Annotated in this window: 73 protein-coding genes, 1 other RNA gene and 1 pseudogene (2 of these 75 running past the window's edge); 67 read left to right on the top strand and 8 right to left on the bottom strand. The window is 39.9% G+C overall.

Features of this window, described 5'->3' with window-relative positions:
- Positions 1-193, bottom strand: partial view of a helix-turn-helix domain-containing protein gene (locus AC3II9_RS08120; protein ID WP_489154668.1) — the beginning only. The gene continues 428 nt to the left of window position 1, outside the view; the window shows 193 of its 621 coding nt (coding positions 1-193); the start codon lies at positions 191-193; its stop codon lies beyond the left edge, outside the window.
- Between the two features lie 180 nt (positions 194-373).
- On the opposite strand from AC3II9_RS08120, the gene AC3II9_RS08115 reads away from it, so the two are divergent.
- The 29 genes from AC3II9_RS08115 (at position 374) to AC3II9_RS07975 (ending at position 17,398) form a co-directional block, all read left to right on the top strand.
- Positions 374-577, top strand: a complete 204-nt coding sequence (locus AC3II9_RS08115; RefSeq protein WP_489154666.1) for a hypothetical protein — start codon at positions 374-376, stop codon at positions 575-577.
- A 297-nt stretch (positions 578-874) separates the two neighbouring features.
- Positions 875-1,153, top strand: a complete 279-nt coding sequence (locus tag AC3II9_RS08110; protein ID WP_489154664.1) for an AbrB/MazE/SpoVT family DNA-binding domain-containing protein — start codon at positions 875-877, stop codon at positions 1,151-1,153.
- 1 nt (position 1,154) lies between these two features.
- Positions 1,155-1,568 (top strand): hypothetical protein, encoded by a 414-nt coding sequence (locus AC3II9_RS08105; RefSeq protein WP_489154663.1) that lies wholly within the window; start codon positions 1,155-1,157, stop codon positions 1,566-1,568.
- Between the two features lie 10 nt (positions 1,569-1,578).
- A complete protein-coding gene (locus tag AC3II9_RS08100) occupies positions 1,579-1,947 on the top strand; it encodes a YqaI family protein (protein ID WP_489154661.1) in 369 nt (122 codons plus the stop codon).
- Between the two features lie 87 nt (positions 1,948-2,034).
- Complete coding sequence (locus AC3II9_RS08095) at positions 2,035-2,646, top strand: hypothetical protein (RefSeq protein ID WP_489154659.1); 612 nt, start codon at positions 2,035-2,037, stop codon at positions 2,644-2,646.
- Positions 2,646-3,902 (top strand): DUF2800 domain-containing protein, encoded by a 1,257-nt coding sequence (locus AC3II9_RS08090; RefSeq protein WP_489154657.1) that lies wholly within the window; start codon positions 2,646-2,648, stop codon positions 3,900-3,902. Before AC3II9_RS08095 ends, AC3II9_RS08090 begins: the two co-directional genes overlap by 1 nt.
- 15 nt (positions 3,903-3,917) lie before the next feature.
- Positions 3,918-4,175 carry a hypothetical protein gene (locus AC3II9_RS08085; RefSeq protein WP_489154655.1) on the top strand — a complete coding sequence of 86 codons (258 nt, stop codon included), beginning with the start codon at positions 3,918-3,920 and terminating at the stop codon, positions 4,173-4,175.
- A gap of 96 nt (positions 4,176-4,271) precedes the next feature.
- Positions 4,272-4,829 (top strand): DUF2815 family protein, encoded by a 558-nt coding sequence (locus AC3II9_RS08080; RefSeq protein ID WP_489154653.1) that lies wholly within the window; start codon positions 4,272-4,274, stop codon positions 4,827-4,829.
- Positions 4,830-4,932: 103 nt separating this feature from the next.
- Positions 4,933-5,961, top strand: coding sequence for a hypothetical protein (locus tag AC3II9_RS08075; protein WP_489154652.1), 1,029 nt, complete (start codon positions 4,933-4,935; stop codon positions 5,959-5,961).
- A 3-nt stretch (positions 5,962-5,964) separates the two neighbouring features.
- Entirely contained in the window at positions 5,965-7,299 is a 1,335-nt protein-coding gene (locus AC3II9_RS08070) for a DNA cytosine methyltransferase (RefSeq protein WP_489154650.1), read from the top strand.
- Between the two features lie 3 nt (positions 7,300-7,302).
- Complete coding sequence (locus tag AC3II9_RS08065; protein WP_489154649.1) at positions 7,303-7,578, top strand: hypothetical protein; 276 nt, start codon at positions 7,303-7,305, stop codon at positions 7,576-7,578.
- Positions 7,565-7,930, top strand: coding sequence for a hypothetical protein (locus AC3II9_RS08060; protein ID WP_489154647.1), 366 nt, complete (start codon positions 7,565-7,567; stop codon positions 7,928-7,930). Before AC3II9_RS08065 ends, AC3II9_RS08060 begins: the two co-directional genes overlap by 14 nt.
- A complete protein-coding gene (locus AC3II9_RS08055) occupies positions 7,923-8,141 on the top strand; it encodes a YqaI family protein (protein ID WP_489154645.1) in 219 nt (72 codons plus the stop codon). Before AC3II9_RS08060 ends, AC3II9_RS08055 begins: the two co-directional genes overlap by 8 nt.
- The gene (locus tag AC3II9_RS08050) at positions 8,142-8,609 is read left to right on the top strand and encodes a hypothetical protein (RefSeq protein WP_489154643.1); all 468 of its coding nucleotides are present in this window, start codon (positions 8,142-8,144) and stop codon (positions 8,607-8,609) included. It begins immediately after the preceding gene.
- A gap of 228 nt (positions 8,610-8,837) precedes the next feature.
- Positions 8,838-10,850 carry a DNA polymerase gene (locus tag AC3II9_RS08045; RefSeq protein WP_489154710.1) on the top strand — a complete coding sequence of 671 codons (2,013 nt, stop codon included), beginning with the start codon at positions 8,838-8,840 and terminating at the stop codon, positions 10,848-10,850.
- Complete coding sequence (locus AC3II9_RS08040; RefSeq protein ID WP_489154641.1) at positions 10,795-11,385, top strand: IDEAL domain-containing protein; 591 nt, start codon at positions 10,795-10,797, stop codon at positions 11,383-11,385. Before AC3II9_RS08045 ends, AC3II9_RS08040 begins: the two co-directional genes overlap by 56 nt.
- A complete protein-coding gene (locus AC3II9_RS08035) occupies positions 11,375-11,884 on the top strand; it encodes a hypothetical protein (protein ID WP_489154639.1) in 510 nt (169 codons plus the stop codon). Before AC3II9_RS08040 ends, AC3II9_RS08035 begins: the two co-directional genes overlap by 11 nt.
- Entirely contained in the window at positions 11,868-11,999 is a 132-nt protein-coding gene (locus AC3II9_RS08030) for a hypothetical protein (RefSeq protein WP_489154713.1), read from the top strand. Before AC3II9_RS08035 ends, AC3II9_RS08030 begins: the two co-directional genes overlap by 17 nt.
- A 38-nt stretch (positions 12,000-12,037) precedes the next feature.
- Positions 12,038-12,202, top strand: a complete 165-nt coding sequence (locus tag AC3II9_RS08025; RefSeq protein ID WP_489154638.1) for a hypothetical protein — start codon at positions 12,038-12,040, stop codon at positions 12,200-12,202.
- 32 nt (positions 12,203-12,234) lie between these two features.
- Entirely contained in the window at positions 12,235-12,510 is a 276-nt protein-coding gene (locus AC3II9_RS08020; protein WP_489154636.1) for a hypothetical protein, read from the top strand.
- Between the two features lie 69 nt (positions 12,511-12,579).
- Positions 12,580-14,298, top strand: a complete 1,719-nt coding sequence (locus tag AC3II9_RS08015) for a sigma-70 family RNA polymerase sigma factor (RefSeq protein WP_489154708.1) — start codon at positions 12,580-12,582, stop codon at positions 14,296-14,298.
- An 83-nt stretch (positions 14,299-14,381) separates the two neighbouring features.
- Complete coding sequence (locus tag AC3II9_RS08010) at positions 14,382-14,873, top strand: hypothetical protein (RefSeq protein ID WP_489154634.1); 492 nt, start codon at positions 14,382-14,384, stop codon at positions 14,871-14,873.
- A gap of 116 nt (positions 14,874-14,989) precedes the next feature.
- Entirely contained in the window at positions 14,990-15,721 is a 732-nt protein-coding gene (thyX, locus tag AC3II9_RS08005; protein WP_489154706.1) for an FAD-dependent thymidylate synthase, read from the top strand.
- Positions 15,718-15,933, top strand: a complete 216-nt coding sequence (locus AC3II9_RS08000) for a hypothetical protein (RefSeq protein ID WP_489154632.1) — start codon at positions 15,718-15,720, stop codon at positions 15,931-15,933. Before thyX ends, AC3II9_RS08000 begins: the two co-directional genes overlap by 4 nt.
- Before the next feature lie 68 nt (positions 15,934-16,001).
- Positions 16,002-16,421, top strand: coding sequence for an SAM-dependent methyltransferase (locus AC3II9_RS07995; RefSeq protein ID WP_489154630.1), 420 nt, complete (start codon positions 16,002-16,004; stop codon positions 16,419-16,421).
- A 36-nt stretch (positions 16,422-16,457) separates the two neighbouring features.
- Entirely contained in the window at positions 16,458-16,652 is a 195-nt protein-coding gene (locus AC3II9_RS07990; RefSeq protein ID WP_489154629.1) for a hypothetical protein, read from the top strand.
- A 27-nt stretch (positions 16,653-16,679) separates the two neighbouring features.
- Positions 16,680-16,904, top strand: a complete 225-nt coding sequence (locus tag AC3II9_RS07985; protein ID WP_489154627.1) for a hypothetical protein — start codon at positions 16,680-16,682, stop codon at positions 16,902-16,904.
- 114 nt (positions 16,905-17,018) lie between these two features.
- Entirely contained in the window at positions 17,019-17,222 is a 204-nt protein-coding gene (locus AC3II9_RS07980; RefSeq protein WP_489154625.1) for a hypothetical protein, read from the top strand.
- Between the two features lie 14 nt (positions 17,223-17,236).
- On the top strand, positions 17,237-17,398 hold the full coding sequence (locus AC3II9_RS07975) for a hypothetical protein (protein ID WP_489154623.1): 162 nt from the start codon (positions 17,237-17,239) through the stop codon (positions 17,396-17,398).
- A 9-nt stretch (positions 17,399-17,407) separates the two neighbouring features.
- Here the strand turns inward: AC3II9_RS07975 and AC3II9_RS07970 are convergent, their stop codons facing one another.
- Positions 17,408-18,247, bottom strand: coding sequence for a hypothetical protein (locus AC3II9_RS07970; protein ID WP_489154621.1), 840 nt, complete (start codon positions 18,245-18,247; stop codon positions 17,408-17,410).
- An 83-nt stretch (positions 18,248-18,330) separates the two neighbouring features.
- Between AC3II9_RS07970 and AC3II9_RS07965 the strand changes: the two genes are divergently transcribed.
- Entirely contained in the window at positions 18,331-18,555 is a 225-nt protein-coding gene (locus AC3II9_RS07965; RefSeq protein ID WP_489154619.1) for a hypothetical protein, read from the top strand.
- Positions 18,556-18,635: 80 nt separating this feature from the next.
- Here the strand turns inward: AC3II9_RS07965 and AC3II9_RS07960 are convergent, their stop codons facing one another.
- Positions 18,636-18,857, bottom strand: coding sequence for a hypothetical protein (locus AC3II9_RS07960; RefSeq protein WP_489154617.1), 222 nt, complete (start codon positions 18,855-18,857; stop codon positions 18,636-18,638).
- Between the two features lie 49 nt (positions 18,858-18,906).
- Between AC3II9_RS07960 and AC3II9_RS07955 the strand changes: the two genes are divergently transcribed.
- From AC3II9_RS07955 to AC3II9_RS07800, 32 genes are all read left to right on the top strand, one after another.
- Positions 18,907-21,414, top strand: coding sequence for a virulence-associated E family protein (locus tag AC3II9_RS07955; protein WP_489154615.1), 2,508 nt, complete (start codon positions 18,907-18,909; stop codon positions 21,412-21,414).
- Between the two features lie 356 nt (positions 21,415-21,770).
- Positions 21,771-22,055: a PDDEXK family nuclease gene (locus tag AC3II9_RS07950; RefSeq protein WP_489154614.1), complete on the top strand. Its 285-nt coding sequence runs from the start codon at positions 21,771-21,773 to the stop codon at positions 22,053-22,055.
- Positions 22,052-23,410 carry a DEAD/DEAH box helicase gene (locus AC3II9_RS07945; RefSeq protein ID WP_489154612.1) on the top strand — a complete coding sequence of 453 codons (1,359 nt, stop codon included), beginning with the start codon at positions 22,052-22,054 and terminating at the stop codon, positions 23,408-23,410. Before AC3II9_RS07950 ends, AC3II9_RS07945 begins: the two co-directional genes overlap by 4 nt.
- Complete coding sequence (locus tag AC3II9_RS07940; RefSeq protein WP_489154610.1) at positions 23,403-23,885, top strand: sigma factor-like helix-turn-helix DNA-binding protein; 483 nt, start codon at positions 23,403-23,405, stop codon at positions 23,883-23,885. Before AC3II9_RS07945 ends, AC3II9_RS07940 begins: the two co-directional genes overlap by 8 nt.
- Positions 23,886-23,951: 66 nt before the next feature.
- Positions 23,952-24,221 (top strand): stage V sporulation protein S, encoded by a 270-nt coding sequence (locus tag AC3II9_RS07935; RefSeq protein ID WP_489154608.1) that lies wholly within the window; start codon positions 23,952-23,954, stop codon positions 24,219-24,221.
- A gap of 178 nt (positions 24,222-24,399) precedes the next feature.
- Positions 24,400-25,137: a phage terminase small subunit gene (gene terS / locus AC3II9_RS07930; RefSeq protein ID WP_489154606.1), complete on the top strand. Its 738-nt coding sequence runs from the start codon at positions 24,400-24,402 to the stop codon at positions 25,135-25,137.
- Between the two features lie 213 nt (positions 25,138-25,350).
- On the top strand, positions 25,351-26,625 hold the full coding sequence (locus tag AC3II9_RS07925; protein ID WP_489154604.1) for a PBSX family phage terminase large subunit: 1,275 nt from the start codon (positions 25,351-25,353) through the stop codon (positions 26,623-26,625).
- Positions 26,626-26,637: 12 nt separating this feature from the next.
- Entirely contained in the window at positions 26,638-28,026 is a 1,389-nt protein-coding gene (locus tag AC3II9_RS07920; protein WP_489154602.1) for a phage portal protein, read from the top strand.
- A gap of 136 nt (positions 28,027-28,162) precedes the next feature.
- Positions 28,163-29,182, top strand: a complete 1,020-nt coding sequence (locus AC3II9_RS07915; RefSeq protein WP_489154600.1) for a phage head morphogenesis protein — start codon at positions 28,163-28,165, stop codon at positions 29,180-29,182.
- A gap of 5 nt (positions 29,183-29,187) precedes the next feature.
- Positions 29,188-29,355 carry a hypothetical protein gene (locus tag AC3II9_RS07910; protein WP_489154598.1) on the top strand — a complete coding sequence of 56 codons (168 nt, stop codon included), beginning with the start codon at positions 29,188-29,190 and terminating at the stop codon, positions 29,353-29,355.
- A 34-nt stretch (positions 29,356-29,389) separates the two neighbouring features.
- Positions 29,390-29,854: a hypothetical protein gene (locus AC3II9_RS07905; protein ID WP_489154596.1), complete on the top strand. Its 465-nt coding sequence runs from the start codon at positions 29,390-29,392 to the stop codon at positions 29,852-29,854.
- 242 nt (positions 29,855-30,096) lie between these two features.
- Positions 30,097-30,384, top strand: coding sequence for a DUF2829 domain-containing protein (locus AC3II9_RS07900; protein ID WP_489154594.1), 288 nt, complete (start codon positions 30,097-30,099; stop codon positions 30,382-30,384).
- Positions 30,385-30,493: 109 nt separating this feature from the next.
- Positions 30,494-31,165 (top strand): DUF4355 domain-containing protein, encoded by a 672-nt coding sequence (locus tag AC3II9_RS07895; RefSeq protein WP_489154593.1) that lies wholly within the window; start codon positions 30,494-30,496, stop codon positions 31,163-31,165.
- 32 nt (positions 31,166-31,197) lie between these two features.
- Complete coding sequence (locus AC3II9_RS07890) at positions 31,198-32,061, top strand: phage major capsid protein (RefSeq protein ID WP_489154591.1); 864 nt, start codon at positions 31,198-31,200, stop codon at positions 32,059-32,061.
- Between the two features lie 13 nt (positions 32,062-32,074).
- The gene (locus AC3II9_RS07885) at positions 32,075-32,362 is read left to right on the top strand and encodes a hypothetical protein (protein ID WP_489154589.1); all 288 of its coding nucleotides are present in this window, start codon (positions 32,075-32,077) and stop codon (positions 32,360-32,362) included.
- A gap of 2 nt (positions 32,363-32,364) precedes the next feature.
- Positions 32,365-32,691 (top strand): head-tail connector protein, encoded by a 327-nt coding sequence (locus tag AC3II9_RS07880; protein ID WP_489154587.1) that lies wholly within the window; start codon positions 32,365-32,367, stop codon positions 32,689-32,691.
- On the top strand, positions 32,678-33,001 hold the full coding sequence (locus tag AC3II9_RS07875) for a phage head closure protein (RefSeq protein ID WP_489154585.1): 324 nt from the start codon (positions 32,678-32,680) through the stop codon (positions 32,999-33,001). Before AC3II9_RS07880 ends, AC3II9_RS07875 begins: the two co-directional genes overlap by 14 nt.
- Positions 33,001-33,417: an HK97-gp10 family putative phage morphogenesis protein gene (locus tag AC3II9_RS07870; RefSeq protein ID WP_489154583.1), complete on the top strand. Its 417-nt coding sequence runs from the start codon at positions 33,001-33,003 to the stop codon at positions 33,415-33,417. The genes AC3II9_RS07875 and AC3II9_RS07870 overlap by 1 nt, the downstream gene beginning before the upstream one ends.
- A complete protein-coding gene (locus tag AC3II9_RS07865; protein WP_489154581.1) occupies positions 33,414-33,854 on the top strand; it encodes a DUF3168 domain-containing protein in 441 nt (146 codons plus the stop codon). The genes AC3II9_RS07870 and AC3II9_RS07865 overlap by 4 nt, the downstream gene beginning before the upstream one ends.
- 50 nt (positions 33,855-33,904) lie before the next feature.
- On the top strand, positions 33,905-34,432 hold the full coding sequence (locus AC3II9_RS07860; RefSeq protein ID WP_489154579.1) for a phage major tail protein, TP901-1 family: 528 nt from the start codon (positions 33,905-33,907) through the stop codon (positions 34,430-34,432).
- A gap of 80 nt (positions 34,433-34,512) precedes the next feature.
- Positions 34,513-34,962 carry a tail assembly chaperone gene (locus AC3II9_RS07855; RefSeq protein WP_489154577.1) on the top strand — a complete coding sequence of 150 codons (450 nt, stop codon included), beginning with the start codon at positions 34,513-34,515 and terminating at the stop codon, positions 34,960-34,962.
- The gene (locus tag AC3II9_RS07850; protein WP_489154575.1) at positions 34,851-35,324 is read left to right on the top strand and encodes a hypothetical protein; all 474 of its coding nucleotides are present in this window, start codon (positions 34,851-34,853) and stop codon (positions 35,322-35,324) included. The genes AC3II9_RS07855 and AC3II9_RS07850 overlap by 112 nt, the downstream gene beginning before the upstream one ends.
- A 4-nt stretch (positions 35,325-35,328) precedes the next feature.
- A complete protein-coding gene (locus tag AC3II9_RS07845) occupies positions 35,329-41,169 on the top strand; it encodes a hypothetical protein (RefSeq protein ID WP_489154573.1) in 5,841 nt (1,946 codons plus the stop codon).
- Positions 41,170-41,182: 13 nt separating this feature from the next.
- Complete coding sequence (locus tag AC3II9_RS07840; RefSeq protein ID WP_489154571.1) at positions 41,183-42,046, top strand: phage distal tail protein; 864 nt, start codon at positions 41,183-41,185, stop codon at positions 42,044-42,046.
- A gap of 15 nt (positions 42,047-42,061) precedes the next feature.
- Entirely contained in the window at positions 42,062-44,551 is a 2,490-nt protein-coding gene (locus AC3II9_RS07835) for a sialidase family protein (protein WP_489154569.1), read from the top strand.
- A 44-nt stretch (positions 44,552-44,595) separates the two neighbouring features.
- Positions 44,596-44,847, top strand: coding sequence for a hypothetical protein (locus AC3II9_RS07830; RefSeq protein ID WP_489154567.1), 252 nt, complete (start codon positions 44,596-44,598; stop codon positions 44,845-44,847).
- Positions 44,847-44,993, top strand: a complete 147-nt coding sequence (locus tag AC3II9_RS07825; RefSeq protein WP_489154565.1) for a hypothetical protein — start codon at positions 44,847-44,849, stop codon at positions 44,991-44,993. Before AC3II9_RS07830 ends, AC3II9_RS07825 begins: the two co-directional genes overlap by 1 nt.
- Positions 44,994-45,075: 82 nt before the next feature.
- Complete coding sequence (locus tag AC3II9_RS07820; protein WP_489154563.1) at positions 45,076-46,230, top strand: siphovirus ReqiPepy6 Gp37-like family protein; 1,155 nt, start codon at positions 45,076-45,078, stop codon at positions 46,228-46,230.
- 79 nt (positions 46,231-46,309) lie between these two features.
- A complete protein-coding gene (locus AC3II9_RS07815; RefSeq protein WP_489154561.1) occupies positions 46,310-46,558 on the top strand; it encodes a hypothetical protein in 249 nt (82 codons plus the stop codon).
- Between the two features lie 115 nt (positions 46,559-46,673).
- On the top strand, positions 46,674-47,093 hold the full coding sequence (locus AC3II9_RS07810) for a phage holin family protein (RefSeq protein WP_489154559.1): 420 nt from the start codon (positions 46,674-46,676) through the stop codon (positions 47,091-47,093).
- Positions 47,093-47,851: a peptidoglycan recognition protein family protein gene (locus AC3II9_RS07805; RefSeq protein WP_489154557.1), complete on the top strand. Its 759-nt coding sequence runs from the start codon at positions 47,093-47,095 to the stop codon at positions 47,849-47,851. Before AC3II9_RS07810 ends, AC3II9_RS07805 begins: the two co-directional genes overlap by 1 nt.
- Before the next feature lie 151 nt (positions 47,852-48,002).
- Positions 48,003-48,197: a hypothetical protein gene (locus AC3II9_RS07800; protein ID WP_489154555.1), complete on the top strand. Its 195-nt coding sequence runs from the start codon at positions 48,003-48,005 to the stop codon at positions 48,195-48,197.
- Positions 48,198-48,448: 251 nt separating this feature from the next.
- Here AC3II9_RS07800 and AC3II9_RS07795 read toward each other — a convergent pair whose 3' ends face one another.
- The 5 genes from AC3II9_RS07795 to AC3II9_RS07775 all read right to left on the bottom strand — a co-directional run bounded on the left by AC3II9_RS07795 (position 48,449) and on the right by AC3II9_RS07775 (position 53,112).
- Entirely contained in the window at positions 48,449-49,405 is a 957-nt protein-coding gene (locus AC3II9_RS07795; protein WP_489154553.1) for an SHOCT domain-containing protein, read from the bottom strand.
- A 126-nt stretch (positions 49,406-49,531) separates the two neighbouring features.
- Positions 49,532-51,853 (bottom strand): type IV secretory system conjugative DNA transfer family protein, encoded by a 2,322-nt coding sequence (locus tag AC3II9_RS07790; RefSeq protein ID WP_489154551.1) that lies wholly within the window; start codon positions 51,851-51,853, stop codon positions 49,532-49,534.
- A complete protein-coding gene (locus tag AC3II9_RS07785; protein WP_489154549.1) occupies positions 51,850-52,080 on the bottom strand; it encodes a hypothetical protein in 231 nt (76 codons plus the stop codon). The genes AC3II9_RS07790 and AC3II9_RS07785 overlap by 4 nt, the downstream gene beginning before the upstream one ends.
- The gene (locus tag AC3II9_RS07780; protein ID WP_489154547.1) at positions 52,073-52,420 is read right to left on the bottom strand and encodes a hypothetical protein; all 348 of its coding nucleotides are present in this window, start codon (positions 52,418-52,420) and stop codon (positions 52,073-52,075) included. The genes AC3II9_RS07785 and AC3II9_RS07780 overlap by 8 nt, the downstream gene beginning before the upstream one ends.
- A 107-nt stretch (positions 52,421-52,527) precedes the next feature.
- Complete coding sequence (locus tag AC3II9_RS07775; protein WP_489154545.1) at positions 52,528-53,112, bottom strand: hypothetical protein; 585 nt, start codon at positions 53,110-53,112, stop codon at positions 52,528-52,530.
- A gap of 792 nt (positions 53,113-53,904) precedes the next feature.
- Here AC3II9_RS07775 and AC3II9_RS07770 point away from each other — a divergent pair.
- The 5 genes and pseudogenes from AC3II9_RS07770 to AC3II9_RS07750 form a co-directional block, all read left to right on the top strand.
- A pseudogene (locus AC3II9_RS07770) lies at positions 53,905-54,381 on the top strand (Zn-binding domain-containing protein); the annotation flags it as partial.
- On the top strand, positions 54,378-55,631 hold the full coding sequence (locus AC3II9_RS07765) for a ribonuclease H-like domain-containing protein (RefSeq protein ID WP_489154543.1): 1,254 nt from the start codon (positions 54,378-54,380) through the stop codon (positions 55,629-55,631). The pseudogene AC3II9_RS07770 and the gene AC3II9_RS07765, both read left to right, overlap by 4 nt.
- A gap of 81 nt (positions 55,632-55,712) precedes the next feature.
- Entirely contained in the window at positions 55,713-56,012 is a 300-nt protein-coding gene (gene gpsB, locus AC3II9_RS07760; RefSeq protein ID WP_489154541.1) for a cell division regulator GpsB, read from the top strand.
- Between the two features lie 54 nt (positions 56,013-56,066).
- An RNA gene (gene rnpB / locus AC3II9_RS07755) (RNase P RNA component class B) lies at positions 56,067-56,453 on the top strand.
- Between the two features lie 85 nt (positions 56,454-56,538).
- Positions 56,539-56,949, top strand: partial view of a sensor domain-containing protein gene (locus AC3II9_RS07750; protein ID WP_489154539.1) — the start only. It continues 1,332 nt past the right edge of the window; 411 of the gene's 1,743 nt are visible here — the first part of the coding sequence; its start codon is at positions 56,539-56,541; its stop codon lies beyond the right edge, outside the window.

The following is a 56,949-nucleotide window of genomic DNA, read 5'->3' as shown; positions in this document are numbered from 1 at the left end:
CGTACTGTTTAATTACACGAACAGAAGGTAGACGTTTCGCAGACTCGATATAAGAAATCATAGATTTTGAAACATCAATTTTAGAAGCTAAAACTTCTAGAGACAAATCGTGCGAAGTTCGAAGTTCTTTTAGTTTGAAACCTATAATAGTACTTATTGTTTTACGTATATCTTTACGCTCTTTGTTAGTCATTACAATATCCCCCTAAAAAATAATAATCTCTTTTATTTTGAAAAAATATACAAAAACTAGTTGACTTATTCCACCGATGGTGAATATAATAGAGTCAAACTAACAGAATCCACCAAGATTTACACTTTCTACATTCACCGACGGTGGAATGTTAGTTAAAAAAGAATGGAGGCAACAACCATGAACATTAACAAAGACGTTGTTCGCATGACTGCATACCTTCCAGTTAAACTTGCTGTTTTAACTGACGTGAATCCCGAACTGGCACTCGAGATGATGCGTCACTGGGGAGATGGTACAAAACCTATCCCAGAAATTTGGCAAATTGTCTCCAAAGAGGTAGAAGGGCTGGCACCCGAAATACCAATTTATCGGAGTAACTGATAAAAATTATAAAGTTCACTTCTGAACTCTATTATCATTTGAACTCAGTTTACCACATTTTATGAAGTTTATTCAATAATTATTTAAAGAAGAACCTATTTTACTACATGTTCTACAGAAATGAGTAAATATCGGATATATCTATAATATCCGATACTGCTTTAAGTATATAAATACCAGTAAATTCCATATTTTTATGCACTTAAAGCAGTATCGGCTGCACGACTATCAACAGTCGGCTGAGAAATGGACTAGAAATACTCAGCAAAATATTAAAATACAGGAGGTAAATTTGACATGAAATCAACAGGTATTGTTCGTAAAGTAGACGAGTTAGGACGTGTAGTAATTCCGAAAGAGTTACGTGATACATTCAACATTCAGGAGAAGGATCCGGTGGAAGTCTTCACAGAAGGTGACAACATCATCTTGCGTAAGTATCAGCCAGCAAAAGCGTGCACAGTGACAGGTGAAGTTTCAGAGGACAATTTAGTGCTTTACGGCGGCAAGCTGGTGTTAAGTAAAGAAGGTGCCGCTAAACTTAGTGCAGTCTTAGCGTCAACAGAGGCGAAGTAATATGTCAGATGTTCAGATTCGCACAGAGTTAATGCAGTCAGAAGCCAACGGGAAGTTTCAACGTATGCAGGAGATTAAACGTCAGCGAGAAACGCTTAAAGTTGAATACGATAATCTTCAAGCAGGGCTTATCAAGCACATTGAGAGCCACGGTAAGGTGCTAGCCTATAAAGATGACATTCCGCATATCTTGACAATCGGCATGCGCACATCAACTAAACTTGATAAAGCTGGACTAGCTAGTGATCTTGAAATCACTCAAAAAGAGTTAACAACTGTTCGTATAGCAGAGCTTGTCGAAGAAGGAAAGTTGTCAGCGCAAATGATTGAATCACATCAGCACAAAGAAAGCGATGTAACACTTAAAGTGCGTAAAGCAAGTAAAAATGATTTGACTTTAATATTTGGAAAGTGAGGAGTTTAACATGCCACAATTATATTCATCTCGTAAATCAACAGTATTAACAACACCTAGTTCACCGTCGGTGGATAAAGCGTACAATGCTTGGATTGTGCACGATGATTTCGGCAATCACGTAAACGAAGGTGAACAAATATTCGTGCTTGAAAACGGTGAAACGATTCACGTTGATGCGGCTGAAGACTATTTGACAGAAAAGCTGGAAGCTAAATACGCGACTATCTGTAACTGGGAAGGTGAATCAGAAGGAGTATATCTCCTTAAAAACGGTTTGTGGATTCGTGAAAAAGATGTAGAGGATTATCTGATTGAGGTACTAGGTGCGCAAGTATATGAGCGCAAAAGCATTTACCCAAAACTAAAAAATGAGTAGTCCACTCAATTGTAACAACTCCGATGATGCAATCAATTAAATAAACTACCCGTGCCTATTGTAGCACGGTATAGGAGGAACACACAAATGGAAATCAAGGTTATTCATGAAATTCGATTCTCGAAAGAGACAGAAAAGCTTGCAATGTTAGTAGCGCAAGCCTTAGAGGGTGCAGTAACAAACAACATATCGGTAACAGCGTCAACAGTTTCTGAAACTTCTGAACCTGTTCAAGAGCAAACAGAGGAGCCAAACGTAGCAACGAAAACATGCTATTTCCGTCACGAAGGTTCTGATGAATTAGTAGTCGTGAAAAAAGGTGAGTCACTCGACTTCTTAGAAGGTGATATTTTCGACGAGCTAACAGTGGCAGAGTACAACAAAGCGAAACTAGAAGCTGAAAAAGCCAACCAAGCCGATCAAGCAAAGGGTGATGCAAAGCCTGAATCGACTCCAGAAGAAACGCAAGAGCCTTCAGCAGAGGACGAGCCTTCACACAATTTAAAGGTCGAGGATTTACGAGTAATTGCTTCTAAATTTGTCGGTGCAGGTAAACAGAAAGAACTTAAAGCACTATTTGGTGAGTTCAACGATGAAAAAGGAAGTAAAGCAGTCAAGCTTTCAGGTATTCAGATAGCTGATTATCCAGCCTTTATGGAACGAGCAAAAGAAGTGCTGAAAGAGTTAGGTGTTGAATAATGACGGGCCATGCTCAACGCGCTCACGCACTACTCAGTGCATCGGGTGCAAAACGTTGGATGACGTGTACACCTTCTGCACGTGCAGAAGAAAAGCACTATCAGAAAATGCTGGCAGAAGGTAAGAAAGAGCCTGAAAGCGAGTATGCAAAAGAGGGAACAGTAGCACACGAATACAGTGAACTGCTTATACACCGAGAGCTCGGTAACTTTACGAAAGCGACTGCTACACGACGTATCAATGCTTTTCTTAAAGATCCTGAACACGCTAAATATTACAACGAAGAAATGCAAGAACACGTTGAAACGTATGTTGATTTCGTGATGGAACGGGTGAATGCTGCACGTGCCGTATCAAGTGATGCGCTAGTCCTTATCGAACAACGATTAGACTTTAGCGAGTTTGTTCCAGACGGCTTTGGTACCGGTGACGTACTTATCGTATATGACGGTGTACTGGAATTAATCGATTTGAAATACGGTAAAGGTGTGCCAGTATCGGCTCACGAAAACCCACAACTCATGTTGTATGGTTTAGGGGCTATCGCTGAACATGACGTACTTTTCGATATACAAGAAGTCATGCTAACTATTGTACAGCCTCGACTTGATAACATCTCAAGCTATAGTATTTCTTCAAGTGATTTACTGGAGTGGGCTGAGAACGACGTCAAGCCGAAAGCCGAACTAGCAGACAAAGGTGAAGGTGAGTTTGTACCAGGAGAGCATTGTCGTTTCTGTAAAATCAAAAACACGTGTCGAGCAAGAGCCGATCAAGCATTAAAGGTTGCAGAAGCAGAGTTTGCCGATGATGGATCGATTGATATAGATCTACGAGATCCATCTGAGCTCTCAGATACAGAGATAGCCGAAATCCTCTTCATCATCGACGACGTCGAGAAGTGGTGCAAAGATCTTAAAAACTATGCACTCGGCGAAGCATTAAGCGGTAAGAAGTTTGATGGCTTCAAGCTAGTCGAGGGTCGCAGTAATCGTAAAATTACGAACTTACAAGAAGCAGCAGATCGCTTACAGAAAGCTGGAATTGATGTAGAGGTCATCTATAAGCCACAAGAGTTAAAAGGTGTTTCTGATTTAGAAAAGGCAGTCGGTAAGAAGCGTTTCTCGGAAGTACTTGACGGCTTAATCGAAAAGCCTCAAGGCAAGCCTGTTCTTGTTCCAGCTGACGACAAGCGTCCAGAGTTGAACAGCTTCGAAAAAGCTGTCGAGGAATTTTCGGATGAATTACTAGATTAGAAAGGAGAATACGAAATGAAGCGTTATCTAATCGCTTATACGCAAGAAGATGAAGATAGCTACAGCTATACATCTACAGAAGAACGATTATGTGTTGTCGAACATGAAACGGCAGCGGTAGAAGAAGTTGCAGAGATTATTTCTGCCAAAACATCAAAGTTAAAATCAGTAGTTCTTTACGATTTTAATAACCATCAGTCGGTTGTGCTACGACCTAGCATCGACTTAGATATGCAATTAACACTCGTACCTGTAACTAAAGAGGCGAAGTAGTTCAATGAGTTCACCGTAGGTGGAAATTAGACACGGGTACGGTGAGAGTCCTGCCCGTGCAAGCATTAAAAATTGATTATCTGGAGGTCATTTTAAATGGCAAAGTTAAACGGTACAAAAGTGATTACGAATGAGGCACGTATGTCTTATGCTCACGTATTCGAGCCACACGGCATTGACGGGAATGAACCTAAATATAGCGTGTCTGTTCTTATTCCGAAGGACGATACAGAAACAATCGAACTAATTGAAAAAGCAATTGAGGCAGCTAAACAGGAAGGCAAAGCAAAATGGAACGGTAAAATTCCGACGAACTTAAAAACGCCTTTACGTGATGGCGATGAAGAGCGTCCAGATGACGAAGCGTATACAGGTCACTACTTCATCAATGCGAACAACAATTCAAAGCCAGGTATCGTGAAGAAAGTAGACGGCGCACTTGTACACATCACAGATGAAGATGACTTCTATAGCGGTTGCTATGCAAAGGCATCAATCAACTTCTACCCGTTCAACGCGAATGGTAATCGTGGTGTAGCTGCTTCTTTACAAAACTTATTTAAAACACGTGACGGTGAGCGTTTAGCTGGCGGTGCTTCTGCTGAGTCTGACTTCGCTGATGAGTTTTCAGATGAGGACGATTTACTCGACTAAACAACCAAATAGGAAGGTCTATTTTTCAGACCTTCTTTTCTTTACACCTAAAATGCTTATTTAATAGGAAGAAATTCAAAATTTTAGGTGTAAAGAAGGGAGGGTGAACAGATTGCATTTTCAGGAATTGAAGAAGTATCAAGACGGTTTATTGAAGTCAAAAGCAGAGCTTATTCAACTTCATCGTGAAAATGGGCGCGATCATATCTACAGCATATTAAGTTTTGGCGGGGGTACTCAATCAAGCCACTTACTCGAAGAACATTTAAAAGGCAATATTCACTACGACTGTATCATTTTTAGTGATACAGGAGCAGAGCCACAGTTCATTCACGAACAAGTTTTGTGGTGGCAAGCACGTATGAAGGCAAAAGGGTGTACAACTCCATTTTTCATCACACGCCATAACTCGATGGAAGGTGGACTTGAGGAAATGCTTTTACGGTATATCTGGACAGATTATCAACGTTTTCAAATGCCTTTATATTTCAATAAGCGCTTAGAAGACGGCTCTATCGTAAAAGGTGGGCTCATGCCAAGACAATGTACCGGCGATTTCAAAATCGTACCCGTTCAACAAGCTGCTAGAAGATGGATTAAAGAGCAACTAGGTTTAGGGCAACGGCAACTGATGCTGAAAAACGTTGGGATTATTATGGACATCGGTTTTTCACTTGACGAGGTAAAGCGCGTTGGAGGGCATGTTAGTCACCAAAGCAAGTACATTTATCTCGCATATCCGTTAATTGAAATGGGGCTCGATACCTCTGACTCTATTAAATGGTTGAGAGATAACGGCTTTCCAGAACGACGTTCGAGATGCTACTTTTGCCCGTTTAATTGTAGCGGTGATCGCGCTCGGGATATTGGTATGGATTGGGCAGAGATTATTGAAAAAGAACCTGCTTCTTTTCTGAAAGCTTGTTTTTTCGATGATGAACTGAGATACGTCCAAGCGACAGGGCGAAAAAATATGCAATCGATACCTTTCTTTCATTTTGAGCGAAAGCCTTTAAAAGAGGTTTACGCAAAAGAATATGAACGTATTTTCAAAACACATATTCACGATTTACTTATGTGGGTTACTGAATGGAAAAGGCGCTTTAAAGAAAAATATAGTTTGGAGGTTTAGTAGATGAGAGGGTTAGTAGTTGATAACTTCGCTGGAGGTGGAGGGGCTTCGAGTGGTATGGAGGAGGCTCTAGGGCGTTCAGTAGACATCGCAATCAATCATGATACGGACGCCATAAGAATGCATAAAGCTAATCATCCGACAACCAAACATTATTGCGAGTCTGTGTGGGACGTAGATCCTGTTGAAGCTTGTGCAGGACATCCCGTGGACATTGCATGGTTCAGTCCTGACTGTCGACACTTCTCAAAAGCAAAAGGCAGTCAGCTTGTAAGTAAAGAAGTAAGAGGGCTTGCTTGGGTAGCAGTAAAATGGGCGAAAGCTGTTAAACCAAGGGTAATTTTCTTAGAAAACGTTGAGGAGTTTAAAACGTGGGGTCCTGTTGGGGATGACGGCAAACCTATAAAAGAGCGAATGGGAGAAACTTTCAATGAATTTATAAATGCTTTAAAAAGCGAAGGTTACAAGATTGAATACAGGGAACTTGTTGCATGCGACTACGGTGCTCCAACGAAACGCAAACGCTTCTTCCTTATCGCTCGATGTGATGGACGTCCAATCGTGTGGCCCGAACCAACTCACGCAGATCCTTTAAGTGAAGATGTATTGCTCTATGATAAGGAGCCGTACCGTACAGCAGGGGAAATTATCGATTGGTCGATTCCTGTAAAGTCGATTTTTGAACGAGAGAAGCCTCTCAGTCCAAACACAATGAATCGTATTGCAAGAGGACTTCAAAAGTTTGTAATCGAATCAGATGAACCTTACTTAGTGCCAGGTAGCACCAATGCAGCATTCATTACAAGCTACTACACACCAACAAAAGAGACAGATGTACGAGGGCTCTCTTTAGACAAGCCACTTCACACGATTACAAGTGGAGGAAACCGTTTCGGGTTAGTGACAGCATTTCTCACCAAATATTACGGTCAATCGTATGCTCAAGATTTACAAGAGCCATTGCACACTGTTACATCTGGAGGGAATAAATTTGGGCTTGTAACAGCCTTCCTTGCTAAGTATTACGGGCAATCAGACGCGCAAAGTTTAACAGAACCGCTTCATACCATCACTACTAAAGACCGCTTTGGATTAGTCACAGTAAATGCAGAGGCGTTCATGATTACGGATATTGGTATGCGCATGCTACAGCCGAAAGAGTTATTCCGAGCTCAAGGCTTCCCACAAGAATACATCATCGACAGAGATCATGAAGGGAACAAATATCCGAAATCTCAACAAATCGCCCGTTGTGGAAATGCAGTGCCTCCACCGTTTGCATCGGCTTTAGTTCGCGCCAACATGCCTGAATTATGTGTTGGTAGAAAGGTAGGTTAGTAGATGGATATTCAAGTAGGACAAGTTGTTTATGTGTCAGTATTCAATCGATTACGCAATGCTAAACCGTACTGTAAGCAGCACAAGGTAGTGTCCGTAACTAAAACGCATATCGTTACATGTCCTGTTCATTTCAAAGATACACCGAAACTTTGGTTACGTTTTAGTCGAGACCATTTGACATGTAAAAGGAAACAGTCGAAGTATGAATACCGACTATGGGAGAGTATAGAAGCTTTTAACCGTTCGGTACTGGAGGGGTATTATGAGAAAGCGTAAAAAGCTAGAGACGGGTGAAATCGTAGTGCTCGTACTTAGAAATAGATACTGGGACAGTGTTGATATAACTGCTAAATGTGAAGTAGTCCGTGCTAATGGGACAAGTGCTTATCTTGTACGGTGCGACGGTAAAGGTCTTGAGTACAAAATTTCTCAAAAAGATTTTAGAGGCAGTGATACGGTGTATAACCATAAAGTGTATCGTTCAATGGAAGATTACGAAAAATCCGTCTCTGATGCAAACGAGCTTACCGACCTTCAATCGTGGGCACGTGGACAGCTGAAAACTATGACACTTAATCAGATACGTAGTTTAGTAACTGCAATGAAACGAGGCGAGTTTGATGGATAATCCAATCGTTGAAAATATAGCGAGATTCGGACATACATCACGTCAAAGTTTATTAGTAGAAATGCAATGTGAACAGGCGTACATGGAGGACATTTACGGAACAGAAATAAAGTTAGGTGATACCTATTTCGAGACGGATCTTGGGAAGGTGCATAAGGAAAATGTACTTGTCTACATGAAGGACATGTTTGCAGAAAAGGAGCGTGGGTAGATGAACATACGTTTTAAACTGCCAAACTTTGAATTTGAGATGCAGAATGTCGACGTCACTCGTGTTGATCGAGCATTAAATGGTTTATTCCACATAATCTGCAACGGTGCAATGCTCGATGCTTTACATGTAAAGAACGATAACAACGAGGTAATACCTGAGCATATCAGTTCACTTGCAACATTCTTAAAAGGCTATAGCGAAAGTGTTACGGAGATAGAAGAACGACCAGTAAACAGCTCTCGAAATTTTGTAGAAGCCGTTAAGGGTGTTCGAGAGTTAAACGGTGTGAAATTGTATCAATGCAGCTATCGATGTGGGTGTGGTGATAAAGGGAAACGGTTCATTAAAGAAGATGCTACACAAACCACGTGCCATAAATGCAACGCAGAGCTTTCTGTACAACGTGCTGTTGCTACAGAAGAACTGACGTGTGATAGTGATTTTGATTATTTTGTAGCTTATTAGAAATAAAAAAAAACTGAACGGTCTAAAGACCGAACAGCTTTACTAGTAGCATAGCTACTGCTGGTGATACTTTCACCTTAAAGGTAATAGTGATCTCCATAGGTTTCACCCTTTAAAGAGGCAAAAATTTAGACTAGTGTCCGTGCCTCTCCTCAAAAAAATAAAACTTAATTTAATTATACAATAAAAAACCTTAATTTCAATATTTTTCAAAAGAAGGTGAGTGCAATTAAAACGCTTAATATCGACATTGAAACGTACTCCAGTAATGACCTGAAAAAGTGTGGTGTCTATAAATATGTCGAAGCAGAAGATTTCGAGATTTTGATTTTTGCTTATTCGATAGACGGGCAACCTACACAAACAGTTGAGCTGGCGTTAGGTGAAGAGATTCCATATGAAATCTTATGTGCCTTATCAGACCCAAGCGTGTTAAAGAAAGCATGGAATGCAGCATTTGAGCGAATTGCATTAAGTGAGTATTTAAAGAGACAGTTTCTTGAAGTCGCATCATATAGCGAAGGATTCACTGAACTCGGGTACCTGGACCCAAAACAATGGCGTTGTACGATGGTCGATTCTACTCGTGCCGGTTTACCAGCTACATTAAAACAAGCAGCTATCGCACTAAAACTCGATGTGTTAAAAGATGAAGCTGGTACAGTACTTATCAACTATTTCTCTAAACCACGTAAGCCGACGAAAACTCGTCCAGAGACGCGCAACTTGCCACACCATGACATGGAAAAGTGGAATGCATTCGTTAGTTACTGCCGACAGGACGTGGAGGTAGAAAAGGCAATCGGTGACGTTGTAGAGGAGTATGTTTACGTTGGCAGTAAGTCAGACCGTTTTGAAATGATGCTCTATTACCTGGATCAAAACATTAACGACCGTGGCATTTTGTTAGATGAAGCTTTAGTGAACGGTGCGCAAGTCGTAGATGCTGCCTATAAAGACAAGCTAATGGCTTGGGGCAGAGAGATTACAGGGTTAGATAATCCGAACTCTAATGCACAATTACTCAAGTGGTTACAGGGGCAGGGTTTAGAGATTGAGAACTTACAAGCTGCTACGGTTGCAGATGCACTAGAAAATGCAACTGGTGACGTTCGTACCATGCTTGAATTACGCCAAGAATTATCCAAGACGAGCGTTAAAAAGTACAACGCTATGCAAAGTGCCATCTGTCGCGATGGACGAGTACGAGGACTGTTACAGTTTTACGGTGCGAACCGTACAGGGCGATGGGCAGGGCGTTTAGTGCAAGTACAGAATTTAACGAAGCACTCTCTTAACGACGATGATTTAGACTTAGCGCGACGTTTAGTGTCGGCTCAAGACATGGACTCAATTGAAATGTTATTCGATTCTGTATCGGACATTCTCTCACAACTAATCCGTACAGCCTTTATTGCACCAAACGGAAAAGTGTTTTCCGTAAGTGACTTCTCAGCTATTGAAGCGCGAGTTATTGCGTGGCTTGGTGGGGAGAAATGGCGTTTAGAAGTATTCAATACGCACGGGAAGATTTACGAGGCTTCTGCTGCACAAATGTTTAGTGTTCCAATCGAAACAATAGACAAAGGCTCACCGTTACGCCAAAAAGGGAAGGTTGCCGAACTCGCTCTTGGTTATCAAGGAGGAGTAAACGCACTTATCTCGATGGGTGCTTTAAAGCAAGGTGTTCCTGAAGAAGAGTTGCCAGGGCTAGTACAGGCGTGGCGTAAGGCAAACCCGAAAATCGTATCATTGTGGTACAGCATTGAACGTGCAGCTATGCGAGCACTAGAGGAACCAGGTGAAGTTATTGCGTTTGAAAAAGGCATTCAGTTCTACATGCACAAGCAAACGCTAATGATGCAATTACCGAGTGGTCGTAGGCTTTGTTACTTCAATGCTCGTTTACGGGATCATCAAAAGTTCGAAGGCAAACAAGAGATCGTGTATGAAGGGCTTCACTCAGAAAGTAAAAAGTGGGTGAACTTAACCACTTACGGAGGGAAATTAGTCGAGAATGCTGTACAAGCCATTGCACGTGATTGCCTGGCCATGTCACTTTTACGGTTAGACAAAGAGGGCTATCCAACCGTAATGCATGTACACGATGAGGTTGTAATAGAAAGTGAGGCGAATAGTATTGTCGACATTGAGGAAATTATGGGGGGTACTATCAGTTGGGCTAGTGGTTTACCACTTACAGCAGATGGCTTCGAAACGCCATTCTATAAAAAAGACTGATTCTTTACCCGAGCCGATTGTCTTTTCAGAAAGTACGGACTCACTTGAAAAAGCCTATGAAAAAGTGTTTGGAAAAGGTGATAAAACCGTTTGTGCCTGTTGCGGTAAAAAAGTGAAAGGTGATCCTTATGTGATGGACAGGCATACGGAAAAGTCAATTTGCTTTTTCTGCTTAGACGTAGAGACGCACGTGGAGCTGGTTGACGGGGAAAGCGAAGTATGGATTCCTTACGGTGATGCTCAATTTTTTAATGCTAAAGGCGAGGACATTTCAAGTAAGATGCAACGCATGATGGAAGAGTATTCTTCGCCGTTTTACCGTAAGATTTTCGATGTTATGGACGGTAGGGAATCGAGTATAAAAGCCGTAACGATTCCAGTAAACGTCAATGCGGCAATTGAAAAAGAAATACGTTCATTACGTGCAGCAATCGATTTAGCGCTTGATCTCGGCTACAAGGAAGATTTTCTAGAGTTATCAGCTAAATATAACAAACTTCTAAAACAGCTAGGAGGTAACAGCAATGGACTTTAAACAGTGGGTTACTAATGAACTGTTACAATGCTCGGAAGATATTGCTTTATCTAAAGATTTGCTGAAGGAGCTAAAGAAAGATGGAAAAGTCCTTGAGAAATCAGCTCGATTAGCGGATAAAGCGGGCGATGAAGAAACTTTAGAAAAGTGTGAAGGGCAACTCGCAACTATAGCAATATCAATCCCTAAAATTAGTAACGAGATAGAACGTTTAAATCGTATGAAAGATAAGCTTCAGCGTTTATCCAAAACTGAAGTAATTCGCTTGAAAACGGGAGTTATTATTACGCTTTCACTCTTAAACGAATTTAAGAGAAAAGTAAAGAAGCTTCGCATGGATATAGAACTTGCACATGAGCCTGACGGACTGCGTATCACTTATGGAAAAGGGATAACTAAAGGCGAGTTTTTCATTACGGGTTACGGTGTTGACATCTCTATCCCCGATGAAGTAGAGATACCTGTGCTGGAGGAAGGTGAGCTTGGTGCAAATACATGACGATTTATTGGAGCGTTTAGGCGTGTATTTTGTTTATCACGATGTGTACGGTCGCTTCGGTATACCGTTTGAAACATTCGTTGATCGTTGGCAAAGAGGGGCTTTAGAGTTGTAGGTGTTTGAAACATTATTTTACGTAAAGGAGGTACGTTGATGGAAACTATCGAAATCAAAGAGATTAAGAAAATGGTAGAAAATATTGCTTGGCATATCAAAACGAATCGGGATATTTTGGGTGATACTAAAACACTGGATCAAGTTTATGAATCTTTAAATAATACGGCTGCATATTTGGAAAGAAAGCAGAAAGATAACTAAGCATCCCGTCAAAAGAAAGGGGGGTAATGTAAATGTCTTTAAAAGAAGAGTTAGCTGCTAAAGCTCAGAAGGCGATTGAAGATACAGCGTTGAACGTTGCTATCAACGTAAAAAAGAAATTGGAAGAGAAGGCTGATAAAGGTGAACGTGAATATTTTGTCCCACTCAATTCACAAGATGAACCGTTAGCAACCTCCGAACCTTTTCTTGAATTACTTTCGGATTTGTTAGATGGCGTAAAAATCGACGTAATTGAACGGGCTACATTCTCGCTATTCAAATCAAAATATTTACGTTTTAGTTGGTAATTAATCTGTCAAAAGAAAGGAGGCTAACTCAAGTGACAGACCTAACAAACGAAGAACTATTAGCACTCTATCACACGGAAACAGACGAACAAAAAAAAAGAAGATATCCGTGAATGGTTTTTCAGGAAGAATGAAAAATACCCTCACTTCATCGCTAGTAAATTTAAAAACTCGAACATCTCATACGATGATTTAACAGGTGTTGCGAATATCGGTATGTTAAAAGCCTTTAACAGTTTCAAACTAGATGCTGGTGTTAAGTTTGCTACGTATGCTGCAACCATTATGAACAACGAAATCTTCATGCAGTTCAGAAAGGAAAAACGGCATACAGGCACTATTTCAATAGAATCGTCGCTGACTGTAGATGCAGAAGGGAATGAGTTTACTCTCCTTGATATACTGACTGACGAATCCTGCTTTGAACTGGACGTAGAACAGGCAGAACTATTGCGCGAAATCAGGGAAGTAGCGCCACAAATTTTAACTGAAAATGAATGTTTCATTTTATCCGACGCTTTAGGTGATGAACCTTTAAAGCAGTGGCAGTTAAGCGAAAAACTTGGCATTTCGCAATCTTACGTTAGTCGTTTAGCAAAAAGCGCTATTGAAAAATTAACTGCTTACTTTAGTGAACCTAAAAGTAGGAATGAGCACAAAAAGGAGTTGGATGATTTGTCAAACGTAGTGAAAGCAAAAGAAGGAAATATCGTGGAGTGGGACGGCAAAATAGAAGGGCAAAAGCTTAGAGGCAAAGTGATAGCTGTTCGTGAAAATTCTGTAATTGTAGATTTAACGATTAACCCAAATTGGCAAGCGCAAGGTTTAGAAGAACGTACAGTCGTGTCACACAGTAAATATACTATTGTGAAAAAGGTTCCTTCAGGTGTGTCGAAAACCGTGGAAGAGATCGGAGTAGTACCAGGTTCAATTGAAAACTATCACGCACTAAAAGAAACTGGTCTTAAAGACGGCGCAATTCAAGGCTTGTGGAACAAGCACGATGAGGAAGTAAACTGGCATAATGTTACTTGGTATAAGTGGAAAAGGGACAACGGCTTGGTAAAAGGTCATAAAACAGAAGATCCACAAGAAGTGCCAGCACCTTCTGAGACGCCTTCACAAGCTGAACAAGTTACAAAAACTGCTGAAGAAGAGCCGGTACCTGTAGAAGTGCAAAAGCCTACTGTTCAAGGTAATCCAGCATTGGAGTTTGCTTTTGAGAACGAAAATTTACTGGACATTGTGCAACAGTTAAATGCTGAATTGCGTGATACCCGTAACGAGCTTTGGTCAGAGCGTACAACCCGTCTATTCTCTATGCAAGCTCAGCTTGATGCATTGATTTGTGAATCAAATGGTCTGCAAATTGCTGATTATGAGTCAGAACATATTCTTGCAACAATTGTCGAGCTTGCAGAAGTGGCACAGGAAGAACAGTCCTTCAAGTATTGGAAAAAGCAGAAGAATGTTGACCGTGCAGCACTTGTGGAAGAACTTGCAGACGTGATGCATTTCATTATCAGCCGCGGCGTGCAACGAGGGTTCAAGCGTGTTGCTTATACCGATGCGATCGTACAAGGTGAGACTGTATCAGAACAAATGTTACTGCTCATTGAACAACTTTTACAGTTCCGTAAAACTGATTCACCGCTTGAGTTGTATATCGATTTATTTAACTCGTTCCGTATTTTTGTGGAGATGCTCGGCTTCAACTGGCAAGAGCTATCAGATGCGTATGATAGAAAACATGCAGAAAATATTTCTAGACAAAACAGAAATTACTAATTACAATAAAGTTAAGTTCACCTGCGGTGGAATTTTATTTTTAACTTATGGTTCACCGTAGGTGGAAACGGAGGAGTGACGAAATGAAAGTACAAGTTGTACAAGGTGTTGTTGATGCAATCGAAGTAATTAAGAGAGAACGTCCGTATTTAACAAACAGTGATATTTTGCAAATTGCTGCATCACCTAATCATCTTTATCAAGGTGAATTAAGACGGTTTGAAACTTTAAAAGATGTGCCGTTAAACGATTTAGCGCTTATATTAAACGGCTACTACGAAGTGATTGATCCAGTACAAAAGGCGATTGATGAAAATGCTGTTCTAGACAGGGTACAGAATATCTTGCGAGAGCAAACGGCAAAAGGGATTGAGAAGTATGGTGGTACCGTAGATGCCGAAAAACTCTCAGTGGAAGAATGGATTGACCACGCTTCACAAGAATTTGCTGACCGCGCTTCACAAGAATTTGCTGACGGGCTGGTGTATTTGCAAGCGTTAAAGTTGCGAATAGAGTTAAACAGAAAAAACATCTCACTTTTAAATTGGGAAGGTGTCCATGATGAACTACTATGAAACATACTCACTTGAAGCATTGCAGGAGGCTTACGAGTTAGCGCTCAAGCCACCTACACCTATTTGTTAGTTAAATAAAACTTAGTAGAAAGAGAGGTATTTTTATGGAAGTAGAAATGAATGTTGCGCTTCTTGCGCATACGCGCTTATCGTGTGAATTTTTCGAGCAAGTAGCTGAAACACTGGTACACGGTGACATTGACGATGAAGTAGCAGACGGGCAATTGATTGCTTTAACGGCAATCCGTACTTGCTATTCAGCAGGTAAACCATCAGATGTGATTAACACAGACGGTCAGAAGTATCTCAGTGAAAAAGGGAAAGAAGGAAAACGGCTGTTCCGGCATATCGTCAAGTCGGGCCACACTTCTACACTTGAACATATCCAGTTCACGTTTGCCGTAGAAGGTGTATCAAGGGCGTTACTGGCACAGTTAACAAGGCATCGCATCGGTCTAGGTTTTTCCGTTCAATCGCAACGCTTTGTGAACTTATCGAGTGACGGTAAAGCAAAAGGTTTCGATTTCATCATGCCTGAAAGTATTAAACAAGCAGAACAGAAAACGAAAGATACCTTTCTAACGGCTATGGCTACGCTTCAAGAAGTTTATGACTTACTGATTGAGGACGGAATTAAGGCAGAGGATGCCCGTTCTGTATTACCGAGTGCAGCCGCTTGTCATTTAACGCTCTCTATTAATCTACGAGCTTTACTGGAGTTTCATAAGAAGCGTTCTAGTATTCAAGCGCAACATGAAATCCGTCAGCTTGCAGAGAAATTACGTGAACTTGTAGTGGAAGTGGAGCCGTGGACTGCTGAATTTTTTGAAAGAGGTGAAAGTCTATGAGGGTTAACGTAGGTACAGAAAAGCAGCTTAAAGTTAAAAAGATTACAGAAAATATTATTGTATGGGTTCTTTGCCCGATTTGGTTGCCCATCGTATTATTGTTATTTGTTTTAACGGTGGCTACGTATGTGCTGGAGAAGATTGTACTTGATGATTCGAGTGAGCTTATAAGCATTTTTGCTAAATGGTTTGCTGAAAAAGTAGTTAAGTAGAAGAACAAAAAAAATAGGAAGGAGAAATTAAAATTACTAGAATTTTAGATGCCTGTTGCGGCAGTCGGATGTTTTGGTTTAACAAAAAAAATGAAGATGTAACGTTCATGGATAAACGTACAGAATACGAAAAATTAGACACCGGACATGTAATTGATGTGAACCCAGATGTAGTTGCCGACTTTCGAAATATCCCGTTTCCAGATGAAAGTTTTTATCACGTTGTATTTGATCCTCCACATTTATTGCACGCTGGTAGTAAATCATGGCTTGCTAAAAAATACGGACGGCTAACTAGAGATACTTGGCCAGACGATTTGAAACGGGGTTTCGATGAATGTATGCGAGTTTTAAAGCCGAACGGGACGCTTGTTTTTAAGTGGAACGAGGACCAAATACCGTTAAAGGAGATCTTGAAATTATTCAGTCAACAGCCATTGTATGGGAACAAGAGAGCGAAGACGCATTGGGTTGTTTTCATGAAGTAGTTTTAAGTAATTCGACAAAAGAAAGAAGGTCTATAAGTGAAAAAGTTATTAATGTTAGCCGTTTTATTGTTATTAGCTGTTGCACTTGTTGGGTGCGACGAACAGGAGATTTACTTCAACGGTGAATTACGCCCAATTAGTCATGTGGAAGAGATGATTGCAGATCAATTAGAAGTAGAAAACTTTCAGTACGACATCGATGTACGCATTTACATGGAGAACGATGAATAAAAGTTCACCGATGGTGGAGGTGGTTGCATGAAGTACAAAAACACAAAGTTGCAACGTCAGGTATACGCTTTTTACCGAGGCGATGAGTACGTCTGTGAAGGTACGATTTACGAGATTGCAAAGCAATTAGGTGTACTACCGAAAACGATTGCTTTCTATAAAACACCTTCTCATCTCAAGCGTACAGGTGTTAACGGCTCCAGATTAGTCCTGCTTGACGAAGAGGAGGACGAGCTTTATGAAACAGTTTAAAGGTTGGCACGTATCAACGTGCCTCCGACTCTTCTTGATTGCGTTTGCCGTGAGTTATGGGTTTTTACTAGGTCGCTTCATTGTCAGTCTTACTAAATAAGAAAGGGTGGTCTTATGAAAGCTAGAGAATTTTTAAAAATACTTCGCAAAGATGATATTGAGAAACAATATAAGCAAATACTTCTAAGCGAACAAGATTACTGGTTAGGTGACTTATGGGTGGCAATGCAAGACGGTAATGAAGCAGGCAAACAGGACGCCATTGGACACTTGAAAAGAGTGCGCGATGAGTTAGAAGGTTTATCGGCGTATGCGTGATAGGAGGGATTAGTTTGGCAAATAAATACTACACAGCTGAAACATTAAACGGTGGCATAGTGACAGGTACACTCCGAACTGATGAAGAAGGAAAGCACTTTATCATTGTGAAACATGAAGGCGTCACTACTACAGTCACGTGGCAAGTGAAGCCTGAGACGGTGAGAGGGATATAAAAGGGCGAATCAACGCCCTTCTCCAATTTTTGATGAAATTGCTCCAATCGCTTGCTTTAGATTATTAAACTTCATTTCTTCTTCTTTTTTACGAAGTTTTTCATCAAGTATCATTTCGATTGCAGCTCGCATGACAGGGAAATATTCTAAACACTGTTGTTCATCAAGCTCGTGAATTCCGATACTGAGGATTCCGTAAAGACTAGTGTTTTCGGTAATGATGTCAGGGAGGTAATCTTTTAAAGCTTTAATTTTACCTGCCATTCTCTTAGTCTGGAAATCATCATCTACCCAATCTTCAGAATGTCTCACATTCTCATAAGTTTCAAAAATGATGTTTTCAAAAATACGACGTAAGTACACATAAGATCCAGCACCAGCTCCATGAGTACGTAACCCGATAGCTTTTGTGTAATCTTTATAATCTTTCGAAAGGATTTTGCTGTATTTTTTAGTATCGAATATTTCTAAATCAGCTAAAGAAGGGTATTGCCCAAACTTAATAACGTAATCATCAACGAACTTATATCTGTAAAGGTGAAGATGTGTTGCATTTTTACCGCACCGTAAAATAATTGAGTACCCTTCTACTCTTTGCAAATCGTTAGTTATCTTTTCTGCCACGTCATTACTGTCCGTAACGAATCTCGGACGGTTATCTAAAATAATACTAGTCCTTTCGGCTAGGTGAAATGGTGTTTCTTTACCGCACTTGGGGCAGAACGTATCCACTTGAAAGGTAATCGCTCTATTTAAGGTTAATTCTTCGAAAAGTTTTTTATTTTCAACTAGATTAATTTTTTCATATAAAGAAGCTTTAGTAATAAAATATTCTAAATCTTTTTCCACAGTTAAACCTCCAAATTATTTTGGATAATTATAGCATATTTAAAAATAATGTTCTTCGAAATTAATGAAAGGAAAGTGATGGTATGCGTATTAAAGTAAAACCGACGGTAGACAGTCAGGCGCTCTCTCGTTTAGGCTATCGGTTATCAGTTGTGGATGGTGGTTACGTGAGTAAAGACAGAGCAACAATTGTACATCTGTTCCGTAAACCTTATCACGGTGAAGTGTCACAGTTTCGAACTGGTGTGGAAGATCAACATGAAATGAATGTACAGCAGTTACGCGATGCAGGGTATTTGGAGGAGTGAGATCTTCTGTAATTTCCGTTTAGAAATAAAAAAGGTATCCGATTTATTTAATCGAAATACCCTTTCATTAGTCGGTTCTCTTAAGCAGGCTCCTCAACTAAGGAGTCTTTATAAACCATAATATTACATGCTACCACTAAAGATTGTAAAACAAGTACTAACGATGCAAAAACTATTGATAAGCCTTTAGGAGTTGTGAATGTTTTTTTTATGATATCATCTCCCTTTTCTTTTGTAGTTGAGTCCCCAGTGGAGATAACCTGCTCAGGTGCAACCACCTGCTTAAGAGAACGAATAAACATATTATACCATATATTTTTACATTTAATAGTTTAGAAAGGACTGAACATCATGCAAGAGTCTTCCATAAGTAAACAAGCACGTATTCAATTGAAGCATGATGCCAAAGTGACGATTGCGACGGCTACCAGTCGTAAGTCTACGTCATGGAAAAATAAAGAGATGATGTACAGCGACTTTGTCAAAAAAGTCGCTTCAACTGTTCGGACGAAGGAAACGTTTGCTGAGTATATGAAGCTACCTAAATCCGAACAGGACGCAATTAAGGACGTCGGGGGTTTTGTAGCAGGTAGCTTGAAAAACGGACGACGTAAGGCAGAAAACGTTGCGTGGCGTCAGATGATTACATTAGATGCCGACTTCATCGAGGGGGACTTCTGGGATGGTGTAACTGCGATTTTCGACCATGCGTGTCTTATCTATTCTACGCATAAGCACCAACCCAAAAAGCCTCGGTTACGACTAATTATCCCACTGTCTCAGTCAGTAACAGCAGAGGAGTATGTAGCCGTTGCGAAGAAGTTGGCTGAACAGTTTGGCATCGATTATTTCGACGATACAACCTACCAGCCTCACCGTTTAATGTATTGGCCGTCTACGTCCAGTGACGGGGAGTACGTGTTCGATTATCAGGATGCACCGTTTTTAAACCCGACGGATATTTTAAACTTGTACCATGATTGGCGTGATCCACGTGAATGGCCAGAGTCTAGTCGACAGCGTGAAGCACGTAAGAAGATGGCAGACAAGCAAGGCAACCCGCTGGAGAAGCCTGGTATGGTCGGCGCCTTTTGTCGCACGTACTCGATTAGTGAAGCGATTGAAACGTTTCTGTCCGATAAGTACGAGCCTGCTGGAGAGGGTCGTTATTCCTTTTTAGGGGGTAGTACAACAGGTGGTTTAGTGGTGTACGATGATGTGTTTGCTTACTCTCACCACGGTACCGACCCGACCAGTGAACAGCTGGTGAATGCGTTTGACCTTGTACGGCTGCATCTGTACGACGATTTAGACGAGGAGGCAAAAGAAGGTACACCGATTAACCGTATGCCGTCTGTGAAAGCCATGAACGAGTTCTCTAAAAAGGATGAGAACGTTAAGCTCACGCTTGCAGCAGAGCGCCTAAAAAGCGTAGAAGATGATTTCTTAGATGAGCCGGACACGGTGATAGGTGAAGTTGAGAAGGCTGATACAGAATGGATGAAGCAGCTTGTATTATTGGAGTCAGGTGAGTACGAGGTCAGTGCAAAAAATATCAAGCTCATCTTAGAAAACGATCCAAACTTAAAAGGTTGTTTCGGCTTTAACGAGTTCAACCGGCAACCTGAAGTGCTTCGCAATCTACCGTGGCGCAAGCGTGAAAAGTCCATCACATGGACAAACGGCGATGACCAGGACCTACGTACATACCTCGATTTAGTTTGGGGTATTAAGCGTGGTCGAGAAAAAATTGATGATGTGCTCGGTGCCGTTCAGCGTGCTAACTCGTTCCATCCTGTGCGTGATTATTTAGAGAGCGTGGAATGGGATAAAGAGCCTCGTGTTGAAACGCTTCTAGTAGATTACTTGAATGCAAATGATAACGAGTATACTCGCACTGTTACAAAAATGACAATGGTTGCAGCAGTTGCACGTATTATGGAACCAGGTTGTAAGTATGACTACATGCTGACTTTAATCGGTCCACAAGGAATCGGTAAATCATCCTTGTATCGCATATTAGGAGGTAAGTGGTATTCAGATAGCTTGACTTCTGTTAGTGGTAAAGAGGCGTATGAGGCGCTTCACGGTGTGTGGTTAATGGAGATGGGTGAGCTTGCAGCTACACGTAAAGCAGAAACGGAAGCCATTAAGCACTTCTTAACAAAGCAAGTTGACCGTTACCGTGTGGCATACGGTAAGCGCCCAGAAGAGTTTCCAAGACAATGTATTTTCATTGGTACTACAAACGAGGATGAGTTCTTACGAGATCGTACAGGGAACCGTCGTTTTTTACCTGTACCTGTTACGTATGGTGCCAAAAAAAGTTGGTCAGATTTATTGCAAAAAGATATCGACCAATTGTGGGCTGAGGCAGTGCATTTGTATCACAGTGGTTTCGCATTGTACTTAGATGAGCGAGTGGCGTCTATGGCACTGGAAATGCAACTTGCACATACAGAAGAGTCGGCATACACAGGTCAAATAATAGAGTTTTTATCGAAACCTATTACAGTTGATTGGTACACTAAACCGATTGCTGAGCGAAAAAGACTACTTCAGACGATGGAAGAATTCGAGGAAATGGACACCGTTACAGACGACGTGGACGAAATTTTAAATGAAAATAAATGCAATGAAACGAATAAAAATACAATTATATACCGTGACCGAATCTGTCCTTTAGAGGTTTGGTGTGAGTGTTTAGGGAAGGATAAAGCGTCCATTTCTGCTTTCGATAGACGAGAAATTATGTCTATTTTGAACAGTTTACCGGGATGGAAAAAGCACAATTCGACCATAAAATTTGGAGGAGAGTACGGCACACAGAGAGGGTTTTATCGGGTAGAAGATGCATAGTTTATTCTATTTTATACAGAAAATGGGGTAAACAAAGTTTGTTTATTGTCTGTTTACTTTGTTTACCGAAACGCGTCTGTAAAATTATGGAGTAAACAAAGTAAACAAGCGTTTCTGTCTTGTTTACCGCTTTTGTTTACCGTTTCAACCCTTGATATTATTAGCTTTAAACAACTTAGTAAACAAAGTAAACATAAATATTATATAAAGTATTAAATATAATAATAGAGAGATATATAGTATATATGATTACCTATAGGCTATATACACTATCCCTAACCCGTATATATAAAAGTTTCGTGAAAATTTTTGTTTACCTGTTTACCCCATATATTTACATGGAAGGATTGACCATTTTGAGAGAGTCGCAAGTTGAAAAATATTTGGTACGTGAAATCGAGAAATTGGGAGGTAAATGTTACAAGTGGGAAAGTCCTGGGCAACGGGGAGTACCGGATCGCATTTGCATACTTCCTGAAGGGAAAATAATCTTTGCAGAAGTGAAGGTTGAAAAAGGAGGACGTGTATCAGGTATGCAAAAATACATACATAAAATATTAACGAGTTTAGGTTGCCGAGTTTTTGTGTTGACAGGTTCACCGTCGGTGGATAAAATGATAAGTGAGTTGATGAGTGAATGACAAAATTTATTCCGCATGAGTATCAACGAATTGCGATTGAAAAAATTATCGAGAATCCAGCTTACGGGCTTTTCTTAGATATGGGACTTGGGAAAACCGTTTCTACGTTAACGGCTATCGACGAATTGATTAATGATTACTTCGACGTGGTGAAGGTTTTAGTTATTGCACCCCTTCGAGTGGCAGAAGATACTTGGGGGCGTGAAATCGATAAATGGGACCATCTAAGACACTTACGAATTAGTAAAGTGCTAGGCAGTGAACAGCATCGTAGACGAGCCTTGCAAAAGCAAGCTGACATTTACGTGATTAACCGAGAAAACGTCGAATGGCTTGTTAACCTTTTGGGCAAGAAGTGGGACTTCGATATGGTTGTTGTTGATGAAAGTTCAAGTTTTAAGAATCCATCAAGCAAACGGTTTAAAGCCTTACGAAAAGTACGGCCGCTTTGCAAACGTGTGATTTTACTAACGGGTACACCGGCACCAAACAACTTAATCGATTTATGGAGCCAAGTGTATTTACTGGATCAAGGTGAGCGACTAGGGAAGACGTTCACAGGCTACAAGCAAAAGTATTTTGACGAGAACAAGTACACATATCGCATTGACCTAAAGCCGGGTGCAGATGACACTATTTTCGATGCGATAGGAGACGTTTGTTTGTCGATGAAGGCAAAGGACTACCTGAAAAGTTTACCTTCTGCCGTTATGAATACTGTACAAGTAGACATCTCACCGAAAGAGTGGGAGCTTTACAAGAAACTCGAAAAAGAGTATATACTTGAGTTCACCGACGGTGACGTCGTTGCAAGCACGGCTGCTGTTTTAAGTAATAAGCTTTTGCAGTTATCTAGTGGGGCTGTTTATAACGACAACGAAGGGGTACAACACATTCACGACGCCAAGCTTGATGCACTAGAGGAGATTATTGAAGGGGCTCAAGGGCAACCAATTCTCGTATTCTATAATTTCAAGCATGATGTGGAACGTATTCAAAAACGTTTCAAGCAAGCTGTGCAGATTGAAGGTTCAGTATCTATCGAGAGATGGAATAGCGGTGAAATCCCGATACTACTTGCACATCCAGCTTCAGCAGGTCACGGCTTGAACATGCAAGACGGTGGACACATCATTGTGTGGTTTGGTGTCAATTGGTCACTTGAGTTATACATGCAAGCAAATGCACGTCTACATCGTCAAGGGCAAAAAGACACCGTGATTATTCATCACATCGTGTTGAAGGATTCTATCGATGAGCGTGTTATGTCTGTACTGGAAGGTAAGGAACAACAACAAGAAGCGTTAATGGCAGCAGTCAAGGCAAAAATCGAGGAGGTCGGCAACGATGATTGATTTAATCGTGCAGTACCGAAAAGCAAAGCGGCTGGCAAATCAAATCAACGTAGACCCGAGTAACCTTTATGTTGATGAACAGAAGGTTATAGGTGAAATGCTATATGATCTCGATTATGCGCTTGCATGGATGCGTACAGGTAATCAACCAAATGTGAAACCACAAGGCACAACTACGAAAAGTGCGTACACCAAAAGATTACTGCTAAACGTGAATATGTTCCCTTGTCTTGAACTAGATACGGACAGACAAGAAAGGCAACTCAGCGAATACAAAAAGCAAGTTGTCAACTTTGTACTAAGTGAACTGTCAGAACGACAGCTAACGTGTTTTTTACTTCATACGGCACATATGCGTACATTCCAAGAAATTGCCGATGAGTTGAATATAAAAGCTCCTACAGTGCAAAAGCACATCGAGCGAGCACGAGAGAAAATCCAAGAAATACTTGAAAAGCACAAAATAGAAATTTAGTTCGACTTCTAGATGTACCGCATCTTGGAATATAACAATACTATCACAAAAACAGGAGGATCAATCATGAACCCATTAAGAGTATCATCAAAATCAAACCCTAATTCGGTAGCTGGCGCCTTGGTAGCCGTTATTCGAGAAACTAGCGGAACAGTAGAACTTCAAGCTGTTGGAGCAGGTGCATTAAACCAAGCAGTAAAAGCGGTTGCTATAGCACGAGGCTTTGTGGCACCTAGCGGAGTCGATTTAATGTGTACGCCAGCTTTTGCTGAGGTAGAGATTGCAGGAGAGGAACGTACAGCGATTAAATTATACGTTGAACAACGACGAAAATAATTTTGTCATGTAAATGTCATGTAAACCACCGTATATATGAGGGGACAAATTTAGAGCCCACAAAATAACATAACAAGAAAACCGTACAGCGCTCTCCGATCCGGACAACGAGAATGCACGTACGGTTTTTTGTATACATAAAAAATCCTACGAGGAACGGAAGTGAGAGGCGATGTAGATGGCAAACTGGCATTTGATACGAGAAGAGTGGGAAACGACAAAAATTACTTTAGTTGATTTAGCACAAAAGCATGGAATCAAAGAGGGGACACTGAAAAGCAGAAAGAGTCGAGAAGGGTGGAAAAAGGTTGCAACCAAGAAAGATGCATCCGAAAAGAAAAAGATGCAACCTTCTAAAAAAGTTGCTACATCTAATGCACCTCGAAAGCGTTCAGGCAACCCGAACCCGAAGAACCAATTCACCAGTCGGAACAACCCTAAACTAGATCATGGACTGTTTGCAAAGTACCTTCCTGACGAAACACAGGAGATCATCGAAGCAATGAATGCAAAGTCTGCTGCTGACTTAATGTGGGATCAAATCACAATACAATATGCTGCAATCCTACGAGCTCAGAAAATCATGCACGTTGAATCAAAAGACGAAATGATTAAAGAGTTGAAGCGAGAGAAGTTGCAAGGCGGGAAAAATCCTTCTCAAGAAACTGAGTATCAGTTCCAGTTTGCATGGGAACGTCAAGCGCAACTCTTAACAGCACAATCAAGAGCGATTAGTGAGTTACGAACTTCAATTAACCATTTCATCAAGTTAGCAGATGAAGCAGACGAACGTAGATTGAAGTTAGAGCAGATGCAGCTATCCATCGACAAAACGAAGGTCGAGATTGAAAAGCTGGGTGCTGACGAACAAACAGGCCCGATTGAGATTAAAATTATTGGCAAAAAACGTGAGTAATTTTATGCAGGAAAAGTTGGGAAATAATTTTCAACATGATGTACAAACCTTTATAAATCAACAATGTATAAAAACGTGCATAATCAATAAAAAATGAAGTTGCACAAACGTTGGTGTGACAGTGTTTTTGAATTAATCGACTTCCGAAAAGCACAATTATGTAAACTCAAAATGAATTTAGTAGACAGGAAATGTATGAAAGGGGTAGAGTAAATGTCGACGACGGTTGAAAAAGAAGTGAACCCGCATTTCGAAGATTTCCTTTTTGACTGGCGTTGCAAAACTCAACTTCTTGTCGGTGGGTATGGGTCTTCGAAATCTTATCACGTAGCATTTAAAATTTTATTAAAACTATTAGAAGAGAAACGTACAGCTCTAGTCGTTCGTGAAGTTTACGACACGCACAGAGATAGTACGTTTTCTTTGTTTTGTGAAATTATCGAGGATCTCGGGCTTTCGGGGAAGATAAAAACAAGCTCTTCACCAATGACCGTGAAATTTCCTAACGGCTCTAAAATCATCTTCCGTGGGATGGACAAGCCGGAAAAGCTAAAATCCATCAACAACATTTCGTTAATTTGGTTAGAGGAATGTAGTGAGATTAAGTACGCTGGATTCAAGGAGCTACTTGGGCGATTACGTCACCCAACACTAGACCTGTTTATACTTCTCTCTACCAATCCGGTTTCAAAAGGGAATTGGGTGTACAAGCATTTCTTCAAGAATGAGGTTGAAGAGTATTTTGTACTGGATGACGAGGAGCTGTATAAGCTACGAACAATCATAGTGAACAACACGTATTATCATCACTCAACGGCTGACGATAATCTCTTTTTACCTGAGAGTTATATTGAGCAACTGGATGAGATGCAACTGTACGATCCTGATCTTCATAGAATTGCACGTAAAGGGCGCTTTGGTGTAAACGGGGTGTTAGTACTACCGCAGTTTGAAGTGAAGCCTCATGACCAGGTAATGAACGAGATAGCATTGATTAGAAAACCAATTCGAAAGAACGGTATGGACTTCGGATTTGTCGATTCTTACAACGCTGTATTGCGCATGGTAGTAGATCATGAGAATAAGTGGCTCTATATCTACTGGGAGTATTATAAGCGAGGTATGACGGATGATAAAACAGCAGATGAACTTGAAGAAGCAGGATTGAAGAAATCGATTATTAAAGCTGATAACGCTGAACCGAAAACAATCGCTTACTTCAAACAGCGTGGATTCCGTATGTATTCTTGTAAGAAGCTCACTCGAGTTGAAAATACAAAGAAAATGAAACGTTTCAAGCGTATCATTTGTTCCGATTCTTGCGTGAATACAATTCGTGAATTGAAGGAGCTTACTTTCAAGAAAGATCCTAAAACAGATGAAATTATTGAAGATGAATTTAACATTGACCCCCACACTTTTTCTGCAATGTGGTACGGCTTAGACGACTACGAAGTGGCAAGTGTCAAAGGGGCAAATTCAAGATAAGGAGGCGTAAACATGAACGAATACATTACGTACATCGATGAAAAAGGCGTTACGCCTCTATTATTCGATAAACTAGTCACAGAAACCAAAGCTGAACGAAATAAACGTTTACGGAACTACAACCGTTATAAAACTGAAGTGTCGGCCGTGCCTATTTTGACACGTAAACCTACTGAATACGCACAAGGCAATGAACATGTGCAGCGTGTCGATGACAAGGTAAACAATACGTTAAATAACGCATTTGATGCAGACATCGTTGACACTAAAATCGGCTATATGTTCGGTAATCCAATTTCATACGTAGTAGACAAACAAGCTCAAAGCCTGGCGAAACTTTCAGAGGCGATTGAGCTTTTTAATTTGCGTAATTCTGTAGAAGACTTGGACAGTGAAACAGGCAAGAAAACTGCTATTTGTGGTTACTCGGCACGCCTGCTTTACATTGATACAGAAGGCAATGAACGTGTTACTGCCATTGATCCGTGGGAAACGATTATCCTTTCAGAAACAGCAGATGTAAGTGAGCCGAAATATGCTATGCGATATTTCAAGAGCGCTGAACTCGATGCTGAAGGGGAGAAAGTAGAGATCGAGCAGCTGGTGTTTTACGATTCCACTACTGAACGACTGTACTCACGCGCTGACAAAGATTCTCCTTTTGTACTGAAACAAGAACGTAAACATCTATTCGACCATTGCCCGTTGTTCGGCATTCCGAACAACGAAGAGCTGCAGGGTGATGCTGATAAAGTATATAAGTTGATTGATGCTTATGACCGTACGCTTTCAGATGCATCTAATGAGATTGAACAATGGCGATTAGCTTACCTGGTACTTAGAGGGGTGGGCATGGATGAAGAAGACGCTCAAAAGGTAGCACGTACAGGAATTTTCGAGTTGATGGGCGAAGATGACGACATCAAATACTTAACCAAAGAAGTCAATGATCAGATGATTGAAAACCACCTGAACCGCTTAGAAGAGAACATCATGCGATTAGCTAAGAGTGTGAACTTCAGTGATGAAGCTTTTTCAGGTAATGCTAGTGGCGTGGCTTTGAAGTACAAGCTCATGGCGCTTGAGAACAAATGTAAAACGATGGAGCGTAAATTTACGACTGCTTTACGTTATCAATTCAAAGTGTTATGTAGTGCATGGGCGAAAAAGGGCATCTGCTCTAAAGATGATTACCTAAAAGTCTGGTATGAGTACAAACGTAACATTCCAATTGATTTATTATCCGAAGCCCAAGCTTCACAAGCAATGAAAGGTCAAGTGTCGGAGCGTACACGTCTTGCAAAGTTATCAATTGTAGATGATGTAGAGTACGAGCTTGCAGAGATGGAGAAGGATGCAAAGATTTATGGTAAAGAGTTAGAACCATTGGATAACGAATAGTCTACTTCTCATACGTTTAGTGGATCTTAATATTAGACAAGTAAATAGACAGATTGAGGAGGCGTAAACGTTAATTCATGGACGCTTTTTGTTTTGTCTGTAAAACGGTGGTTTTGTGGATAGGAGGCGAGGCAAAATGAACCAACAAGACATTAATCGTGAAGTCAATAAGCTACTAAAACAAGCTGAGACTGATATTGAAGTAGTGTTCGCCAAACGCTTAAAATCCATTTTGCAACAGCTATCAGAAATGCACCGTAAGTTCGGCAACGGCAAAGAAGCAAGCTGGACTGACGTTAACAAGTACAATCGTTTTCAACAGGAAATGACGAGGATCGCAAAAGCTTTAGACGGGGACTATCGCAAAATCATAAAAGAAATTAATGAAGCACATCAAACCGTTTACGTAGAACAGTATTTGATGCTTGCTTTTTTATTTTCACAAGCATCAGGAGAAGAGATGGGCTTTCGCATTCCTTCACAAGAAGTGGTCGAAGCAGCCTTAATCAATCCAGTAGAATTTTTAACCTTGCCGAAAATATTCGAGGCTCATCGTAATGAGATTATCCGACGCTTAAATATTGAAATCGCACAGAGCTTGCAAATAGGGGAAAGTTACACAGAACTAGCACACCGTATTGAAAATGCAATGAACTGGTCAAGTAAGAAAGCACGACTTGTAGCTCGTACAGAAGGCGGACGTATCCGTTCGTTAGCTGAGGTAGCAGTCGAAGAACAGGCAAGCAAAACGGCTCGTATCACGAAAGTATGGGCATCTTCACTCGACCACAGAGTACGTATGTCTCATCGAAAACTAGACGGGCAAGAAGCTGATAAGGATGGTTATTTTCACTATAAAACGTGGAAAGCGAAAGGTCCTCGGCTTTGGGGAATTGCTTCAATGGATATTCAGTGTCGCTGTGCAACGATTTATAAGGTTAATGGTAAATTACCTGAATATCGTAGAGGCAAAGATTATATGGACGCCGACTACCAAAAGAAATTAGCAGATAAAATGGACGCGTTAATGGCAGATGAAGGGCTTACGTATATTCAGGCATTCAACAAAGCGAGTAAACAAGTAAAACCGCCAAGTACAACAGTGCCATACATGACGTATAACGAATGGAAAAAGAAATTTAGTGCAGAGGGATGATTAAGTTGGATAAATGGAAGGTTCGAACGCTTTTCATGGAATTACTAGCTGCTTACAAAGAATCCGAGACGATGGTAATTGACGAGCGAGGTACTGGCAACGAATATGATAAATTGGACGCTGAAATTGAAGAATGGAAGAAAGAATTTTTTGAAGCGCTCGGAGTAGTCTAATGCTTTTTTTATTTTGTCTAAAGGAGGGGGTTTAATGTTCAAACAAATCAAAAATTTAGAGTGCGTACAGGAAGGAGGTTTCCGCCATTTTATAGCGCACTTGATTGGCACTGAAAGACTCCTATACTGTTACACGCTCATTGGTCGCAGAATGTCTCGTGGGTTTTTAGATGGTATTGAAAAAGTAAAACGAGAAGGCGATGAACTACTTCAACAATCATTAGAAGATGCGATTATTGAAGATCGCTTTAAAGGAGAAATAGAGAAGTTACGCACTCGTATCGGTGATAAAGGTGGGTTGGTTGCAGAACTGGCAGGTTTTAAACCACAACTAGCTATTAAGGAACTAAAGGCTTTGAATAACCTCTCTGATAAAGATATGAAAAAGTATTTAAAGCTTCATAAGCAAAAGAAGGAACTAGATAAGAAACAATACCTTGAAAGCTTCCCTGTTGAAGTAAGAGTCGAAATTGAGAAAAGGTTTTTCTCGAAAGGGTGAAACAGCGTGGCACGAAATAAAAGAATCAAAAAGAAGCTAGAGAAGAAATGTTCAGATTGCATGTTTAAAAGGTTGTGTAAACTTGCTCAATTGGAGCATTGCTTAGGTAAATATTATGAACAAAAAGCTTGATGTGAAGCTGAATAAGCTGACATAGCAGAAAGGTATGGTGGTCTAAATGAGTAATAACGTATCTCGTGACTAGCCCGTAAGCTAGAAAACTATTGAAATGAGGTAATTTAATGAATTTCGGTCAAGCAATTGAAGCGTTAAAAGATGGTAAGAAAGTAGCTCGCAAAGGATGGAACGGTAAAGGTATGTTCCTATACTTAGTAAAAGGTCAAGAAGTACCATACGAAAATTTACGTAACGAAGCAAAAGACGCACTTGCCAAAACACCAGCAAACGAAACAAACACAGTGCTTATCAATTCTCATATTGATATGAAGGCTGCTGACGGTTCTATCGTTATTGGTTGGTTAGCATCACAAACAGATATGTTAGCAGAAGATTGGGAAGTCGTTGAGTAATTTTTTGTCTTTCTTCTCGCAGACGTTATAAAGAACGAGAAAATACAACTACTTTTGAACAGTTTAGGGGCTTTACGAGGCAACTAGATTGGGCAAGGAGGAAAAAACAATGTTACTTGAAAATGTAAATTTCTTTGGAATTAAATTATACATTCCAACTTTCGATAATCAATTCTTTGCTGGAGATCCAGAGCCGACGCCTGAACCTACGCCGGAGCCAACACCACCTGGTGGAAACGGACAAGGGGCAGAGTTAACGATTGAAGCTGTAACAGCATTCCTGCAAGAAAATGAAAAAGGGAAGACGTATTTGCAGTCCTTTGCAGATACGCGCGTAACCGAAGCAATTAAAACTTATGAAAATAAAACTCTTCCAAAGAAAATCGAGGAAGAGATTGCTAAGCGCTATCCGCCTGAATCAGAAGAAGCGAAACAATTACGTGATTTAAAGGCTCAATTTGAGCAATCGCAGAAAGAAGCTGCACGTGAAAAGTTAGTGAACCAAGCGTTATCTACTGCTACTGAAAAGAGCTTACCTGTTAAGCTTGTTGATTTCTTTGTCGGTGAGGATGCGGAAAAGACTACTACTAATTTAGGTATTCTCGAAGCAGAATTTAATGCTGCTGTGCAAGCAGAAGTGGACAAACGCTTCAAAGATAATGGTACGCCACCACCAAAAAGGGGCAACCCGACAGCATTGACTAAAGAGGATGTATTGAGAATGACACCTGATGAAATCAATGCAAACTGGGAAGAAATCGTGAAGAACAAATTATTATAAACCGCTATGACGGTTGAGGAGGAATTTTTTATATGGCAACAACAAACTTTATTCCGACTATTTGGTCGGCTCGTTTACTATATAACTTACAAAAATCTTTAGTATTTGGACAAGCTGGCGTAATCAACCGCGACTATGAAGGTGAAATCAAAGCCTACGGTGATACAGTGAAAATCAACGGTATTGGGGCTGTAACAGTAGGTGATTATACTCGAAATACTGATATGACCGATCCAGAAGAACTATCAGACCACACTCGTAACCTAGTAATCGACCAATCGAAGTTCTTTAACTTCCAAATCGATGATCTTGATAAAATTCAGCAAAATCCGAAATTAATGGATAATGCAATGCGTGAAGCGGCATACGCTTTAGCGAACGAAGCGGATCAGTTTGTTGCATCTCACTATGTACATGCAACAAATACGATTGGTACGGATGCAGCACCAGAAGCTGTCGATAAACAAACTGCCTACGAGGCTCTAGTAGATTTATCCACTAAATTAGATGAGTCAAACATTCCAACGCAAGGACGTTTTGCTGTATTGCCACCTTGGTATGAAGGTTTACTGTTAAAAGATGACCGCTTTGTAGGTTCAGGTGCATTACCAGCTGACGAGCGTTTAATTAACGGTGTGGTCGGACGTGCTGCAGGTTTCTTACTGTTGAAATCTAACAACGCTCCAACTATTGCGACAGATGTAGGAGTCGTTGCAAACTCGAAAATTATCGCAGGACATAACATGGCGTGGACGTATGCGGAGCAAGCGGCAAAAGTGGAAGGCTACCGCATGGAGAAGCGCTTTGCTGATGCAGTAAAAGGGCTTCACTTGTACGGTGCAAAGGTAACTCGACCAGAAGCTTTAGCGGTATTATCAGCTAAACGACCTGTCTAAGGAGGAGCTTTGATTGTTAGTTAAAAACTTTAAAACAGGAATCACTTGGGCGGTCACTGAAGAGCACGGTGCTCGCCTTTTGCGTTCTGAGGATTTTGAGAAAGTGGATTATATAGAGGATAGTCGCGTGAAAAATGCAGCACCTCACGCGCCTTTTACAGAGCTACCTGAATATGAAAAAGTGACAGCGAAGCAATTAAAAGCAGAACTTGCGCATCGTAACGTTTCATTTGATGATAAAGCTGATAAACAAGAGCTTTACGACTTAGTAAGGGTGGAATTCGAGAAAGTTGGTGACTAATTTTGTGGCAACCAACACAAGAAGAAATTGAGCAGCTTAAACAGTTGAACAATCTTACTGGAGCTAAGCATGATAACTATTATCGTGCAATGGCTCCTATTCTTTATGATGTTGCAAAAGATCACTGTAACGGTAAATGGACTCCTTCTGAAATGCCACCAGGCGTTCGTCTGTTTATAGCCAAGGCTATTCAATTCAATATGACTCCTACAAGCTTGCAAGGGCGAACGATGGGAACTGTTTCATATTCCTACGATACGGAATTCCCCAAAGCTATTTGGACTTACTTACGACCGTATAAGAAGGTGAAATTCCGTGCATTACGATGAGTTTCCTCACACAGTTGAAGTAGTAGATAAGAAACGTGTTTCTGACGGCGCTGGAGGTTTTAAAACTGAATGGGTAAAAGTCGATACGATTGACGCTTTTGTAGATACGCCGACATCTAAAGAGCAGTATTATGCACAGCAATTAGGCAACCCTCTCGAAAGGTATATGTACTACCCTTATCGAACAGATTTAAAATCAACTATGCAATTACGTTTCGAGAATGAAATTTACGCTTTTGCTGGTCGTCCTGAAGATCAAGGAGGTCAACACGAAATCATGCGTGTGGCTTTAAAGTTGGTGACTGCATAATGGCTAGAATCTCATTTGGAGGTCATGAATTATTACGTGCAGCACAACGGTTTGAACAGCAGTTATTAAATCAAGTATCGGATATTATTTATGAAACAGCTCGAATCATTACTTCTCAAGCAAAAATGTTAGCCCCTGTTGACGATGGTAGCTTAAAGGATTCAATCGAGATGAAAATGCTCGGGAAATATACAGCTATCGTCACAGTTGGCGTGCATTACGCGATTTACGTGGAGCACGGGACTGGCATTTATGCTGAAAACGGAAATGGTCGTAGAACGCCTTGGACGTATTACAGTCTTAAACTAGGACGTTACGTGACAACTGAAGGTATGATGGCACAACCTTTCTGGCAACCAGCAGTTGAAGCGGGAGAGCAGTATTTTATGAGAGAAATGAGGCGACTAGGATTATGAGTAATCTTTTTTCTTTGCCTTATTTTGAGCTTCAAAAAGCGATTTATCAAAAGTTAAGTGCTAGCGCAGCACTAACGGCAATTACACATAAAAACGACGAGGATAACGGTGTATACGACGCAGTAGATGAAAACACACCTTATCCTTACGTAACGGTTTCAGAGCCGTATTCAAGCCCGTTTGATACGAAAACGAGCAACATCGAAAGTATTACCTTTACCATCCATTGTTGGTGGAAGGATAATGACAGTTACAGCGGTAAGAGAAAAACATACGAAATGTTATCCGCTTGTCAGCAAGCCTTACACAGCCCATATCGTATCAATGGTGGGCGAGTACTCGAAATCAAACGAATCGAATCGCGAGTAATTGATGATAACAGCCCCGGCGTAAAGCACGGGGTTTTAATTATGCGCTACAAAATACAAAACATCTAAAGCCGTTTCTCGTAAGAAGAGACGGTTTTTATATTGGAGGGAAAACACTTATGCAAAGTGGTAAAAATACCGTTTTATTATTGCAATTAGCAACAGCAGCTTTAAGCGAAGACGGTTTCCTTATTGGACACTTAACTGAAAACTCACACTCGATGGAGAATGAGTTAGTAGACGAGCAGACGAAATTTGGACGGATTTTAGCGTATGGACAATCATCTGAATCATTTGAAATGTCCGCGTATGGTGACAAGAATGATCCGGGACAGAAAGCGATTTTAGAAGCGATTCGTAATCAAGTGCAACTAAAAGTATGGGAAGTGGATTTATCAGTAGGTACCGACGATCAACACGATGCTATTTTTGCTTACACATTAGTGGAGTCTGTTGAAAAATCTAATCCAGGTGATGGTTTCCAAGAAATTTCTGCAACTTTGCAAGTTATCGGGAAATCTCAACCTGGTAAATTGCCAAAATTGCCACAAGAAGTAATCGACTTTGCAACATACGGATTCGAAACACCTGGTCAAAAATCAGGCGAATTTGGCGGTGAACAAACAGAATTACCACCTGGACCGTAACCAGTAACAATTAGGGCGCTCTCGTAGCGCTCTTTTTCTATACCTTAAAACTTTTAAAAACAGAAAGAGGGAATTATAAAATGGCAACTTTAACAATTAAAAATGAACAACACGAAGCGAAATTTGGTTTTGCGTTTAAAAATTTAGCGGACAAGAATTACAACCAAAAAGATGAAAAAGGCAATGAGGTAGGCGGATTCAACGGCATTTACACAGGTTTGCTGCAGTTCGATATTGACGCGTTAAAAGCGTTTTGGGATTGCGGTCTAGCACACTTAAAGAAACGTCCTGCAATCGCGGAGATTGAAGAAGCACTCGAAGAACGCATCGAAGCAGATGGCGGCACAGAAGAATTATTCAAGGAAGCGTTTCGTGCTATTGATGCATCGGGTTTTTTCAAAAAAGATGCGAAGACGTTTTGGAAGAACTTAGAGCTATTCAAAACAGTGGGCAAATCCGAAGCGGAGAAAGCGGAGAACGCACAGGGCGTGAAGATGCTACTCGATGCGCGCGACGAGTTGATGGCTTAGAATGGCTCGATGTGCTCACAGATGCCGCGCAATACATGAATTTGTATGATGTAGATCTCATTATGTCGTGGACACCGAACGAATACAAAGCATTTAAAAAAGGAGCCATGCTGCAGGTTGTCGATCGATACGACGATTTAGCACGCATGGCTGTTTTTAATCGCATTGCAAACAACAAGAAAAAGCTGAATGTGGCCAAAGACTTGTTCGATGCGAAAAGTGCTCGTAAGCGTATTGTCGATGGTGATAGTGAGTGGAAAGAATCGAAACAGATCGATACTACTCTTCATACAAAAGCGCAAGAGGCTATGAAAAAGTGGGCGCAAGCATTGGCAGAACAAAACAACAAGAAAAAGGAGTGAGTGTATGGCTAGTTTCCAAGCAACCATCGGCGCACGTATTTCCAGTTTTATGGCGAGCATGCGTGCAGTACAAGCGGAAATTAGACGAACAGCGAATGACGTGCGTGTTGATGTAGATGCAGATATTAGCGAGTTTAATCGTCGTATGGCGGAAATCCGCGCACGTATAGCCTCTCTTGTGAGAAATAGGGTAGTTATCAAAATCGAGGCGAGGATTGAAGAGTTCCAAAATAAAATACAACGCATTGCAAGCAATATCCGCGCATTCGGTGAATTAGCACAACACACCTTTAGCGGACTAACGGTGTCATTGTTACCAGCAGTTGTACCACTCATCTCTAATATCGGCGTAGCAATTGCGAATTTAGGTCCGATGCTCGGTACAGTAGCAGGTTCAACTTTTGCATTAGTTGGGGCATTTGCGGCAGCTGGTGCGGGCGCAGTAGCATTTGGCGCGGTAGCAATACCAACCATCAAAAAACTGTTTGATGAAAACGCCAAATTGACAGCACAGCAAGCACAGGCGAAAGCTTCATTTGATGCATTTAAAAACACTTATAACGGTTTGGTTAAAGCGACAGAAAAACCTGTACTACAAGCTTTCCGTGAGGCAATGACCGCGGCGAATAGTCTGCTGACGAAATTACAACCGTTATTTGTATCAAGTGCATCTGCGGTAGCCGGATTAATGGAACAGTTGAATCAAAGTATCGGTACACCGCCAGTACAAGCATTTTTACAATACTTAAACGATAGCGGTGCATCGATGTTGACAACGTTCGGGCAAGCGTTCGGTAACGTATTTAAAGGGCTTGGCTCGATGCTAACTGCATTTGCGCCACTTAGTAAATCGACAGCACAAGGCTTTTTAGAAATGACACAACGCTTTGCAGAGTGGTCAGACGGCTTGAAAACAAGCGCTAAATTCCAATCGTTTATGGATTATGTCGCTACGAACATGCCGAAAATCCGCGCTATTTTTAGAGATGCTATGGCTGGAGTTGTTTACTTCTTCAGTGCGTTTGGAGATTCTTCAGCGGGTATGATGGATGGGCTAGTTGACATGATGGCTCGATTCAAAGAATGGTCCAAAACACTCGGTCAAAACGAAGGTTTTAAACAATTCATGGGCTATGTGCAACAGACAGCTCCATCTGTCCTTTCTCTGATTGGGAACTTAACTAAATTTATTGTTAATCTCGGTATCGGTATGGCACCACTCGGAGCGATTATTCTTAATCTAGTCAATCGCTTCTTAGAGTTCGCTAACTCGATGATGGAAAATAACCGTTACATTGGGATTTTACTTGCTGGTTTCATTTCGTTTGGCGGTTTAGCACTTGCGATTGTACCGAATGTGATAGCGCTTAGTACCCTGTTCAAAGGACTAGGTACAAAAATTTTCGAATTAGGTACGAAATTTATTGAGTTTTTACCTAAATTAAAAAATCTAGGTACTTTGTTTACTAACTTTGCCGCTAGAATAGCGCCGCAATTAGGCACAGCGATAGGGTTAATTACAAGTCCCGTCGGTTTAGTGATTTCTGCAATCTTAGGTTTAACCGCCGTTTTCGTTGGACTGTGTAAAACAAACGAAGAGTTCCGCGCACAAGTACAAACGATTTGGTCGGCGATTAAAGAAGTAATTTCAGCAGCCGTTACGGCTATCAGAAATTTAATTACATCTGTTTGGACGCAAATCAAAACGTTCTGGAATGAAAATCAGGAGAGTATTAAAGCTACTGCATCGACTGTATGGAATGCAATCGGGTCGTTTGTGACAAAAGCAATTGAAGTGATTATGGCTATCTTTAAATTTGCATGGCCGTTAATTAAAGCAATTGTCATTTCTACGTGGAACGCTATTCAAAATGTAATTCAAGGCGCTACGAAAGTTATTCTCGGCGTAGTTCAAACATTCTCATCACTGTTCCAGGGTGATTGGAAAGGTGTTTGGGAAGGGATTAAACAAATTGTATCAGGTGCATTACAGGCTGTATGGGGCGTTATTAACCTATACTTCCTGAGTAAGATTTTAGGACCAATTAAAAGTTTTGGTTCAACAGCAAAAACACTATTACAATCTGCATGGACAGCCATTAAAGGGGTTTTCACGAACACCTTAAATACGATTAAATCGTTCACATCATCTATTTGGAATAGCATCAAAACAAATACAACGTCCATCTGGAACGGCATTAAATCCTCAATCACTAATATTCTGAACGGCATTAAATCAACTGCAACGAACATCTGGAATGCGATTAAAACGTTAATCTCAAACGTGCTTTCTAATATTCGTTCTATTATTACATCAACTTGGAATGCGATTAAATCGGTTATCTCGTCTGTATTAAACGGCATTAAATCGGTTGTATCATCCATCTGGAATGGTATTAAGACAACAATTACCAACATTCTAAATGCTATTAAACTATTCATCACGAATACATGGAATGCAATTAAATCAACCGTAACTAATGCGATGAATGGTGTTAAAACAGCGATTATCAACGGCTGGAACGCTGCTAAAACATTCCTTCAAAATATCGACTTGAAAAAGATTGGTAAAGACATCATCAACGGTCTAATTTCGGGGATTACTTCAAAATTCAATGAAGTAAAGAGTACGATCAGTGAACTTGCTAGCAATTTACCAAGCTGGTTAAAGAGCATGTTGGGCATTCATAGCCCGTCGCGCGTGATGGCGGCCGTTTCGAAGTGGATTCCGGCTGGTGTTGCAGAGGGAATTTCACGTAATCTTTCCCCAGTGAAGTCTGCGCTAGTTGGTTTAGCGAAGGTTTTAATCAACGATATCGAGGCAACGCAAAGTGAAATCCAAAAGCTATCGAAAGAAGAAGCGGATAAACTCGCGAAGATTGAAACGGATAAGGCTTATCAGATTAATCAAATTCGCTTGAAAGCCGCGCAAGCTAAGCGAGCGTTAACTGAAGCAGAAAATGCTCGCATTGCCAAAATTGAAGCGGACGCCGCTTTAAAAACACTAGATACGCAACAAAAATATGCAGATAAGATCACTGCTATTCAAGTGCAAGCGGATAACGAACGTATCCAAAGTGTACAAAACTTCATTCAGCAAAAACGTGAACTCGAACAGATTAATCTCGTAGAAGAAGCAGCACTGTGGCAAGCTTCATTAGAGTTATTTGAAGACGGTTCAGAAGCGAAAATTAAAGCGCAGATCAAATACAAAGATGCTCTACGAGCTGTAAATGATGAGCTTGTTTCGATTAATGAAAAATATGCAGATAAAATCGGCAAGGTCAACGAGAACTTACAAAAGCAAGAAGAAGAGTTAACGAAAAAGTATGAAGATGCGCTGGCAGAACGTGAAAAGTCATTGCGTGATTTCACGGGCGTATTTGATGCGTTTGAAATAAAGATTGGCCGTTCCGGTAAAGACCTTGTATCGAACCTCGAATCACAGGTAAAAGGTTTTAAAGAGTGGCAACGAGAAGTTGAAATTCTCTCTAAAAAAGCGATTGACCAGGGATTACTTGCCGAATTACGAGCAATGGGTCCTGCAGCTTTAGGTGAATTAAAAGCCTTAAATTCTTTGTCTGAAGAAGAGTTAACGAAATATAGCGGTTTATACCAAGAAAAGATGCAACTGGCGCGTGAGCAAGCGGAAAAAGAGCTTGGCGGTATGAAAACTGATACAGAAAACAAAATCCAAGAATTACGAAATGCCGCAAATGCTGAATTAGACGTACTGAAAGAAGAATGGACAAAGCAAATTAAAGGGATCACACAGGCTACTGACACCGAGTTATCTTCTTTAGAAAAAATTGGCGCAGATGCCGCTACTGGACTTTTAAACGGTTTATCCAGCATGCAAGGTGCGTTACAAGCAAAAGCGCAAGAAATCGCAACCGGAATTGCTGAAGAAATGAAAAAAGCATTAGACGTACAAGGTGTATCTTCTAAAGTGAGTGAAAAAACAGGATCTTCCATCGGAATTGGTCTGTCGCAGGGTATATCTGGTCAGTTTAAAAATGTTCAAAAAACCTCAAAAAACATAGCTGAATCGGTTATAAAAACCGCTGAATCCGTGTTTGACATAAATAGCCCAAGTCGCGTTATGAGGGCTATAGGTCAATTTGTCGTGCAAGGTTTACTGGTGGGCATGCAGAACCAATCTGCTGAAACAATTCGTGAAACACAAAAACTTGTTGATAAAGTAATACGTTCTTTTGAAGGTTTAAAACTCGTTAATATCGATGATCTGATTAATCTAGGTGTTGATGATACTAAAAAAGAGTTAGCGAAACTTTATAACGATTTAATCGTATCAGAATTTTTAACATCTAAATCGCGGTTATCCATCATTGAAGATTTCAATAAAGAGCGCTTAAAAGTAGAAGAGAAACATGCTAACTTATTTGAGCGTATGGAGAAAAAGCGCCAAGAGATGATTGAAGCTGCGAATGAACAAATGGCAAATGGTTCAATCATCGGAATGGATAGTATAAATAGAGCCGTTGACTTTATGTTTTCTTCGGAGATGACGGAATACGCGAATCAACTGCACGATGTTACAGCGGCAGAACAAAAAGCTTTACAAGAACACGATAAATTCATGCAAACGAAATTCGAGCAACAAAAAGAATTCGTCGCGTTGTCTAAACAATTAAACGCTATCTCTATTGTTGATGAACTGAAAATGTACGAAGAATACGCAAAAATGTACGAGAAAGATTCGGAGCAATATAAATACTTCAATAGCCAGTCTGTAGCTATCAAAAAAGAAATTAACGAAAAGTTACTGTCTTTAAACGATACGTATGTAAAGAAAATACAAGATGCTAACCAAAAGTTAATTGACGGTGAAAAGGCACTAAATGACAAGTACAACAGTGCTTACGAAAGCCGTGTAAATGCTATTCGTAACTTTACAGGGATGTTCGATGAATTCACTTCGAAAACAGAAGCAACAGGTCGTGGTTTATTAAACAACTTACAGTCGCAAGTGGACGGACTGAAAGAATGGGAAGAAGTCATGGCTAGTCTTGGTTCACGTATTAGCGATGAAGCACTACTCGGAGAATTAGAAGCACTCGGACCAAAGTCTCTTGGTGAATTGAAAGCATTAAACAGCTTATCGGATGAAGAATTAACACAATACGCTGCATTATACGAAGAAAAGTTTGCGTTTGCACGAAATAAAGCGACAACAGAATTATCCGGTATGCGCGAAGAGATTGACCAAGATATTACTTTATTACGTGAAGAAACTGCTAAACAGCTAGAAGCGTATCAAATCGAGTGGGACAATGCGATTAAAGAAGTGACAACCGGTACAAAAACGGAAATGGAATCACTCGTAGAGGATATGCCAACAATTGGCGGTAACGTCATCGCAGGCATGCAAAAAGGGCTAGCTCAAATGACACCAGCTTTACTTGCACAAGCGAACGCTATCGCGGAATCCATTAAAAGTACAATTAAATCCGCGCTTGATATTCACAGCCCATCACGTTGGGGTAAAAAATTCATCGGTCACAATCTAGTACGAGGTATTATTAACGGCATAGCCGATATGCGTTCGGATGCGGTGCAAGCAGCGAAAGATTTAGCAGATTGGGTGAAACCGGCCGTTGATGTATCAGACATCATTAACGACATTAGTGGTGCCATTGATACGATTCAAACGGAGATTGAGCACAAAATCAAAGTCAACGTAGAGATTGATGGGCAAGGCGGTACTGGCGGAAATGGTACTGTTGTACACCAAGAGGTGAATTTACACTCACCAAAACATCTATCACCATCCGAAAACGCACGTCAGTTAAAACGTGTAGCACAGCAATTAGCATACGAATAGGAGGTCGCTAAAATTGGAGACAGTTACTTTTACAAATCGTTTTGGAGAGTCTATCACTTTTGGTGGACCTCCTTTTTATTTGCAAGAAATCGTGGGCTTGGGTGATGTACAAGCTAATATACAGCGACAGAAAGTACCATACGAAGATGGCTCTACAGTCATTGACGTATTGCTAGAAGAACGTCCAATCGATATTACATTTGTGATTGCGAACGACATCGGTGACTACAGTTACGGGAGTATCTCTCAAAAACGCGAACAAGTCGGTCGCATTATCAATCCAAAGCTCGGAGCTGGCACTTTAAGGTATGAAAATGATTATTTAGTGCGCGAAATACAAGTGATTGCTGAGAGTGTACCGATTTTCCCCGATAAGGGTGAACGTGCTAAGACTTTGCAAAAGGGCGTTGTTAACTTCATTGCGCCTGATCCTTACTGGCGTAGTTTACTTATCAATGAAGAACCGGCATTTAAACCGCTATTCCAATTCCCGTTTGAAGGTCCTTTTCAGATGGGTGAGCAGCGTGACCGTCGAATTATTAATAATGATGGTGCATCAGCAGTACCTCTGTACATCGAGTTCTTTGGCCCTGCTATTCGCCCGCGCATCGAAAATCTTACAACCGGCGAATTTATCCAAGTAAACAAGGAATTATTTGAAGGTGAAAAGATGGTAATCGATACGACACCAGGTGCAAAGTGTGTGGAATTTGTAAATGCAGAAGGGGTTAAAACAGATGTGATGAAATGGCTGGATGTAAATAGCATCTTTTTCAAATTGTGTCTAGGTCAAAACGACATTAACTACACAGCTGATAACGATGTACAAGGTGCTGTCGTAAATATTAGTTATCGCAAGAGTTATACAGCGGTATAAGAAAGGAGTAAGACAATGGCAGAAATATTTAAGTTTTTTAATAGTGCGCCAGGAGATCCCCGTTGGCACTACGCGAGTGATTTTGCGGACTACTTTGCAAATGTATTATCTAGTGGATTACTGCATAAAGATGGTGTGCCAAATCTACAAGTAAAAGTTGTTCAGGGGACGCTCAAAACCGTAGTAGATGTGGGAGAAGCGCTAATCCAAGGTTATCAGTATGAGAATACAACTCCACTTGAATTGTCTCACAGTATTCCAGAGATTGATGTTGACCGCATCGACCGTATTGTTTTACGACTAGATAAACGAAACAATGCGCGATATATACGCTTATTTGTAAAAGAGGGTGTGAGTGCAGCTAACCCTGTACCGCCGGAATTACAACGCGATAACTATGTGTTTGAGTTATCACTTGCTCAAATCCGTGTTACGAAAAATACGGCATCATTAGAGCCGTTAAATTTAATCGATGAACGCATGTATGAGGATTTATGCGGCATTGTTTATTCACTTATTAGTGTTCCGACAAGTGTGTTTCAACAACAGTTTGATGCTTGGTTTAATGCTAAAAAGATTGAGTTTGTACAAATATTGAGTGATTCACAATCGGCATTTGATACTCAAACAGCTACTAATCAACAGGCTTTCGATACACAACTACAAAGCAATCAACAATCTTTTGACAATCAATTACAAAGCAATCAAAATACTTTTGACAATCAAAAAGCAATGAATCAACAAGAATTTGAAGAGTGGTTTTTAACCATTCAGGATATTTTGAGTGGAGATGTAGCAGGTAACTTAGCAGCTAGGATCTTAGCATTAGAGAATCAATTTGACGAACACAAACTATACACAGATTCGCAAATTTATCGTTTGTCAAAAATAACAAATAATTCGCAACGTGAAATTGCTTATTTGAAATTAAAGCAAGATGCAGCAGATAGGATTAAAAATGGAACCACTTTTGCAGATGATTTTAATGGTAATAGCTTTGGTATCACTCTTAATGAACAAGAAAGCGTAAATGCAGTTATTAAAGATGGCGGTATCGTTATGACTGAAAGTGTGGAGTCAACAAACACCGTTAATGATGCTACTGTTGTTAATCAAGCGTATGATACTAGTGGCAACGGTGGGCGTAAGTTGGTTAGATTGAGTAATGGATGGTTGGTTGCATTGTTGAAAAATACTAGTTACAATAACCATTATTTTTATGTATCTAAGGATAATGGTGTAACTTGGATGGAACTTTGTTATGATGCGGTTTCTAGAACTGGCGATTATTCTATAGTTTGTAGTGGTACGAGAGTGTACGGAATCGTTGGTAGTGGTAACAAGATAGCATGGTATAACTTTGATGTATTAAATGTAAGTGGACGAATAGACATTGATGCCAATAAGTTTGGGTATATAAATGTGTCAGAAACAGAAATAAACAAAGTATCACTAGCTATCAACCCACAAGGTACCGAACTGCATGTATCATGGTCAAGTAAGAATTCAACATATCCTAACTCATTCAATATCCGTTACGCAAAAGGTATTATTAATAGTGATGGTAGTGTTACGTGGGGCGTAGTTGAGCAGATTACTGATTTTAATAATACTGGGGTACATTGTAATAGTTCTTGTGTTATAAATAAAGGCGATGTTCCTATTATATTCTTTGAATATTTAGCTACATCTACTTATTTTATATATTGTAAAATTAGAAAAGATAATAATTGGATTACTCCTAGTTGGATTTATAATGGTGGTTCTTATGCTCAATACTCCCCATCTGCCGTTTATATACCACCAGAAATTAGCAGTACACCAAATGGTCGTATATGGGTGTCGTGGCATGGCAGAGATGGGACTGATCATTCAGTAGACAATATTAGAGCCTCTTATTCCGATGATGATGGCACAACATGGTCTTCTACATTAAAATTAACCACTGGTAACAATATTAGTAATAGAAACCCTTCTGTTACAGTTAATAATGAAAATGTGGTCAATATAGTATATCAAAGACCCTATGAATTTGGTAAAGCTAATACTATTTATTGTTTAAGTAATGCAGATGGGGGATGGGTTAATGAACAATTATTACCTAATACTACCGAAAATGGTTATTTTAATCCTTCTGCTTTATTTGATATTACTTTGAATTTTACTAAACCATTAATCATTTATGGATATAACTATCAAAGAGTAGGTTTTAGTGGCTCATGGACAACAGGAACTTCATCACCAACAACAGAAGCAACGGCAGTATTAGATATTGAGGGTAATACAGATTTTATTGGTGCATTTGTACAAAAACAAGGTGATATTAACATAACTGCATATCTTAACAATCAATTAATGGATAGTGATTTAGAAAATAACGAATATCAATTTACAAAACAATTAAGCGTAGAAGCGCCAGCAAAACTAAAACTAGAATTATCCAGAGCAAATACAACAAATGGTGACAATGATAAAGTAACAAGGATTCTAGGGGGGATCACATAATGTGGTATCTTCTTTTTATTTTAATAATGATAGGAGTGATAATATTGGAGCGTAAAATTGTATTTCCAACAAAAGAAGAAAAACGCATCAACATTTTGCAAAAAGACCAAGAAATCATCGCAGAAACAGTCGATTACACTGTACAAGATATGGAGTATGTAGCTGAAACAGTGGTTTTAAATGCGGAAGATTTAGCGATTACTGCGGAAACAGTTAATATGTTGGTGGATATTATCGCAACCCAAGAAGGACGAATTCAAGCATTAGAAAATAAAATTAATGGAGGTAATGTGTAATGATTAACTTGTGGTATTCTCGTATTACAATTTTGAAGGTGAGTGTTTTGTCAGATGTACCACCTCGCTATTATGATGCAGTGGCAGGTAAATTAGCGGAAAATGGCTACGATGAAAATGGTAATAAAATTGAAGTAGTTGAGTAAACGCAGCAGTAGCTAGCGTTATTTTTTATGCCTTCCACAGCATTGCGGAGGGCTTTTATATTGCGACAAAGGAGGTTTTACTTTGCAACAAAGTGTCCCGCTACGTATTATCGACCGCGAATTCAACTTACTCGGTGAAATAGACAAATACACAAGCTTGCAAATGCTTCATAGCTGGTCAGAAATCGGTGAGCTCGAACTGCATATCAATCGCTATATGCAACATGCCGATAAGCTCACGCAAGGGTGCATCTTGTTCCCGTATAATCGCACAGACCAAGCGTTTATTATACGGCACCGCGAAATCGCATTAGATGAAAATGGTAAAGCGACTGAGAACTGGCTCATTAGAGCGCCATCGTTAAAATCCATAGTAGCACAACGAATGATACTTCCAGCACCAGGTAAAACGCACGAAAGCGTTACAGGTGACGTCGAAACGGTTATGCGCCACTTTGTGTATACGCAAATGATTAACCCTGTTGATCCTGATCGCATTTATCCTAATCTTGTATTAGCGCTAAACCAAAATCGAGGTCCAGCGCTAGAAGAAAAAGCGCGTTTTGACCAATTAGAGGTGAAGCTTGCAGAACTGTCGAAACTACACGGGCTTGGTTGGAATGTGGAGTTAGATTTAAACAACAAGCAGTTTGTATTTAAAGTGCTTGAAGGTAACAACTACGTAGCAAATGAAGAAGGTTTGCCACAGGTTATCTTTTCAACTGAACGCGAAACACTTGCAGAACTTGAATATACCGAAAGTTTTTTAGACTATAAAAACTTTGCAGTAGTGGCTGGACAGGGTGAAGGTATTGACCGTCGCATTGTGACAATCGGGAATGCGGTCGGTGCTGATCGTTATGAAATGTTTGTCGATGCACGAGACATTGGCGACCAAGATGATGAGGGCAATCCACTACCGGTCGAAAAGGTCATCACTAACTTAGAAAAACGCGGGAATGAAAAGCTTGCCGAAAGCGCACAAGAGATTTACATGGGTGGTCAAGCGCTCTACAATGCAACGCAAGTATACGGCATAGATTATCGAGAAGGTGACTTGGTAACGGCTCGTAGTAAGGAGTGGGGCGTAACGATGGATACGCGTATTACCGCCGTTAAAGAAATTATTGAAAACAATAAGCGTGGTTTTGAATTAGTGTTTGATAACGACAAACCGACGTTCATGAGCAAGGTAAAGAGAGAAATGGCGCAGATGCAGCCGGAATTGAAGAAGTAGTTTTTTATTCAGTCAAAAACTTGTTAGAGGTAAACTGCCCCTTTTGTCGAATTGTAGTAGGTGGAAGGAGAGTGACTAAGTGGAATATTTCGATACTATTCTATTAAATAATAGAAGTTATAAGGTCCCTGGATACTTTACTACTGTAGGTATTGTAATTGTAGTTGATTGTGATGAATTAAAAGGCGCTTTTGAATCTTGGTATAGAGCAGGGGAAATCTTTAATTTAATCGAATTTTATGCTTACGGAAAATCTATTAAAGAATTCTCAGGCGAATATATTGTTGATTCTATTCGTCTTAACGAAGCAGAATTTGCAAAAATTTAAGCACTCTCAAACGAGGGTGCTTTTTATGTGCCTTCCGCAATCATCTGTGGGAGGTAGTATTTTGACTCCTTCGAGTCTCAAGAAGACCTATTTTTAAAAATAAAGGAGATCTTATATGAAAACAGACACACTATATACTTCACTTGTAGGCGGCTCAATGGCATGGGTCGCTTATTTTGTTGGGGGTATTGATCACTTAATTAAAGCTTTTATTATTTTTATGGCGATTGACTACATGCTTGGTATTATGGTTGGTTTTACGCTTAAGAACATTGAAAGTAAAAAAGCGTTCAAAGGGTTAATTAAAAAGGTTGCTATGATTTTAATGGTCATCGCAGCAGTGCAACTCGACTTAGCAACAGATAGTGGTAGCTTTATGAGGAACGCCATGATTTTATTTTTAATCGGTATGGAGGGTATCAGCATGATTGAAAATCTTGGGAAACTCGGCATTCGTGTACCGAAGTTTTTGGCGAATGCCTTTTCACAGTTGCAGATGGAAAACGATGATAAGAAAAAGGACGGTGATAAGTAATGGTGAAAATTCGTCAAAACTTAGTACCTCAGTCAATTATCGATAAGGCGTCATATGGTAAGGGAAATAGTAAAAAACGTATCTGTGTACACGAAACGGATAATACACGTGCTGGTGCAGATGCAGATGCGCATAGCCGACTCCAAAAGAACGGTAACAGTAGACAAGCGTCGTGGCATTGGCAAGTAGACGATCAAGAAGCAGTTCAATCATTCGCTCACGACATACGTTGTTGGGCAGCAGGTAGTGGTAATAATGAAGCTATTCATGTTGAAATCTGTGTTAATACAGATGGGAACTATCAAAAAGCTGTGCAAAACGCTGCTGCATTAGTGGCTAAAATTATGCAAGATGAGAGGATTCCTTTATCTAACGTAGTACAACACAATTACTACACAGGTAAGAATTGTCCTAAATTAATGCGAAGCAATAAGATTCCTTGGACTACATTTTTGCAAATGGTTAAAGGGGCTAATGCGATCGCTAAACCTGTTCAACCTCCAGCAGATACTAATGAGCTATATCGTTTATTTACAGGGACATATAAATCACGAGAGGATGCAGAAAACGTTATCGATGTTATGAAGTATCGTTTTGGCTGGATGTGTTATTTAGATCAAGTGAACGATTTGTGGCGTGTAAAAACAGGTACATTTAAAGGATTAGAAGCTGCTAATTCAGGTGCTACAAAAATTAAAAATACCAAGTTAGCTAGTATTGTACATGTACAAAAAGTGGATTATATTGTAAATAGGTGAATTGGCTATTCGCCTGAGTGCGTGAGAAGAGGGCGAGCAATCGCTCTCTTTTTTTATTTTGTCAATACTTTGTGCCAAAATTTAAATTTGAACACCTAAGCAGGGTTTTATATTCATCTCCCGAATTATGTCGAAGAGGGAGGTGAGGATCATGGAGCAATTCGTTAGGTATTACTATGTCTACGCTGGTGAATTGTATGAGGGTGTTGCAAGTATTCAATTTAAAGCTTTGAAAGAAAAACAATATGCCACAGAAGAAATACTACTGAAGATGTTGAAAGAAAAAGGTATTAACAACGCTGTTGGTATTAAGCATCGAGAGGACATTACATATGAGAAGATATAAAAATTAAAGCCTTCCACAGTATCATCGTGGAGGGCTTGTTTTAGACTCATCTTTTAGAATCTTTATAAACTCTGTAGATTATAACAGGTAGCCAAAGCATTATAAATATAGTGATAAAGAAACTAAGTGGTCCGAAGATAGAGGCTTTAGATGCAACAAAATTAAAGAGCATTAAAAATAGAAATAAGATTACTGGGATTGATATAGTAAGAAGAATGGCTTCAAGCCAATGATCTCCGAGTCTGCGCATCTTATATACCTAGCAGCTGCTTCTTTTTAGTGTCGAACTCTTCTTGCGTTAAAATACCCGCATCCATTAATTCTTTTAACTTAATTAGCTCTTCAGTTGGTATTGTTGCTGTACTTTGAACTTTATCAACAGTTTGAACATCTTCTTCAGCAATAATTAGCATCGAAAGTTTTTCTAAATCTTTCTTATCACACTTAATAACTAATGCTACTTTTTCACCGTTTTCTCTCTTTAAGTAGAGTGTCGCCACGGATTTATCTTTTCCTACATTTGCACCCATAGCGCCTGCCAAAGCTCCTGCGTTTCCGAAAGCGCTTCCGATTACAGTCCATCCCGCAATATCGAGCGCGCTCTTTTGAATGTTTTCTACTCGCTCCCATTTAATGAGTTTGAAATTTTCTGGGGCTTTAGTAAAGTCTGCCGCTATTGAAACTTCACCGGCTTTTGATTGCGATAAACGGAAAGTGTTTCCGTTATGAGCCAGCTGCTCTTTTCCGTTAAGTATGTCGATATTAAAAGTTATTATTTTTGATGTTTTTACAACTTGCCTATTATCAGAAGTGACATCTTCTTCAGTAACTCCTATTGCGGTCATGAGATGAGTTAATAACACCTGTCCAGCGTCATCACGTAAAGTGTTGATTACTACGTCTTCGCCACTGTAAGTGAAACTAATTTCGTTTGTTGCAATTTTTTTACGGTTAACAGCGCTGTTTTCTATTTTATCTAATCGGTATTCAGTTGTATTTTTCTTATCTGAAGAGATAATACGTTCTGATGTAAGTACGATTAAATATTGTTTCAACCCACCTAAACCTCTTACACCAATACCTGCAAACTCGATTACCTCATCGTCTCCTATAAGATCTGCAATCAGTTTGATTTCTTTGGCTAGGTTAATACTTGCTAAACGACCGGATAACTTTAAAAATTCTTTAATCTGATCCTGTGCATACATATCGTTCAACCTTTCTTTATAACTGTTGTTAAGTTAAAATTTTACATCATTTGCATGTATTAGTCATCTTAATTAGATGTGTATAACGGAAATAAACCTTCCACGTAAAATGGAAGGTAGGAGGTTTCAGTTTTTTAGCGGGGGAGGCAGTTTCGTTATAAACTGTGCATAGCCGTCTTTGGTTTTGATGTAATTTAAGGAGTGGAATCGTTTCAAGTTTCGTAAATCTTCAGCAGTGTGGGGGTACAACTCTTCTTTTAACTCTTCAAAGTTCTTTTTATCGCACCCTGCAATCAACATATAAGAGGCGTTAGCGCTTCGTAATTCATCGCGCATGTATTTGAGCTGATTAATGTAATGACAGCTAATAATAGGCTTCATACCAAACTTAGCGATTTGACTGAGCTTACTTTTCAAGAATTGTTCAGTGTTTGCAACTTGGTATATTTCATCAATCACTAAATTCACTTTCACTAAATCTTTTTCGTTTAGTTGATCGGCTCGAACCTGTAACGCTAACCATATTTTTGTCATCCAGTACGTCGTGAAAATATCTTTCTCTGCATCTGTCGTAAACATGTTTTGGGTCATTTTAATAACGATGAGTTGATTCTTCTGCATTTCTTCTACTAAATTGATGTTTTGTACTGTGTTCTTTTTTAGCATTAACTCCATGTAAGTATTCCGTTTAAGAGCATTCAAGCGATCAATGATACCCGCTTGCACACGCGTTCCAATGACTTCGCCATCTTTATTCTTATCATCTAGTTCATATAAACTGTCGATGTATTCATTTAAAAACTCTGCCTGTCGGTCAGGCACTTCACCGATGAACTTGTGTCGCTGATTGTGATTGAGTAGTACAGCAAACACATCCTTCAAGCTGCCACCGTTGATATACACAACGAGACATGCACTCTCTAAATACCTCTCCATTTTGGGCGTCAATCGACTGGCATCGCTATCGCTGTTGACGGAGTTGATAAGTGTAAGCGTATTTGAGGTTTGGCGCTTAGCGTTTTCGTACTGTTTGAACGGATCCGTACTAAAACCTACTTCGTTATAGCCAATGCCTTGAAGCTTCTCAAAATCGTCGCACCTTATCTCAAGTACCTTATCCTTACTAAAACAAGATGCTACTTCATCTGAGAGCTCACATTTCTTGATAAAGTCGAAAATAATGACACACTCGCCGTTGTTAATGGCACCTTTGCTTAAATTGGCGATGAGCGTACTTTTACCGGCGCGAGTGGGCCCGATTAATAGCAGCATTAACTTTTTAAACTGCTCGTCGTCAGACAGATATGCTTTTTGCGTATGACCTCGGTAAGTCACTTCACCGATGCACATCGAACCAGACTGTAGATCAGAAGGAATTTGCGTTTCTTGTGTCTCTACTCTTTCCATAAAGCTGTATTTTTCAATTAGTTCACGTCCAGGTAGTGCAATGAAGTTTTGCGCTTCTTCATCGAAAATCTTATTTGTGTCAGCATTTCTAATGCGAGTGTCTGTTAAACGAAGAGGAGTTTTAATACGTGATTTTACGAGCTTGTTGTCTCCTGCTATTACCTCGAAAGCGTCTGCAATGGATGTGGCATAACTGCTCTCATTTCTCTTGATTTTACTTTCAGCCATGATAACGATTTGGCTCTCAAGAATGCTACCTCGACCTTTTCTGTCTGTGCTTTCAGAAAGTTGTCTGCTGCCATTCAAGCGGTTAACAAACGTCTCCAGCATATTTTCTTCTGTTTTCTTTTCGTTTTTACCGACAAGTGCTTCGCTGATGTCTTTAATCAGGTTATCAAGTGTAGAAAAGAAAAGTTTAAAAATATATGACAATCCTGTTTTATCTCGCTCGGTAGGAACACCGTTTTTAACTTTATTTACAGTATGCGCGTAACTATGCCTGAAGCTGTTTTGAGATGTAGGGATGAAGTTATACAGTATGCCGACTTTATCGCCTTCTTCTAGCATTTCTACTACGTTTAACGATGCGTTGAGCAACTCATTGTTCGTGCGATTGGTGTGAAGACTTAACCCGTCTTCTTTTAGATATGAGAGTTGATACTGGAGGCAATCTTGACTGAAATTAGGGAGGTCTTTCTCTTCAATCATTTCTACTGTGACGTTATGCCAAATACTTGAGATGCGTTCTTTCATGATTTCTGTGAAGGTAGTGGGGAAGATGAAGTAAAATTCGATTTTATTTTTCTCCATATAAATGAAGTAACTTACTTTGCCGTTTAGTGAATACGTAAACTTTGTATTTAAGGTAAATTCTCGACCAAGTAACTTGAAGGTTTTCCGTTCTTTAACTGCTATTTTCTTCACGATCGTTTGATACGTATTCGCAATGGTTTTAGCAATTAGATGCGTATTTGTATTACGTATAGAATTGTTCGGAATAACTTTTGCAAAAGTGTAGGAAGGCTTAACTATCTCAATCATAGGAAAGGCTCCAGTAACCCTTGTATTAAAATATGCGTTACCTGTAAAACACCGAAATAGCGTTTAGCCCTTTGCATGCCAGCTACATGCATAAGAATGAGTACGCCTCCGCCAAGTAAGGCAGCGGAATAGCTGATTTGGGTTGCTACGTCAGCAGCAGCTAACCCGACACCTTTTATAATAGAAGTAGTTTGTGTGCGAATTTCTTCAACTAGTGCATCATACACGTGCGAACACCTCGCTTATCTTATCGAGTCCTGTAGGTAAACCGAGCAAGATACAAAAGATAACAATGTACTGTAAAAAGGTCCTTTTCGCACCATCGAAATCCTCTTTTAATGTTTTACCGACAGTGTCCCATGCGCCTTTACCAATAATAATCCACTTAGCTATACCGATAAATTCATTAAAATAGAGATCTCTCGCCATCGCATCTAAACTTGAGTTGGCGAAAACAGGCGATGCAGTAAGGACAAAAGTAGTAGTTAAAAGGGCAACCTTTCCTACCTTTCGACATGTACGATATGAGTCTTTCGAATAGTTTTCTTTTAACCCTTCAAAAAACATGAAGTTTTCCACCTTTTTCAGTATATTTCGCAAGACGGTTTGCATAAGTTGTGGTTAAGACCACCCACAACGTCATAGCCTCTTTTCGTGCATTTTTACCTCTGTATTCAAGTCACTGTCCACCGGGACACAAATTCCTCAACTGTTCGATTCACCGATTTACTGGCATCCTTATGATAATCCACAATGTAAAAAAGAAGAGACGTTAATGTTTCGTTTTGCTCCAGTTGATTGTTCACGTCTGAAAGCACAGACTCGAGAATTTTCTTGTGAGCAGGGTTTATTTTTCCACTTAAATAGTTGGCTACGTATTCATTTAAAAACATTTCACTTTTCATGCTATATTCGATAAACAGGGCAACTACTTTGGCTACACTGCAATCAAGTGCATACGCTACGCTGCTACAAAATTCATACGTATCCTCATCGAGCATAAGAGAGATGCGCTCAATTTCACCGTTAATTTTCGGCAGTGTTTTGGAAGAGTTGTTTAAAGCTGGATAGTCTCTGCCTTGTATTCGTATCTCGCGTTTAAAGTAGGGGATTAACTGATTTACATACTGTTGCTGAATAGCATAATCGCATAAGTCCTGACCAATCTGCTTCACACTCACGCCTGTCAAAAAACGAATTTTATAAATTGTATCCTTCGTCTTTATTGAAATAAAAGGCTTTGCGTCGCGCTTTTCCACTGTCCTGAATACCTCCTTCTCGTTGAGACACTGTCTAGTGTCCCGTTGTCTTGCTAACACCTTATTCGTTCGTTTTGTTGAATATGTGTATAATTTTGAAATTTTTTTACGATACTTCATAAAAAGGGCGAAAAAGGTGATAGACGTGAAGAAGTTTACAGTGGAAGATAAAAAGAAGATCGCAGCAGAGGTAAAAGCGACATCAGAGAAGTACGGGTTGCCTAAATTCGATAAGAAGAAAAGTAAAAAGAAGTAGAAGCCGAGCGAAATATTAGGCTTCTTTTTTCATTTGCAAGACCTTGCTATTCCGTTCTAGCGGTTTTCGTAATACACTGTACGTGAGGTAAATGCGCCTAAAACAGATAATCCGACACTGTGACAATTATATCTAAATAACTTTTTCCGGTAAACAAGTGTTGTTTACTTTTCATGTACTTTGTTTACCGAGAGGCTTAAAGTGCTAAATGTAAAATTGTGGAGTAAACAAAGTAAACAAGTCTGTCTGTTCTGTTTACCGAGTTTGTTTACCGTTTTAACGTAGGCACATCAACGCTTTAAGGTAAACGGTAAACATATTAAACATAAATATACTATTAAACATAAAATTATATATTAGATAGATATATAGTATATATGTTTACCTATACACGCCTACGCGTATATATAATATGGGAAGCACGTTGAGTACGTTTACTTTGTTTACGTTTAAAGTTTTTGTTATAGCGAAAAGAGTTATTTTTAATTTTTAGGAGAGTGGTGACAATGTTTCAATTTGACTGTTTTATAGAGAACTACAATAAGATTCGATTTAACACGCACGACAATATCGGCAGTGGTCCAATCAACTTACCGCCAATGGAAATGCATACGAGTGCGACATGGATGAGCTTTGACTTACCGGAAAATTGGTCTGAAGAGCAATTAACAGATGCATTAAATGGAGCAGCTTATGCGATGGGGAGCTTTATTCCGCTCTTTGTGCATTGTGATCGCAGTGATTTGTCGGTTGTCCCACAAGTAAAAGCTATCCATAACGAACGTCCGACGATTTTTATTTACGATAGCTATCCAGGAGGCATTGGCTTAAGTGAGCGCGTTTACGATATTTTAATGAGTTTGCTAGAGCGAACAAAGGAGCATGTGGAAAAATGCCCATGTAAATCGGGCTGTCCGTCCTGTATTGGTGCACAAGATAGTATCGGTGAAAGCAAACAACAAGTATTAAAAGTACTGTCTATCCTAATTGAAGAAATGAGCTGGATTCCATGAGTTATGAAAACAAAATTCTTCAAATGAAAAAAATGCTCGGTAAAAAAACAGAGAACAAAGTAGAAAAGCCCGTCTTTCAAAAACCAGACCGACCAAGCTATGTAGAGCAGTGGGAAAATGCTGGATTAACGCTTGTTGAAAATGACTTGGGTGTGCTATTTAAACGAGCTGTCACATATCCGCTTGATTATAAGCACGGGGCATACGAGCTATGTGAGCTTTTTGAGGCGATTCAGCTCTGGGAAGATGCAGGACATGAGCATCCTTATGCGGTGACGTTCGATGATACACTTGTCTTTTTTGATACGGAAACGACAGGCTTAAAGGGTGTGGGTACACATATTTTTTTACTGGGCTTTTTAGAAACAGATGAAGAAGAGTTTACGTTGACACAATATGTGCTTGCTGATCCATCGAATGAAGCGGCATTTTTGTTTGAATCGAAGCTATGGCAAAGGGCAGTGACAATCGTATCTTATAACGGAAAAAGTTTTGACTGGCCGCAGCTTGAAACACGCTGGACATTAAACGGGGCGCATATTCCTCGACTACGCTCACAAAAACAAATTGATCTTTTACATAGTACGAAGCGGCTATGGAAAAACGATTTAGAAAAGATGAAGTTAACAACGATTGAACAAGAAAAATTAGGTTTTTGTAGGCAAGGTGATATTCCAGGCTTTTTAGCACCTGTTATATATTTAGATGCGGTAAAAAGCGGTCAGCCAGATGCCCTTATGAAAGTATTACAGCATAATGAATGGGATCTTTTGTCGCTTATTACATTGTATATTCATTCAACCCAGTTGCTCTTTAACAATCAGTTACAAGATTCTGCTACAACTTATACTAACATCGGCAAATGGTTTAATGATTTAAAGCTAAAGGATACGGGGATGGAGGTTCTTTCGACTGTTACAGAAAACTTTGATGTAGCGGATACCGGATTAGCGCATTATTATTTAGCACTTGAACAAAAACGTACTGCCCAATTTGAACTGGCGGTGAAGTCTTTTGCAAAGGCGCTACCAACGATTGACATCCCTTATAAAATTAAAGCGTATGAACAATTAGCCATCATTGCCGAACATCATCTAAGAGATTACGAGGAAGCGGTCACGCATACGCAAACAGGCTTGCATTTAATTAGTAAACATAACACATGGTCAATGGCACAAAAAGATAAGCAAATATTGGCATGGGAAAAACGTCTCCAAAGACTTAGAACGAAGGTAGAAAAATATAAATAACTAGCACTTTCATTCACGTTTTTTTATAGGCTTTATGTTATAATGAAGCCACGCATGTTAAGTATGGAAGGGCGATGTGAATTGGATATTAAATTAACATCAAAAGATATTTTGGAAAAAGAATTCAAAAAAAGTGTAAAAGGCTATAATATTGATCAAGTAGATCAATTTTTAGATCAAATAATGGAAGATTACGATAATTTCGAGCAAGTCATTAATGAGCTGAAAGCAGAAAATGAACGTCTAAAAGAGGAGTTATCAGGTAGTGTTAGAAAACCAACTCCGCAGCCAACTACGAGCAATATGAATTATGATATTTTAAAGCGTTTAGCAAATTTGGAAAAAGCTGTGTTTGGTGATAAGCTCAAGGAAAAACTGTAGTAACATACTTATTGTTATTTTTTTTGATTTCTAGTATAATAGGTGTACATCATGAAATTCGAGTAATCGCTGCAACGTATAAACGTTGTAGAGGAAAGTCCATGCTCACACGGATCTGAGATGACCGTAGTGTTCGTGCTTACTGAAAAAATAAGGTAAGGCAAGCATTAGCTTGACGGCGGAAGGAATACCTAAGTCTTTGGATATGGTAGACACTTCCTGAAAGTGCCACAGTGACGTAGCTTGCTTGGAAACTTGTAAGGTGGAACGAGGTAAACCCCACGAGTGAGAAACCCAAATTATGGTAGGGGCACTCTCCAGAAGGAAACGAACGGATGGAGGGACGCATTAGCTTGCTAATGTGTAGATAGATGATTACTGCCTGATACGTACGAGGGGAGACCCGTTTGAGTACTCAGGAACAAAACATGGCTTACGGAATTTTATTGATGCTTTTTTGATGAATAAAAAAGGCTCTCCATAACTTTTTGGAGAGCCTTTCTTTTAGAGATAAGGGTGAGAAACAATGAGTGAATGTACCACTATAGATGTGGAGAAATATAGATTGCTTTCCCAATATCCAGACTACTTAATCATGAAAATTTTCGAAAACGTTTCGGAAGGCATTATGATTACAGATCAAGATAAAAAAATTGTAAGTGTAAATCCGGCGTTTGAATTTGTAACGGGTTATAAGAGCGAAGAAGTAATGGGGAAAAACCCTTCTATTTTACAATCGGGCATCCATGAACTTTCGTTTTATTTAGATATGTGGCGAAGTATACATGAAAACGGCATTTGGCAGGGAGAAATTTGGAATCGCCGTAAAACGGGAGATGTGTATCCTGAATGGCTCACTATTTTTTCGGTCAAAGATTCAGTAGGTAATATTACGAATTATTGTGGTATATTTACGGATTTATCTGAGCGTAAAATC

This window comes from Lysinibacillus sp. RU7, assembly GCF_057837305.1.
This window is presented reverse-complemented; position numbering and strand designations above follow the sequence as displayed.

Bases quoted from the DNA above. Each gene is read 5' to 3' on its own strand.
- AC3II9_RS08105 (WP_489154663.1), top strand. From the start codon at position 1,155: ATGTCAGATGTTCAGATTCGCACAGAGTTAATGCAGTCAGAAGCCAAC.
- AC3II9_RS07835 (WP_489154569.1), top strand. From the start codon at position 42,062: ATGGCAGAAATATTTAAGTTTTTTAATAGTGCGCCAGGAGATCCCCGT.
- AC3II9_RS08025 (WP_489154638.1), top strand. From the start codon at position 12,038: ATGGAAACTATCGAAATCAAAGAGATTAAGAAAATGGTAGAAAATATT.
- AC3II9_RS08000 (WP_489154632.1), top strand. From the start codon at position 15,718: ATGAGGGTTAACGTAGGTACAGAAAAGCAGCTTAAAGTTAAAAAGATT.
- AC3II9_RS07935 (WP_489154608.1), top strand. From the start codon at position 23,952: ATGAACCCATTAAGAGTATCATCAAAATCAAACCCTAATTCGGTAGCT.
- AC3II9_RS07855 (WP_489154577.1), top strand. From the start codon at position 34,513: ATGGCAACTTTAACAATTAAAAATGAACAACACGAAGCGAAATTTGGT.
- AC3II9_RS08010 (WP_489154634.1), top strand. From the start codon at position 14,382: ATGAAAGTACAAGTTGTACAAGGTGTTGTTGATGCAATCGAAGTAATT.
- AC3II9_RS07915 (WP_489154600.1), top strand. From the start codon at position 28,163: ATGAACCAACAAGACATTAATCGTGAAGTCAATAAGCTACTAAAACAA.
- AC3II9_RS07890 (WP_489154591.1), top strand. From the start codon at position 31,198: ATGGCAACAACAAACTTTATTCCGACTATTTGGTCGGCTCGTTTACTA.
- AC3II9_RS08050 (WP_489154643.1), top strand. From the start codon at position 8,142: ATGAACATACGTTTTAAACTGCCAAACTTTGAATTTGAGATGCAGAAT.
- AC3II9_RS07925 (WP_489154604.1), top strand. From the start codon at position 25,351: ATGTCGACGACGGTTGAAAAAGAAGTGAACCCGCATTTCGAAGATTTC.
- AC3II9_RS07860 (WP_489154579.1), top strand. From the start codon at position 33,905: ATGCAAAGTGGTAAAAATACCGTTTTATTATTGCAATTAGCAACAGCA.
- AC3II9_RS08035 (WP_489154639.1), top strand. From the start codon at position 11,375: ATGGACTTTAAACAGTGGGTTACTAATGAACTGTTACAATGCTCGGAA.
- AC3II9_RS07810 (WP_489154559.1), top strand. From the start codon at position 46,674: ATGAAAACAGACACACTATATACTTCACTTGTAGGCGGCTCAATGGCA.
- AC3II9_RS07870 (WP_489154583.1), top strand. From the start codon at position 33,001: ATGGCTAGAATCTCATTTGGAGGTCATGAATTATTACGTGCAGCACAA.
- AC3II9_RS07790 (WP_489154551.1), bottom strand. From the start codon at position 51,853: ATGATTGAGATAGTTAAGCCTTCCTACACTTTTGCAAAAGTTATTCCG.
- AC3II9_RS08060 (WP_489154647.1), top strand. From the start codon at position 7,565: ATGAGAAAGCGTAAAAAGCTAGAGACGGGTGAAATCGTAGTGCTCGTA.
- AC3II9_RS07780 (WP_489154547.1), bottom strand. From the start codon at position 52,420: ATGTTTTTTGAAGGGTTAAAAGAAAACTATTCGAAAGACTCATATCGT.
- AC3II9_RS07865 (WP_489154581.1), top strand. From the start codon at position 33,414: ATGAGTAATCTTTTTTCTTTGCCTTATTTTGAGCTTCAAAAAGCGATT.
- AC3II9_RS07955 (WP_489154615.1), top strand. From the start codon at position 18,907: ATGCAAGAGTCTTCCATAAGTAAACAAGCACGTATTCAATTGAAGCAT.
- AC3II9_RS08090 (WP_489154657.1), top strand. From the start codon at position 2,646: ATGACGGGCCATGCTCAACGCGCTCACGCACTACTCAGTGCATCGGGT.
- AC3II9_RS08020 (WP_489154636.1), top strand. From the start codon at position 12,235: ATGTCTTTAAAAGAAGAGTTAGCTGCTAAAGCTCAGAAGGCGATTGAA.
- AC3II9_RS07825 (WP_489154565.1), top strand. From the start codon at position 44,847: ATGATTAACTTGTGGTATTCTCGTATTACAATTTTGAAGGTGAGTGTT.
- AC3II9_RS08100 (WP_489154661.1), top strand. From the start codon at position 1,579: ATGCCACAATTATATTCATCTCGTAAATCAACAGTATTAACAACACCT.
- AC3II9_RS08085 (WP_489154655.1), top strand. From the start codon at position 3,918: ATGAAGCGTTATCTAATCGCTTATACGCAAGAAGATGAAGATAGCTAC.
- AC3II9_RS07980 (WP_489154625.1), top strand. From the start codon at position 17,019: ATGAAAGCTAGAGAATTTTTAAAAATACTTCGCAAAGATGATATTGAG.
- AC3II9_RS07900 (WP_489154594.1), top strand. From the start codon at position 30,097: ATGAATTTCGGTCAAGCAATTGAAGCGTTAAAAGATGGTAAGAAAGTA.
- AC3II9_RS07895 (WP_489154593.1), top strand. From the start codon at position 30,494: ATGTTACTTGAAAATGTAAATTTCTTTGGAATTAAATTATACATTCCA.
- AC3II9_RS07800 (WP_489154555.1), top strand. From the start codon at position 48,003: ATGGAGCAATTCGTTAGGTATTACTATGTCTACGCTGGTGAATTGTAT.
- AC3II9_RS08110 (WP_489154664.1), top strand. From the start codon at position 875: ATGAAATCAACAGGTATTGTTCGTAAAGTAGACGAGTTAGGACGTGTA.
- AC3II9_RS07965 (WP_489154619.1), top strand. From the start codon at position 18,331: ATGCGTATTAAAGTAAAACCGACGGTAGACAGTCAGGCGCTCTCTCGT.
- AC3II9_RS08070 (WP_489154650.1), top strand. From the start codon at position 5,965: ATGAGAGGGTTAGTAGTTGATAACTTCGCTGGAGGTGGAGGGGCTTCG.
- AC3II9_RS07795 (WP_489154553.1), bottom strand. From the start codon at position 49,405: ATGTATGCACAGGATCAGATTAAAGAATTTTTAAAGTTATCCGGTCGT.
- AC3II9_RS07920 (WP_489154602.1), top strand. From the start codon at position 26,638: ATGAACGAATACATTACGTACATCGATGAAAAAGGCGTTACGCCTCTA.
- AC3II9_RS07995 (WP_489154630.1), top strand. From the start codon at position 16,002: ATGTTTTGGTTTAACAAAAAAAATGAAGATGTAACGTTCATGGATAAA.
- AC3II9_RS07985 (WP_489154627.1), top strand. From the start codon at position 16,680: ATGAAGTACAAAAACACAAAGTTGCAACGTCAGGTATACGCTTTTTAC.
- thyX (WP_489154706.1), top strand. From the start codon at position 14,990: ATGAATGTTGCGCTTCTTGCGCATACGCGCTTATCGTGTGAATTTTTC.
- AC3II9_RS07945 (WP_489154612.1), top strand. From the start codon at position 22,052: ATGACAAAATTTATTCCGCATGAGTATCAACGAATTGCGATTGAAAAA.
- AC3II9_RS08095 (WP_489154659.1), top strand. From the start codon at position 2,035: ATGGAAATCAAGGTTATTCATGAAATTCGATTCTCGAAAGAGACAGAA.
- AC3II9_RS07765 (WP_489154543.1), top strand. From the start codon at position 54,378: ATGAGTTATGAAAACAAAATTCTTCAAATGAAAAAAATGCTCGGTAAA.
- AC3II9_RS08080 (WP_489154653.1), top strand. From the start codon at position 4,272: ATGGCAAAGTTAAACGGTACAAAAGTGATTACGAATGAGGCACGTATG.
- AC3II9_RS07960 (WP_489154617.1), bottom strand. From the start codon at position 18,857: ATGTTTATTCGTTCTCTTAAGCAGGTGGTTGCACCTGAGCAGGTTATC.
- AC3II9_RS07805 (WP_489154557.1), top strand. From the start codon at position 47,093: ATGGTGAAAATTCGTCAAAACTTAGTACCTCAGTCAATTATCGATAAG.
- terS (WP_489154606.1), top strand. From the start codon at position 24,400: ATGGCAAACTGGCATTTGATACGAGAAGAGTGGGAAACGACAAAAATT.
- AC3II9_RS08115 (WP_489154666.1), top strand. From the start codon at position 374: ATGAACATTAACAAAGACGTTGTTCGCATGACTGCATACCTTCCAGTT.
- AC3II9_RS08055 (WP_489154645.1), top strand. From the start codon at position 7,923: ATGGATAATCCAATCGTTGAAAATATAGCGAGATTCGGACATACATCA.
- AC3II9_RS07845 (WP_489154573.1), top strand. From the start codon at position 35,329: ATGGCTAGTTTCCAAGCAACCATCGGCGCACGTATTTCCAGTTTTATG.
- AC3II9_RS07905 (WP_489154596.1), top strand. From the start codon at position 29,390: ATGTTCAAACAAATCAAAAATTTAGAGTGCGTACAGGAAGGAGGTTTC.
- AC3II9_RS08065 (WP_489154649.1), top strand. From the start codon at position 7,303: ATGGATATTCAAGTAGGACAAGTTGTTTATGTGTCAGTATTCAATCGA.
- AC3II9_RS07940 (WP_489154610.1), top strand. From the start codon at position 23,403: ATGATTGATTTAATCGTGCAGTACCGAAAAGCAAAGCGGCTGGCAAAT.